This window comes from Pseudomonas sp., assembly GCF_002796985.1.
Lineage (GTDB): Bacteria > Pseudomonadota > Gammaproteobacteria > Pseudomonadales > Pseudomonadaceae > Pseudomonas.
The window spans coordinates 279603-335704 of sequence record NZ_PEKX01000009.1 but is presented as its reverse complement, the minus strand read 5'-3'; the positions used below and the strand labels follow the sequence as shown (position 1 = coordinate 335704).

The 56102-nt window shown below is 66.1% G+C and carries 51 protein-coding genes and 1 other RNA gene (2 of these 52 cut by a window edge); 28 read left to right on the top strand and 24 right to left on the bottom strand.

Going from position 1 to position 56102, the window contains the following annotated elements:
- Positions 1-105, bottom strand: partial view of a peptidoglycan-binding protein LysM gene (gene lysM, locus CTR55_RS15920; RefSeq protein WP_296287593.1) — the 5' portion only. Its footprint begins 333 nt before the window's first position; only the first 105 of its 438 coding nucleotides appear in the window; the start codon lies at positions 103-105; the stop codon falls past the left edge of the window.
- Positions 106-254: 149 nt separating this feature from the next.
- Here lysM and CTR55_RS15915 point away from each other — a divergent pair, with 149 nt between their 5' ends.
- The 5 genes from CTR55_RS15915 to CTR55_RS15895 all read left to right on the top strand — a co-directional run bounded on the left by CTR55_RS15915 (position 255) and on the right by CTR55_RS15895 (position 5924).
- A complete protein-coding gene (locus CTR55_RS15915) occupies positions 255-1154 on the top strand; it encodes a LysR family transcriptional regulator (protein WP_296287592.1) in 900 nt (299 codons plus the stop codon).
- Positions 1155-1247: 93 nt separating this feature from the next.
- On the top strand, positions 1248-2084 hold the full coding sequence (gene fdhD / locus CTR55_RS15910) for a formate dehydrogenase accessory sulfurtransferase FdhD (RefSeq protein ID WP_296287591.1): 837 nt from the start codon (positions 1248-1250) through the stop codon (positions 2082-2084).
- Positions 2085-2112: 28 nt separating this feature from the next.
- Positions 2113-4434 carry an FdhF/YdeP family oxidoreductase gene (locus tag CTR55_RS15905; RefSeq protein WP_296287589.1) on the top strand — a complete coding sequence of 774 codons (2322 nt, stop codon included), beginning with the start codon at positions 2113-2115 and terminating at the stop codon, positions 4432-4434.
- A gap of 431 nt (positions 4435-4865) precedes the next feature.
- Positions 4866-5363 (top strand): hypothetical protein, encoded by a 498-nt coding sequence (locus CTR55_RS15900; protein ID WP_296287588.1) that lies wholly within the window; start codon positions 4866-4868, stop codon positions 5361-5363.
- A gap of 120 nt (positions 5364-5483) precedes the next feature.
- Complete coding sequence (locus CTR55_RS15895) at positions 5484-5924, top strand: glycine zipper domain-containing protein (protein WP_296287586.1); 441 nt, start codon at positions 5484-5486, stop codon at positions 5922-5924.
- 59 nt (positions 5925-5983) lie between these two features.
- Here the strand turns inward: CTR55_RS15895 and CTR55_RS15890 are convergent, their stop codons facing one another.
- On the bottom strand, positions 5984-6523 hold the full coding sequence (locus tag CTR55_RS15890; protein WP_296287584.1) for a DUF2087 domain-containing protein: 540 nt from the start codon (positions 6521-6523) through the stop codon (positions 5984-5986).
- A gap of 275 nt (positions 6524-6798) precedes the next feature.
- Between CTR55_RS15890 and CTR55_RS15885 the strand changes: the two genes are divergently transcribed.
- On the top strand, positions 6799-7164 hold the full coding sequence (locus CTR55_RS15885) for a hypothetical protein (RefSeq protein ID WP_296287582.1): 366 nt from the start codon (positions 6799-6801) through the stop codon (positions 7162-7164).
- Positions 7165-7183: 19 nt separating this feature from the next.
- Here CTR55_RS15885 and CTR55_RS15880 read toward each other — a convergent pair whose 3' ends face one another.
- The 3 genes from CTR55_RS15880 to CTR55_RS15870 form a co-directional block, all read right to left on the bottom strand.
- Positions 7184-7618: a thioesterase family protein gene (locus CTR55_RS15880; protein WP_296287581.1), complete on the bottom strand. Its 435-nt coding sequence runs from the start codon at positions 7616-7618 to the stop codon at positions 7184-7186.
- A 7-nt stretch (positions 7619-7625) separates the two neighbouring features.
- Entirely contained in the window at positions 7626-8783 is a 1158-nt protein-coding gene (locus tag CTR55_RS15875; protein ID WP_296287580.1) for an iron-containing alcohol dehydrogenase, read from the bottom strand.
- Between the two features lie 343 nt (positions 8784-9126).
- Positions 9127-9921 carry a thymidylate synthase gene (locus tag CTR55_RS15870; RefSeq protein WP_296287579.1) on the bottom strand — a complete coding sequence of 265 codons (795 nt, stop codon included), beginning with the start codon at positions 9919-9921 and terminating at the stop codon, positions 9127-9129.
- Positions 9922-10160: 239 nt separating this feature from the next.
- On the opposite strand from CTR55_RS15870, the gene CTR55_RS15865 reads away from it, so the two are divergent.
- From CTR55_RS15865 to CTR55_RS15840, 6 genes are all read left to right on the top strand, one after another.
- Positions 10161-10667, top strand: a complete 507-nt coding sequence (locus CTR55_RS15865; RefSeq protein WP_296287577.1) for a sugar dehydrogenase complex small subunit — start codon at positions 10161-10163, stop codon at positions 10665-10667.
- A gap of 2 nt (positions 10668-10669) precedes the next feature.
- Entirely contained in the window at positions 10670-12259 is a 1590-nt protein-coding gene (locus tag CTR55_RS15860) for a GMC family oxidoreductase (protein WP_296287576.1), read from the top strand.
- A complete protein-coding gene (locus CTR55_RS15855) occupies positions 12256-13536 on the top strand; it encodes a cytochrome c (protein ID WP_296287575.1) in 1281 nt (426 codons plus the stop codon). Before CTR55_RS15860 ends, CTR55_RS15855 begins: the two co-directional genes overlap by 4 nt.
- Before the next feature lie 131 nt (positions 13537-13667).
- On the top strand, positions 13668-16091 hold the full coding sequence (locus tag CTR55_RS15850) for a tetratricopeptide repeat protein (RefSeq protein ID WP_296287572.1): 2424 nt from the start codon (positions 13668-13670) through the stop codon (positions 16089-16091).
- A 74-nt stretch (positions 16092-16165) separates the two neighbouring features.
- A complete protein-coding gene (locus CTR55_RS15845) occupies positions 16166-16483 on the top strand; it encodes a DUF2388 domain-containing protein (protein WP_296287571.1) in 318 nt (105 codons plus the stop codon).
- Positions 16484-16595: 112 nt separating this feature from the next.
- Positions 16596-16922 (top strand): DUF2388 domain-containing protein, encoded by a 327-nt coding sequence (locus tag CTR55_RS15840; RefSeq protein WP_296287569.1) that lies wholly within the window; start codon positions 16596-16598, stop codon positions 16920-16922.
- A gap of 230 nt (positions 16923-17152) precedes the next feature.
- Here the strand turns inward: CTR55_RS15840 and CTR55_RS15835 are convergent, their stop codons facing one another.
- The gene (locus CTR55_RS15835) at positions 17153-18130 is read right to left on the bottom strand and encodes an NADPH:quinone oxidoreductase family protein (RefSeq protein ID WP_296287567.1); all 978 of its coding nucleotides are present in this window, start codon (positions 18128-18130) and stop codon (positions 17153-17155) included.
- A gap of 198 nt (positions 18131-18328) precedes the next feature.
- Between CTR55_RS15835 and CTR55_RS15830 the strand changes: the two genes are divergently transcribed.
- The 4 genes from CTR55_RS15830 to CTR55_RS15815 all read left to right on the top strand — a co-directional run bounded on the left by CTR55_RS15830 (position 18329) and on the right by CTR55_RS15815 (position 23851).
- Complete coding sequence (locus CTR55_RS15830; protein ID WP_296287996.1) at positions 18329-18691, top strand: flagellar basal body-associated protein FliL; 363 nt, start codon at positions 18329-18331, stop codon at positions 18689-18691.
- A 228-nt stretch (positions 18692-18919) separates the two neighbouring features.
- A complete protein-coding gene (locus CTR55_RS15825) occupies positions 18920-19993 on the top strand; it encodes an HlyD family efflux transporter periplasmic adaptor subunit (protein WP_296287566.1) in 1074 nt (357 codons plus the stop codon).
- On the top strand, positions 19990-22725 hold the full coding sequence (rbbA, locus tag CTR55_RS15820) for a ribosome-associated ATPase/putative transporter RbbA (RefSeq protein ID WP_296287563.1): 2736 nt from the start codon (positions 19990-19992) through the stop codon (positions 22723-22725). The genes CTR55_RS15825 and rbbA overlap by 4 nt, the downstream gene beginning before the upstream one ends.
- Position 22726: 1 nt before the next feature.
- Positions 22727-23851 (top strand): ABC transporter permease, encoded by a 1125-nt coding sequence (locus CTR55_RS15815; protein ID WP_296287561.1) that lies wholly within the window; start codon positions 22727-22729, stop codon positions 23849-23851.
- 485 nt (positions 23852-24336) lie between these two features.
- On the opposite strand, the gene CTR55_RS15810 is transcribed toward CTR55_RS15815, so the two are convergent.
- Complete coding sequence (locus CTR55_RS15810; protein WP_296287559.1) at positions 24337-24798, bottom strand: EVE domain-containing protein; 462 nt, start codon at positions 24796-24798, stop codon at positions 24337-24339.
- A gap of 323 nt (positions 24799-25121) precedes the next feature.
- On the opposite strand from CTR55_RS15810, the gene CTR55_RS15805 reads away from it, so the two are divergent.
- Entirely contained in the window at positions 25122-25256 is a 135-nt protein-coding gene (locus CTR55_RS15805) for a hypothetical protein (protein WP_128082560.1), read from the top strand.
- A 25-nt stretch (positions 25257-25281) separates the two neighbouring features.
- On the opposite strand, the gene CTR55_RS15800 is transcribed toward CTR55_RS15805, so the two are convergent.
- From CTR55_RS15800 to CTR55_RS15785, 4 genes are all read right to left on the bottom strand, one after another.
- Positions 25282-25911, bottom strand: a complete 630-nt coding sequence (locus CTR55_RS15800) for a 5-formyltetrahydrofolate cyclo-ligase (protein WP_296287555.1) — start codon at positions 25909-25911, stop codon at positions 25282-25284.
- Positions 25912-25920: 9 nt separating this feature from the next.
- Positions 25921-26099, bottom strand: a non-coding RNA gene (gene ssrS, locus CTR55_RS15795) — 6S RNA.
- Positions 26100-26130: 31 nt separating this feature from the next.
- Positions 26131-26460, bottom strand: coding sequence for a cell division protein ZapA (locus CTR55_RS15790; RefSeq protein ID WP_296287554.1), 330 nt, complete (start codon positions 26458-26460; stop codon positions 26131-26133).
- Positions 26457-26666 (bottom strand): TIGR02449 family protein, encoded by a 210-nt coding sequence (locus CTR55_RS15785; protein WP_296287552.1) that lies wholly within the window; start codon positions 26664-26666, stop codon positions 26457-26459. Before CTR55_RS15785 ends, CTR55_RS15790 begins: the two co-directional genes overlap by 4 nt.
- Before the next feature lie 182 nt (positions 26667-26848).
- On the opposite strand from CTR55_RS15785, the gene CTR55_RS15780 reads away from it, so the two are divergent.
- The 5 genes from CTR55_RS15780 to CTR55_RS15760 all read left to right on the top strand — a co-directional run bounded on the left by CTR55_RS15780 (position 26849) and on the right by CTR55_RS15760 (position 32322).
- Entirely contained in the window at positions 26849-27403 is a 555-nt protein-coding gene (locus tag CTR55_RS15780; protein WP_192293887.1) for a UPF0149 family protein, read from the top strand.
- An 8-nt stretch (positions 27404-27411) separates the two neighbouring features.
- Complete coding sequence (gene pepP, locus CTR55_RS15775; protein ID WP_296287550.1) at positions 27412-28746, top strand: Xaa-Pro aminopeptidase; 1335 nt, start codon at positions 27412-27414, stop codon at positions 28744-28746.
- 1 nt (position 28747) lies between these two features.
- Complete coding sequence (gene ubiH / locus CTR55_RS15770) at positions 28748-29932, top strand: 2-octaprenyl-6-methoxyphenyl hydroxylase (RefSeq protein WP_296287549.1); 1185 nt, start codon at positions 28748-28750, stop codon at positions 29930-29932.
- Between the two features lie 25 nt (positions 29933-29957).
- Positions 29958-31175, top strand: coding sequence for a 2-octaprenyl-3-methyl-6-methoxy-1,4-benzoquinol hydroxylase (locus CTR55_RS15765; protein WP_296287547.1), 1218 nt, complete (start codon positions 29958-29960; stop codon positions 31173-31175).
- 145 nt (positions 31176-31320) lie between these two features.
- Positions 31321-32322, top strand: a complete 1002-nt coding sequence (locus CTR55_RS15760; RefSeq protein ID WP_296287546.1) for a Fe(3+) ABC transporter substrate-binding protein — start codon at positions 31321-31323, stop codon at positions 32320-32322.
- Positions 32323-32338: 16 nt separating this feature from the next.
- Here CTR55_RS15760 and CTR55_RS15755 read toward each other — a convergent pair whose 3' ends face one another.
- Complete coding sequence (locus tag CTR55_RS15755) at positions 32339-32677, bottom strand: hypothetical protein (protein ID WP_296287545.1); 339 nt, start codon at positions 32675-32677, stop codon at positions 32339-32341.
- 175 nt (positions 32678-32852) lie between these two features.
- Between CTR55_RS15755 and CTR55_RS15750 the strand changes: the two genes are divergently transcribed.
- The 4 genes from CTR55_RS15750 to gcvP all read left to right on the top strand — a co-directional run bounded on the left by CTR55_RS15750 (position 32853) and on the right by gcvP (position 39080).
- Entirely contained in the window at positions 32853-34472 is a 1620-nt protein-coding gene (locus tag CTR55_RS15750; protein ID WP_296287543.1) for an iron ABC transporter permease, read from the top strand.
- Between the two features lie 112 nt (positions 34473-34584).
- The gene (gene gcvT / locus CTR55_RS15745) at positions 34585-35667 is read left to right on the top strand and encodes a glycine cleavage system aminomethyltransferase GcvT (RefSeq protein ID WP_296287540.1); all 1083 of its coding nucleotides are present in this window, start codon (positions 34585-34587) and stop codon (positions 35665-35667) included.
- Positions 35668-35733: 66 nt separating this feature from the next.
- On the top strand, positions 35734-36123 hold the full coding sequence (gene gcvH, locus CTR55_RS15740; RefSeq protein WP_296287538.1) for a glycine cleavage system protein GcvH: 390 nt from the start codon (positions 35734-35736) through the stop codon (positions 36121-36123).
- 80 nt (positions 36124-36203) lie between these two features.
- On the top strand, positions 36204-39080 hold the full coding sequence (gcvP, locus tag CTR55_RS15735; RefSeq protein ID WP_296287536.1) for an aminomethyl-transferring glycine dehydrogenase: 2877 nt from the start codon (positions 36204-36206) through the stop codon (positions 39078-39080).
- Positions 39081-39207: 127 nt separating this feature from the next.
- Here gcvP and CTR55_RS15730 read toward each other — a convergent pair whose 3' ends face one another.
- From CTR55_RS15730 to CTR55_RS15700, 7 genes are all read right to left on the bottom strand, one after another.
- Complete coding sequence (locus tag CTR55_RS15730) at positions 39208-40731, bottom strand: malonyl-CoA synthase (RefSeq protein WP_296287534.1); 1524 nt, start codon at positions 40729-40731, stop codon at positions 39208-39210.
- Positions 40732-40740: 9 nt separating this feature from the next.
- Positions 40741-42075 carry a malonyl-CoA decarboxylase gene (locus CTR55_RS15725; protein WP_296287533.1) on the bottom strand — a complete coding sequence of 445 codons (1335 nt, stop codon included), beginning with the start codon at positions 42073-42075 and terminating at the stop codon, positions 40741-40743.
- 31 nt (positions 42076-42106) lie between these two features.
- The gene (locus tag CTR55_RS15720) at positions 42107-43564 is read right to left on the bottom strand and encodes an amidase (RefSeq protein ID WP_296287531.1); all 1458 of its coding nucleotides are present in this window, start codon (positions 43562-43564) and stop codon (positions 42107-42109) included.
- 202 nt (positions 43565-43766) lie between these two features.
- Positions 43767-44816 carry an extracellular solute-binding protein gene (locus CTR55_RS15715; RefSeq protein WP_296287529.1) on the bottom strand — a complete coding sequence of 350 codons (1050 nt, stop codon included), beginning with the start codon at positions 44814-44816 and terminating at the stop codon, positions 43767-43769.
- A 21-nt stretch (positions 44817-44837) separates the two neighbouring features.
- Complete coding sequence (locus CTR55_RS15710; protein WP_296287995.1) at positions 44838-45644, bottom strand: ABC transporter permease; 807 nt, start codon at positions 45642-45644, stop codon at positions 44838-44840.
- A complete protein-coding gene (locus CTR55_RS15705; protein WP_296287527.1) occupies positions 45644-46570 on the bottom strand; it encodes an ABC transporter permease in 927 nt (308 codons plus the stop codon). Before CTR55_RS15705 ends, CTR55_RS15710 begins: the two co-directional genes overlap by 1 nt.
- Before the next feature lie 12 nt (positions 46571-46582).
- Entirely contained in the window at positions 46583-47701 is a 1119-nt protein-coding gene (locus CTR55_RS15700) for an ABC transporter ATP-binding protein (protein WP_296287525.1), read from the bottom strand.
- A gap of 250 nt (positions 47702-47951) precedes the next feature.
- Here CTR55_RS15700 and CTR55_RS15695 point away from each other — a divergent pair, with 250 nt between their 5' ends.
- Positions 47952-48863: a LysR substrate-binding domain-containing protein gene (locus CTR55_RS15695; RefSeq protein WP_296287524.1), complete on the top strand. Its 912-nt coding sequence runs from the start codon at positions 47952-47954 to the stop codon at positions 48861-48863.
- A 139-nt stretch (positions 48864-49002) separates the two neighbouring features.
- Here the strand turns inward: CTR55_RS15695 and CTR55_RS15690 are convergent, their stop codons facing one another.
- The 4 genes from CTR55_RS15690 to trxA form a co-directional block, all read right to left on the bottom strand.
- Positions 49003-49971: a CDP-6-deoxy-delta-3,4-glucoseen reductase gene (locus tag CTR55_RS15690; protein ID WP_296287522.1), complete on the bottom strand. Its 969-nt coding sequence runs from the start codon at positions 49969-49971 to the stop codon at positions 49003-49005.
- 123 nt (positions 49972-50094) lie between these two features.
- Positions 50095-51561: a 4-hydroxy-3-polyprenylbenzoate decarboxylase gene (ubiD, locus tag CTR55_RS15685; RefSeq protein WP_296287520.1), complete on the bottom strand. Its 1467-nt coding sequence runs from the start codon at positions 51559-51561 to the stop codon at positions 50095-50097.
- A 221-nt stretch (positions 51562-51782) separates the two neighbouring features.
- Complete coding sequence (gene rho, locus CTR55_RS15680; protein ID WP_015475046.1) at positions 51783-53045, bottom strand: transcription termination factor Rho; 1263 nt, start codon at positions 53043-53045, stop codon at positions 51783-51785.
- 237 nt (positions 53046-53282) lie between these two features.
- A complete protein-coding gene (trxA, locus tag CTR55_RS15675) occupies positions 53283-53609 on the bottom strand; it encodes a thioredoxin TrxA (protein WP_015475045.1) in 327 nt (108 codons plus the stop codon).
- Positions 53610-53798: 189 nt separating this feature from the next.
- Between trxA and ppx the strand changes: the two genes are divergently transcribed.
- Positions 53799-55301, top strand: coding sequence for an exopolyphosphatase (gene ppx / locus CTR55_RS15670; RefSeq protein WP_296287519.1), 1503 nt, complete (start codon positions 53799-53801; stop codon positions 55299-55301).
- A 212-nt stretch (positions 55302-55513) separates the two neighbouring features.
- Here the strand turns inward: ppx and ppk1 are convergent, their stop codons facing one another.
- Positions 55514-56102 carry the 3' portion of a polyphosphate kinase 1 gene (gene ppk1 / locus CTR55_RS15665; protein ID WP_296287518.1) on the bottom strand. It continues 1616 nt past the right edge of the window, so 589 of the gene's 2205 nt are visible here — the last part of the coding sequence; its start codon lies off the right edge, out of view; the stop codon is at positions 55514-55516.

The following is a 56102-nucleotide window of genomic DNA, read 5'->3' as shown; positions in this document are numbered from 1 at the left end:
CTTGGCGATGTGGTCCTTGAGCGATTCGGCGGCCTGCGCCTCCTGGCCCACAATGCTTTCCCACAGCTTCTCGCCGGCTTCCTTCACGAACGCAAAAATACCCATGTCCAACCTCCCTACGGTTACAGTGACAGGCGGCCGGCATTGGGCAGACCGCGCGCCCCTGGAGTCTAGACGGCGACTTCCGCAGCGCCTGACGGAATACTCCTAATCCCGCGCCAACCCGACAGAACGCCCCCGGAGCCTGCCCGCCGATGGACATCAAGCAGCTGAAATTCCTCTGCGCCCTGGACGAGACACGGCATTTCGGCCAGGCGGCGGCGCGCTGCCATGTCACCCAGCCGACCCTGTCGATGCGCGTGCGCAGCCTGGAGGAAGAGCTCGGCCTGGAGCTGGTTCGCCGCGGACAACGCTTCGAGGGCTTCACCGAAGCCGGCGAGCGCGTGCTGGCCTGGGCCCGCAGCCTGCTGGCGGCCCATGACGGGCTGTACGCCGAAGCCGCCGCTTGCCGTGGCCAACTGGTCGGCACCCTGCGCCTGGGCCTGGTACCACTGGCGGGTTTCGACCCCATGCGGCTGATCGAGCTGTTCGCCCAGCGCCACCCCGAGCTGCGCTTCCAGCTGTTCGCCCTGAGCTCGGAAAACATCCTCGAAGGCCTGGGGCGCAATCAGCTGGACCTCGGCCTGTCGTATCTCGACCGCCTCGACCGCGAGCACTTCGAAGGCCTGGAGCTGGCCGCCACACGCATGGGCCTGCTGCATGACCGCCGGCACTTCCAGATCGACGCCCCGACCCTGAGCTGGGACTCCCTGGTGGAGTTGCCACTGGGCCTGCTCTCGGCCGGCATGCACTTCCGCCAATCCATCGACCACGGCTTCCGCAGCCGCGGCCTGACACCCCGGGCGCGCCTGGAGACCGACGCCGTGCACCAGCTGGTGCAAGCCGTCGAACGCGGACTGTGCTGCGCGATCATGCCGCTGGGCAGTGGCCTGGACACCCAGGGCGAGCACTTTGTCCTGACCCCGATCGACGATGCGCGCACCCTCTCGCCACTCGGTCTGATCCTGCGCCGCAGCGAGCCGCGCTCAGCGCTGGCCGAAGCCTGCTTCCGCGAAGCGGCGATTCTTCTCGGCAGCTCGGAAAACGACCGATAGACCGCGTCGATCACTACATCGACAGCAGCCATTAGACGCTGCCCCGGCATCGGCATAGGCTGGTCGTATTACTAGAACTACAGGGCTCAGCCCATGCCTTGCCTGATCACCCGCCCGGCCAGCGCCGCGGTCCGGGCTGCCGTCGTGCCTGCCGGTGGCTATACCTACGCCGAACTCACCCCGGACACCGCCACCGGTCGCGCCGCGCTGGCTGACGAAATCGCCCTGGCCATCGCCTACAACGGGCTCAGCCAGGCGGTGATGATGGTTTCGCCGAACGACCTGGAAGACTTTGTCCATGGGTTCAGCCTCGGCGCCGGCCTCATCGAATCCATCGACGACATCTATGATGTGCGCCTGAAGCCCCACGGCGATGCTATCGCCGCCGAGGTCCAGGTCAGCAGCCGCGCCTTCTGGGCGCTCAAGGACCAGCGCCGGCAACTGGCTGGTACTACCGGCTGCGGCCTCTGTGGCGTCGAGGCGCTGGACCAGGCGCTGCCAGAGCTGCCCGTACTGCCGCAAGCGCCGCTGCCACCCGCCGCGCACCTCGAACACCTGCGTGAACGGGTCACCGCCGTCCAGGACATCGGCCGCCGCAGCGGTGCCCTGCATGCCGCGCTGTTCGTCGACGCCGCTGGTGAGATTCGCCTGTGCCGCGAGGACATCGGCCGCCACAACGCCCTCGACAAACTGATTGGCGCACTCAAGCGCCAACGCCTGGAGCTGGCCGGCGGTTTCGCCGTGGTCACCAGTCGCTGCAGCCTGGAACTTATCCACAAGGCCGTGCGCGGCGGACTGTCGACCCTGGTCAGCCTCTCCGCGCCCACCGCACTGACGGTGCAGTGGGCCCGCGAGCACAACCTGAACCTGATTCACCTGCCGCACCGCAGCGCGCCCCGGGTCTACAGCCCGGCTCCGCCCACCGTCTGAACGCCTGCCTTCTGAAAAAAGAGACCTCATGAGCCTGCAGCAAGAGAATCCCCGCTACCAACCCTACAAAGGCGCGGCCGCCGGTTGGGGTGCGCTGATCAGCGTCACGCGCTTCTGGCTGGACAGCAAGCAGCCGCTGAAGAACCTCCGCGCCCTGCTCAAGACCAACCAGAACGGCGGCTTCGACTGCCCCGGTTGCGCCTGGGGCGACTCCCCCGAAGACGGTCGGGTGAAATTCTGCGAGAACGGCGCCAAGGCGGTGAACTGGGAAGCCACCAAGCGCCGCGTGGATGCCGCTTTCTTCGCTCGCCACAGCGTCAGCTCACTGCGCGAACAGAGCGACTACTGGCTCGAATACCAGGGCCGCCTGACCGAGCCGATGCGCTACGACCCGGCCACCGACCGCTACCAGCCGATCGCCTGGGACGACGCCTTCACCCTGATCGCCCGGCACCTGAATGCGCTGGAAAGCCCCCATCAGGCCGAGTTCTACACCTCCGGCCGGGCCAGCAACGAGGCCGCTTTCCTCTACCAGCTGTTCGTCCGCGCTTTCGGCACCAACAACTTCCCCGACTGCTCGAACATGTGCCACGAGGCCAGCGGCGTGGCTCTCGGCCAGAGCGTCGGTATCGGCAAGGGCACCGTCACCTTCGACGACTTCGAGCACGCCGATGCGATCTTCGTGTTCGGCCAGAACCCCGGCACCAACCACCCGCGCATGCTCGAACCGCTGCGCGAGGCGGTGAAGCGCGGCGCCCAGGTGGTCGCCTTCAACCCGCTCAAGGAACGTGGCCTGGAACGCTTCCAGCACCCTCAGCACGCGCTGGAGATGCTCACCAACGGCTCCGAACCGCTGAACACCGCGTTCTTCCGCCCCGCGCTGGGCGGCGACATGGCGGCCGTGCGCGGCATCGCCAAGTTCCTCCTGCAATGGGAGCGCGAGGCCCAGGCCAAGGGTGAGCCTGCAGTGTTCGACCACGCCTTCATCGCCGAACACACCCAGGGCGTCGAGGCCTACCTGGCGACAGTGGATGACACCCGCTGGGACCACATCGTCCAGCAGTCGGGCCTGAGCCTGGGCGAGATCGAGCAGGCGGCGATCATGTACCGCCGCGCCGAGCGCGTGATCGTCTGTTGGGCCATGGGTATCACGCAGCACCATCACTCGGTGCCGACCATCCAGGAACTGGTCAGCCTGCAACTACTGCGCGGCAACGTCGGCCGCCCCGGCGCCGGCCTGTGCCCGGTGCGCGGGCACAGCAACGTGCAGGGTGATCGCACCATGGGCATCAACGACCGCCCGCCGGCCGCTCTGCTGGATGCCCTCCAACGGCGATTCGGGTTCAAGGTGCCGCGCGAGAACGGCCACAACACCGTCGAGGCGATCAACGCCATGCTCGATGGCGCATCCAAAGTCTTCATCGGCCTAGGCGGCAACTTCGCCCAGGCGACCCCGGACAGCCCGCGCACCCACCAGGCCCTGCAAAGCTGCGCGCTGACCGTGCAGATCAGCACCAAGCTCAACCGCAGCCACCTCACCGTGGGCGGCGATGCGCTGATCCTGCCGTGCCTGGGCCGCACCGACATCGACCGCCAGGCCGAAGGCCCGCAGGCGGTGACCGTGGAAGACTCGTTCAGCATGATCCACGCGTCGTTCGGCCAGTTGGAGCCGTCGTCGAAGCTGATGCGCTCCGAACCCGCGATCATCGCCGGCATCGCCAAGGCCACCCTGGGCAACCACCCGGTAGACTGGGACGCGATGATCGCCCACTACGACCGCATCCGCGACCTGATCGCCGACACCATCCCCGGCTTCACCGACTTCAACCGGCGAGTGGCCCATCCGGGCGGCTTCCACCTGGGCAATTCAGCCGGCTCACGGCGCTGGACCACCGCCAGCGGCAAGGCCAACTTCCACCGGCACCCGCTGCCGGCGGACCTGCTCCACGCGAAGATTCGCGAGACCGGCCGGGAGCCCCACCTGATCCTGCAGACGCTGCGTTCCCACGACCAGTACAACACCACCATCTATGGCCTGGACGACCGCTACCGCGGCGTGCGCGGCCAGCGTGAAGTGGTGTTCGCCAACGAGGCCGACATCCGCCGCCTGGGCTTCGAGCCCGGCGAAAAGGTGGACCTGGTGTCGCTCTGGTCCGATGGCGTAGACCGCCGTGTCAGCGGCTTCACTCTGCTGGCCTACGACATCCCCGCCGGCCAGGCCGCGGCCTACTACCCGGAGACCAACCCGCTGGTGCCGCTGGACAGCCACGGCGTGGGCAGCCACACGCCGACCTCGAAGTTCGTTGCGATTCGCTTCGAGAAAGCACGGCCGAATCTGCGGATCGTTTGACGCACCCTCACGGCGCTCCACTCGGAGCGCCGCCTACCTCCCGTTCGCGAGCAGGCTCACTCCTACAAAGAGCAGCGGCTTTTCTGTAGGAGCGAGCTTGCTCACGAAGCTTTTTTGCGGACGCGCAATTCCACATCCTGCGAAATATCCGCTGGATTGGCATTACGTCAGAAGGGGATGAAAGGTAAACTCGGAAGGGCCAGGGCCGCTCTCGTGAAAAGCCATCATTTCAATGGCAGTTTGTGAGAAAAACACCTCACAAATGGAACCCTGGAATAACACTCAGACCGCCCAAACTCGAAAAAGTTCTGACGATAAATCAATTACTTGCAATATTTGATGAAAGTCGTGTTATTCGTCGGAACCCCCTTGTCAGAGCCTTCGCACAAACCGAGGATCGCTTCCAACATCCCCAAAGAGAGATCCTCTCTATGAAGTACTCCTCGATGCTCCTGTTGTCTCTTGCGCTGGTCGGTGGCACCGCCTTTGCGGACGGCGACACCCGTGCCGGCGTCGGTGGCGCCCTGGGCGGGGTATTGGGTTCGGTCATCGGCCAGTCGGTCGGTGGCAGCACCGGCGCCGCCATTGGTAGTGGTCTGGGCGGTGCGGCTGGCGGTGCAGTCGGCGCCCGACGCGGCAACAAGACAGAAGCCGCCATCGGCGGTGGCCTGGGCGCAGCAGGCGGCCAGGTGATCGGCAACAAGATGGGCGGCACCACTGGTGGCCTGATCGGCGCGGCCCTGGGTGGCGGCGCGGGCGGTGCGCTGGGCAACCATTACGCCGACAACAACCGCGATGACGACGATGACGACTACCGCCACGGCTACCGTCGCGCCCGCTACGACGATCGCTATGATCGCCGCTGGCACGACAATGGTCGCCACCGTGGCTGGTACAAGCACAAGCACCACCGTCGCCACTGGGATTGATCCGCGGCATAGCAACCGCGATCAGTCCACGGAAACGACGACTGACAGCCGGGCCTGATTGCCCGGCTGTTTTGTGTGCGGGACAATTCTCCCGATAATTCCTACATTCAGGTTCGCAACATGCGTAAGACTCTTTCTGTACTGGCACTGGCCCTGCTGGCCAGCCACGCCATGGCCGACGACACCAAATCCGCCATTGGCGGCGGTGTCGGTGGCGCCCTCGGTAACGTAGTCGGCGGCGCCCTGGGCGGTTCCACCGGCGCGGCCATCGGTGCTGGCGTAGGCGGTGCTGCTGGCGGCGCGATGGGCGCGAAGAACGGCAACAAGACCGAGGCGGCCATTGGTGGCGGCCTGGGTGCGGCCGGCGGCTCGGTCATCGGTAACAAGGTCGGTGGCTCCACCGGCGGCGCCATCGGCGCAGGCCTGGGCGGTGCAGCCGGCGGCGCGCTGGGCAACCACCTGGCCGATGACAACAACGACGATGACCACCACAGCAGCAACAAGAGTCATCACAAGGGCAAAGGCCACTACAAGAACAAACACAAGCATCACGACGACTGACGGATGCCCGTGTGAAAAAGCCCGCCTATCGGCGGGCTTTTTCGTTTACGGCACGGGAGTCACGCGCCAACCGGGAGAAAGGACAGCAAAGCCCCCAGCTCTGCCGGCGGGCGCCGCTCGATGCGCCGGTACTCGCTACCGTCATCGGCGCGCGCCAGCCAGCCGCCATCTATCAGCGCTCGGCGCAGCAACAGATGGTCACCCAGGCACTCCTGGCCTTGCAGGCGCTGGTTGATCTCCTTTTCACTCCAGCGCTGCCGCGCAGGCAACCGCGACCACAGCACCCAAAGGCAGGCCTCGCGGTGGCTGTGCTTCTTCGGCCAGCGCTGCAACAGGCCGGACTCATCGAAGTAGCGTCGCCACTGCTCGACGCGGCGAAAGTCCACCACCGTTTCGGGCTCGGCACCGCGCGCAAGGCGCGACGCTGCTTCGTGGCTGGCGCGCAGCGCCTGGTAGTTGCGGAAGCCGACCGCGCGGGCCAGCAGATTGAGCAGTTCGACATGGCCGGGGCGCTCGGGCGAATCGTCGAGCTGGCGCGCCAGCGATTTCGCCAGGGCGGAGATGTCGGGAGCGTGGTAGGGCAAGCGTTGCCTGGACACAGTGCAATCCTCGTTGCGTGCCAAGACCTCGCGCAGGAGGCTATCGGGGGTCGCCGTGTTCCGATGCGGCACTGGGAAAGTGTGTCGGATCGTCAAGGGTGCGGGGAACCGCGCGGCAGGTTTAGCGCTCTCCATACGGAGGCGGCGACGCCTGGGTGAACTGCCGACCGGCGGCCAGCATAGGCCGGACGCGCCACCTGGGACAAGTCCCGTGTCATCCCGCGAGGCTGGTATAGGCTTGGCGGGGAAGGATCACTGCCGACAAGGAGTTACTTGTGAAAGCGCTTGCTGCCGCCGGACTGCTACTGTCGCTTTGCGCTGCGCAGACCGCCTATGCCGGAGACTGGCAGGTCTGTCAGTTGGAAGTAGAGATCACCGGAGCGCTGAAGCCGCCCGTGCGCGGGCTGGAGGGCCGGGTGAAATCGGCCAAGCCGCGCTCGCCCGGCACCGACTGCCCCGGCATAGGCGAGCTGATCGCCTTCGAACCGGAAAGCGCCGACTGGCAGAGCATGATCCCGCGCCAGCACTGGCCGACGCCGGGGCAGCGGGTGTGGATGCGTTACCAGTACCTGGATGGCATCTGCAAGGGCGATGGCAACAGCCGACCGTGCCGTATCGAGCATTATCCGATGGGCTGGTGAGGCGCGCCGCTCCTTCAGGTCAGTTGCGTACCAGTGCTTCCATCGCCTCGCGCAACGGTGCCGGAATCGACACCGGCCGGTTGCTCGCCCGATCCACGAACACATGCACGAACTTGCCCGCCGCGCAGGCCAGTTCATCGCCCTCGCGGAAGATCGCCAGTTCGTACTGCACCGAACTGTTGCCCAGCTTGCCGACCCGCAGGCCGACCTCGATGCGCTCGGGGAAGGCCACCGGCGCGAAGTAGTCACAGCTCGAACTGACCACGAAACCCACCACGTCGCCGTCGTGGATATCCAGGCCGCCGCGCTCGATCAGGTAGGTATTCACCGCCGTGTCGAAGAAGCCGTAGTAGGTCACGTTGTTCACGTGGCCGTAGATGTCGTTGTCGTGCCAGCGGGTGGTGATCGGCTGGAAGTGCGCGTAGTCGGCGCGGCTGGGGTGCTGTTCGCTCATCGGGTTCTCAGAAGGCGGCTCGGTAGATGGCCAGCGCATCGCTCTCGCTGACTTCGCGGGGATTATTCACCAGCAGGCGCTGCTGCAACATCGCATCGGCGGCCAAACGCGGCAGGCTGTCTTCCGGCACGCCGGCATCGCGCAGGCGCGACGGCAGGCCGCTGCGCGGGCTGAGGTCGGCCAACTCGGCGATGAACTGCTCGGTACGGTCGGCATCGCTGCGCAGGCGCTCGCCCAGCAACAGCGGCGCCAGCTCGGCATAGAGCGCGCCGGCGTCGGGCGCATTGAAGCGGATCACCTCCGGCAGCACCAGCGCATTGCTCAGGCCGTGGGGGATGTGGAAGTGCCCACCCAGCGGGTAGGCCAGCGCATGCACGGCGGCCACCGGGGCGTTGGCGAAGGCCTGCCCAGCCAGGCAGGCGCCCAGCAACATGGCCTGGCGCGCCTCGCGGTTGCGGCCGTTGTGCACGGCTTCGTCGAGGTTCAGCGCCAGCAGGCGCAGGGCCTCGCGGGCCAGCAGGTCGGACAGCGGGTTCTTCTTCAGTTTGCTGGTGTACGCCTCGATGGCGTGGACCATGGCGTCGATGCCGGTGGCGGCGGTGACCGCCGGCGGCAGCCCGAGGGTGAGGTCGGCGTCGAGCACGGCCAGGTCCGGCAGCAGGTGCGGGCTGACCACGCCCATCTTGGTGGTCTCGCCGGTGGTAACGATCGCGATAGGCGTCACCTCCGAGCCGGTGCCGGCGGTGGTCGGCACCTGTAGCAACGGCAGGCGCGGGCCGCTGGCATTGCCGACGCCGAAGATGTCCTTCAGCCCCTGAGTGGCCAGCGGATGCGCCAGCAGCGCCACCAGCTTGGCGACATCCATCGAGCTGCCGCCGCCAAAACCGATCACCAGTTGCGCAGCCATCCGGCGTGCCTGATCGGTGGCTTCCAGCACCACGCTTTCCGGCGGGTCGGCCAGCACCTGGTCGAAGACTTCCACCGCCACGCCGGCCGCAGCGAAGCCCGGCAGCACGCCGTCGAGCATGTTCAGGCGGGTGATGCCGGGGTCGGTGACAATGAGCACGCGCTGGGCGCCGCGCTCGCGGCAGAGCTCACCCAGACGGGCGGCGGAACCACTTTCGCAGAGGATCTGCGCCGTGGTGGCGAAGCTGAAAGGCTGCATGACGGTCCCCGGTCTTGTCGTTGTAGTGCGGAAAATCCGTTGGCCTGCTCTGCGGCCAGCCGGGGGAGCATAGCAACGCGATGCAACGTCATGAAACCTCGTACCGCCAGGCGAAACGGTTATTCACAGGATGAATGGTTTACCCGTTCATGCGCAATGCAGATCGTTGGGGGTTCTGTAGGAGCGAGAGGGACGCCTAGTTCTTGCTCGCGAACCGCCTACTTCTGAGCTGGGCTTTGTTCGCGAGCAAGCTCGCTCCTACGAAGAGCATCCCGCCAGCTCTTGGGCACCCAGAAACGAAAAAGGCCGGCATTGCGCCAGCCTTTTCTTCATCGAGGGCAGGTCAGATAGCGACCGGCGCCTTGATGTGCGGGTGGGCTTCATAGCCAACCAGCTCGAAGTCCTCGAAGCGGAAGTCGAACAGGTCCTTCACCTCGGGGTTGATCTTCATGGTCGGCAGCGGCAGCGGCTGGCGGGTCAGCTGCAGGTCGGTCTGCTCCAGGTGGTTGGCGTACAGGTGGCAGTCGCCGCCGGTCCAGATGAATTCACCGGGCTGCAGGCCAGCCACCTGCGCGACCATCAGGGTCAGCAGCGCGTAGCTGGCGATGTTGAACGGCACGCCGAGGAAGATGTCGGCCGAGCGCTGGTACAGCTGGCAGCTGAGCTTGCCGTCGGCCACATAGAACTGGAACAGCGCGTGACACGGCGGCAGGGCCATCTCGTCGATCAGCGCGGGGTTCCACGCGGAAACGATCAGGCGGCGCGAGTCCGGGTTGTTCTTCAGCATCGTCATCAGGTTGGCGATCTGGTCGATATGGCGGCCGTCCGGCGCCGGCCAGGAGCGCCACTGATAGCCGTAGACCGGGCCGAGGTCGCCGTTCTCGTCGGCCCATTCGTCCCAGATCGAGACGCCGTTTTCCTTCAGGTAGGCGATGTTGGTCGAACCTTTGAGGAACCACAGCAGCTCATGGACGATCGATTTGAGGTGGCACTTCTTGGTGGTCACCAGCGGGAAGCCTTCAGCGAGGTCGAAACGCATCTGGTGGCCGAACACGCTGTAGGTGCCGGTGCCGGTGCGGTCGCTCTTGAAGGTGCCGTGTTCGCGCACGTGGCGCATGAGGTCAAGGTACTGTTTCATCGCTGTGTTTCACCCGAAAGCCGGTCGGTGAGGCTCTGCGGCGCGGCTCTTGGCAAGGCCGCCGGCAGAACGAATCGCCCGGCAGAATCTGAACAAGCGGCAATACTAAGGGCCTGGGCACGCTATCGCCAGTCCGACCGACGGACCGGCGGCGTGGCCGATGGAAGCACCCAGCGCCAGGATTCAAGCGGCGACAGACCGCGTTCCCCCACCGTTCGCCTGTTGCAAGAGAGGTCGTCATGTCCGAGGCACCGTTGCCCGCCTTTCCCCTTTCACGCCGCCGCCTGCTGGCGGTGGCCTGCGCCAGCGCCGCGCTCGGCGGTGTGCTGCTCAGCCCGGCCGCACGCACCTGGGCCGCGCTGACACCCCAGGCGGAGAAGGAGCTGGAAGGCTTCATGACCCTCTCCCAGCGCCTCACCGGGCGCAGCAACCTCGACCCGCGCATCGGCCAGCGCCTGTTCCAGGCCCTGGCGCAGCGCGACAGCGCGCTCAAGCAGAGCCTGGCCGAGCTGCTCGAACGTCTGGGTGATGACCCGCAAGGCTGGAACGAGCGCCAGCAGTGGCTGGCCCGGCAGATCCTCGGCGGCTGGTACCTGGGGCAGGTCGGCGATGACAGCAGCGCCACGCTGGTCACCTACGAACAGGCGCTGATGTTCCGGGTAGTCGACGACGTGCTGGTGATCCGCAGCTACTGCCCGAACAAGCCAGGCTTCTGGGCGGCGCAGCCCACCGAGCGGGGGGCATGAGCATGGCGCAGACACAACGCGCGGATTTCGTGGTGGTCGGCTCCGGCGTCGCCGGTGCGCTGGTCGCTCACCAGCTGGCCCTGGCCGGCAAGGACGTGCTGATCCTAGAGGCCGGCCCGCGCATGGGCCGCTGGGAAATCGTCGAGCGCTTCCGCAACCAGGCGGACAAGTCCGACAACCAGGCGCCCTACCCGTCCAGCCCCTACGCACCGCACCCGCAGTTCAAACCGAACAACCACTACCTGATCCAGAAAGGCGAACACCCCTACGACGTGCAGTACATCCGCGCCGTGGGCGGTACCACCTGGCACTGGGCGGCGTCCGCCTGGCGCTTCCTGCCCAACGACTTCAAGCTGCTCAGCCTCTATGGCGTGGGCCGCGACTGGCCGATCGAATACGCCGAGCTGGAGCCCTGGTACCAGCGCGCCGAGGAGGAGCTGGGCGTCTGGGGCCCCGGCGATGAGGAGCTCGATTCGCCACGCAGCCAGCCCTACCCGATGCCGCCACTGCCGCTGTCGTGGAACGAGCAGCGCATCAAGACCCTGCTCAACGCCAACGGCTACCGCGTGGTCACCGAGCCAGTGGCGCGCAACAGCCGTCCCTACGATGGCCGCCCGACCTGCTGCGGCAACAACAACTGCATGCCAATCTGCCCCATCGGCGCCATGTACAACGGCATCGTCCACGTCGAGAAAGCCGAAGCCGCCGGCGCGCGGTTGATCGACAACGCCGTGGTGTTCAAGCTGGAGAAAGGTGACGGCGGCCAGATCGTCGCGGCGCTGTACAAGGACCCGCAGGGCAACGAGGTGCGCGTCGAGGGCGACACCTTCATCCTCGCCGCCAACGGCATCGAGACGCCCAAGCTGATGCTGATGTCCGAGGTCGGCAACAGCTCGGACATGGTCGGCCGCAACCTCATGGACCACCCCGGCACCGCCGTGCAGTTCTACGCCAACGAGAAGCTCTGGCCGGGGCGCGGGCCGCAGGAGATGACCTCCATGGTGGGCTTCCGCGACGGCGCCTTCCGCAGCGAGTACGCGTCGAAGAAGATCCACCTGTCCAACCTCTCGCGCACCGACCAGGTAGCCACCGAGCTGATCCGTCACGGGCCGTTGCTACTGGGCCACGACCTGGAAGCGAAGATCCGCGACCGCGCCGCGCGTTTCGTGCGCTTCGACAGCTTCCACGAAATCCTCCCGCACCCAGAGAACCGCATCGTGCCCAGCGCTACCGAGCGCGACGCGGCGGGCATCCCCAAGCCCGAATTCACCTATGCGATGGACGACTACGTGCGCAAGAGCGCGGTGCACACCCGCGAGGTCTACACCCATGCCGCCACACTGCTGGGCGGCGAGGAGGTGACGTTCGACGACAGCTTCGCCAACAACAACCACATCACCGGCACCGTGCTGATGGGCGCGGACCCGAAGGACTCGGTGGTGGACGCGCAGTGCCGCAGCCACGACCACCCCAACCTGTTCATCGCCAGCAGCGGCGTGATGCCCACCGTCGGCTCGGTGAACTGCACCCTGACCATCGCCGCCCTGGCTCTGCGCCTGGCCGAGCACCTGAAGCGGGAGGCCAAGGCATGAAGCGCCTTATCCTGCTCGCCCTGCTGGCCGCACCGCTGGCCTCCCATGCCGCCAAGGCGCTCGACCCCGCGCCGGCGGAGCTGCTGCAACGCGGCGAATACCTGGCCCGCGCCGGCGACTGCGCGGCCTGCCACACCGCGCCGGGCGGCAAGCCCTTCGCTGGCGGCCTGCCGCTCGCCACGCCGCTGGGCGCGGTGTACTCCACCAACATCACCCCGGACCCGAAGACCGGCATCGGCAGCTACAGCTACGACGACTTCGCCCGCGCCGTGCGCGAAGGCGTGGCCAAGGGCGGCACCCGGCTCTACCCGGCGATGCCCTACACCGCCTACTCGAAGATCACCGACGAGGACATGAAAGCGCTCTATGCCTGGTTCCTCGAAGGCGGCGTACAGGCCGTGGCGCAGCCCAACCAGGATTCGGACATCACCTGGCCGCTGGACATGCGCTGGCCGCTGGCGATCTGGAACCTGCTGTTCCACGACGACGCGGTCTACCAGAACAACCCCAGGCAGAGCCCGGCCTGGAACCGCGGCGCCTACCTGGTCCAGGGCCTGGGCCACTGCGGTACCTGCCACACCCCGCGCGGCGTGGCCTTCCAGGAGAAGGCCACGGACGAGCGCAGTACCGGCTTCCTCTCCGGCGCCGCACTGGGCGGCTGGTACGCCTTCAACATCACCCCCGACACCCACAGCGGCATCGGCGGCTGGAGCGACGCGGAAATCGTCCAGTACCTCAAGACCGGCCGCGTACCGGGCAAGGCGCAGGCCGCCGGGCCCATGGCCGAGGCGGTGGAGCACAGCTTCCAGCACATGACCGACGCCGACCTGCAGGCCATCGCCAGCTACCTGCGCAGCGTGCCGGCGGTCAGCGATGGCGAGCGCAAGGCGCGCTTCGCCTGGGGCGAACCGGCGGACGACGTGGTCACCCTGCGCGGCCAGGACTTCGCCGCGCAAAAACACGACGACGGCGCGCGCCTCTACCTGGGCAACTGCGCCAGCTGCCACTCGTGGTCCGGCGAAGGGGTAAAGGATGGCTACTACCCGATGCTGCTGAAGAACAGCGCAGTCGGCGCCCTGCAGCCGGACAACCTGGTGCAGGTGGTGCTCGGCGGTGTGCACCGCAAGGCGGGCGGCGAAGACGTGTTCATGCCCGGCTTCGCCGGCACGCTCAACGACGAGCAGATCGCCACCCTGGTGAACTATCTCACCGCGCAGTTCGGCAACCCCGACGTGAAGGTCGACAGCGCGCGAGTCGCCGAGATTCGCCAGCCCTGATCTCTACCGGTGTTGATCTCTACCAGCGTAATGGCGGGCCGCCAGCTCACGAGAAAGGTGCCCGCCCGCGTTGACAGCCCCTGCCAGCTCGCGGAAGCTCCGTTACCCACGGAGTCGTCGCGGAACAACGGATGTCCATGCCTCACAAGACCAAGAAACCTCGCCCCGCACCCGCCGCCGCAAAACCCACCGGGGCTCGTCGTGCCTGGCTTGCGGCCGTCGCCGGGGTATTGCTCCTGGCCACCATCGGGGCCTGGATCTGGGTCGAGCAGGACAGCGGCATCACCCTGCCCAGCGGTCATCCACCCATCCCCGCAGCGACGCCAGCGCCATCAGTCCCGACACCCGCCACACAGTCCGCACAATTGGTAGACGAGGCCACCTGCAACGGCTGCCACCAGGCACAGACCAAGGACTGGCAGGGTTCCCACCACCAGCAGGCGATGAAGCCGGCCACCGAAGGCAACGTGCTGGGCGACTTTGCCGATGTCACCTTCAAGGGCGAAACCGAGACCACCCGCTTCTTCCGCAAGGACGGCGAATACTGGGTCAACACCCCCGGCGCCGACGGCAAGCCGGCGGACTTCAAGGTGGCCTACACCTTCGGCTTCGAACCGCTGCAGCAGTATCTCCTCGACTTTCCAGACGAGCAGGGTAGGCCGGGCGGCCGCCTGCAGGCCCTCGGCGTCGCCTGGGATAGCCGCAAGCACCAGTGGTTCCAGCTGATGCCCGGCCAGCGCATCGACTTCAAGGACGAACTGCACTGGACCCGCCCCGCGCAGAACGCCAACTTCATGTGCGTCGAGTGCCACACCACCGGCTTCAAGCGTAACTACGACGCCAAGACCGACACCTTCGCCAGCCACTGGAACAGCCTTGGCGTCGGCTGCCAGGCCTGCCACGGGCCGGCGTCGAAACACCTGGAGTGGGCGCAGAAGCCCGACCGCAATGCCGCCAAGGGCTTCGACGTGCCGCTGCAGAACGCCAGCCAGAGCACCATCGTCGAGACCTGCGCGCGCTGCCACGCCCGCCGCGCGCCACTGGGCGACGGCTACCAGAACCAGCACCGTTTCATGGACGACTACCTGCCCAGCACCCTCACCCGCGAACTCTACGAGATCGACGGCAAGATCAAGGACGAAGTCTTCGAGTGGGGCTCCTTCACCCAGAGCAAGATGTTCGCCAAGGGCGTGCAGTGCACCGATTGCCACAACCCCCACAGCGGCGAGCTGAAGGCACCCGGTAACGGCGTCTGCCTGCAATGCCACAACACCGCCGGCAAAGCGGTGCGTCCGCAGATCGACGGCAAGGGCCTGAAAGCCAAGAACTACGACTCCCCCGAGCACCATCACCATCAGCCCGGCAGCGCCGGCGCACAGTGCGCCTCCTGCCACATGCCGGGGCGCTACTACATGGTCAACGACTACCGCCACGACCACGGCTTCAGCCTGCCCAACCCCGCGCACGCGCGGCGCATTGGCGCGCCGGACGCTTGCCTGGCCTGCCACAAGGACACCCCGGCGAAAAAGATCAGCGACCAGTTCCGCCAGTGGTATTCAAGCGAATTGCCCGCCAAGGCCAACGCCTCCAGCAACCCCGCTCCGCGCTATGACGACACCCTGTGGAAAGTGCGCAACGGCAAGCCCGGCGCCTCCCGCGCGTTGCACCTGCTGCTGGCCGACCCGAGCCTGCCGGCGATCCGCCGCGCCACCCTGCTCGCCGAGCTGCCCAGCTACCCCAGCCGGCGCTCGCTGGAACTGGCGGCGCTGGCCTCGAAGGATGCCGATCCGCAGGTACGTATCGCGGCCATCAACGTGCTCCTCCCGCTCGCCAACGGCCCACAGCAGGCCATGGTGTTGCCGACCCTGCTGGCGCAACTGCTGTCCGACCCGATCCGCGCCGTCCGCATCGCCGCCGCCTGGCAGTTGATGCAGTTGCCACCGCAGGCCCGTTCCGGCCTCGACGCCGCGCTGAACAAAGGCCTGAGCGAATACGAAGAGGTACAGAACGACCTGAGCGAACGCGCCGAGGCGAACCTCAACCTCGCCATGCTCTACCAACGCACCAACCGGCCGGAAAAGGTCGAGCCTGCCCTGCGCGCAGCCATCGCACGCAACCCGGCGTTCCTGCCGGCGACGGTCACCCTGATCCAGTGGCTGGAGGCCAACGGGCGCCAGGCAGACGCCCGCCAATTGCTCGACGAAGCTCTGCGCCAGAACCCTGCGTCCGGGCTGCTGCACTACGTCGAGGGCCTCGCCCTGATCCGTCAGGGCCAGCACGCCCAGGCCCTGAAGGAACTGCGCGAAGCAGTACGCCTGGCCCCGGACGACGACCAGTTCCGCTACGTCCTGGCCATCGCCCTGCACGACGGCGGCGACCTCGACGGTGCCTCTCACGAGCTGGAAGCCCTGCTGCAGAAGCACCCGGCCAACCGCGCGGCTCGCCTGGTACTGATCGACTACCTGCGCGAATCCGGGCAGCTCCAGAAGGTGCAACAGTTCACGGCAGAGCTGGAACAGCAGAATCCGGATGACCCATCGCTCAAGCGTGAGTGATATTTCCGACAACAGGAGGGAACCACGGAATTTTCCGAGGCTCTGAAGGGCGCGCAATCACTCAAGGAACCATCATGCGTCGCCGTTCTGCTCCTGTTGTCGTAGCCCTCACCCTGCTCCCTCTCACCTGTGCCATGGCCGAAGATCGCGACTTCTGGCGCTCGGTCCTGACCTCGGGCGCGACCACCGCCTCGAGCTACCTGACCAGCCATGACGACCACAAACTGATTGGCCCGGCCCAGGACGACGCCGCCAGCTTCATCGCCACCGACGGCGCCATCCGTGGTCCGTACCTGGAAGCCACACTGCAGCAAATGCGCAGCGCCGACCCGGCCCTGGCGCAAGCCAGCGACGCCGAGCTGGCTTCGGCCATCCTCGCCGCCCAGCGTTGATCCTCGCGAGGTGCACGGGCGACCGCTCGCGCACCTCGTCCGGATAATCTGGGAACTCCCGCCAGTCGCAGCGCCTCTCACCTGTACACGGACCTTCCGAAAGGTGTACCCGATGCGTACTGTGAAACTGGCCACAGTCCTTGCCCTGCTCGCCCTACCCGTTGCCTCGGCCATGGCCGACGGCGACTTCTGGCGCGACGTCATCTCGTCCGGCGCCACCACCGCGTCGACCTACCTGACCTTCAAGCACGACAAGCTGATCGTCGCCGCCCAGGACGATGCGAGTGTCTTCGTCGCCAGCGACGGCGCCATCCGCGGCCCGTACCTGGAAGCCGCCCTCACCCGCCTGCGCAGCGACGATGCCGCCCTGCAGGAGCGCAGCGACCTGGAGCTGGCCAACGCCATCCTCGTCCGCCGCGATGACGCACCCACCCAGTGACACCCATCGACGCGGCCCGTGGCGCTCGCCGCGGGCTCGCGAGCCCGCCCAGCTTCAGCGCGCCGTGAAACCGATCGCGGACGGAGTCCGCGCCCACGTCCCTGCTGACATCGGCATCAACCTGTAAACGAGCCACGCCTGCGATCGCGTGCATGGCGTGCATCTACAGGTCCGCGCCGGAATGAAAAAACCCCGCCTGAGCGGGGCTTTTTCATGTCGCCGGGAAGCGATCAGCGCACCGTCACCACCACCTTGCCCACCGCTTTGCGCTGGCCCAGGTGATTGATCGCGTCGGCGGCTTTCTCCAGCGGGTAGGTCTGGGACACCAGCGGCTTGATCTTGCCTTCGGCGAACCAGGCGAACAGTTGCTGGAAGTTCGCCGCGTTATCCTGCGGCTGGCGCTGGGCGAAGGAGCCCCAGAACACGCCGACCAGCGAAGCACCCTTGAGCAGGGTGAGGTTCGCCGGCAGCGAAGGAATGGTGCCGCTGGCGAAGCCGACCACCAGCATGCGGCCGTTCCAGGCGATGGAGCGGAAGGCTTCCTCGAACAGGTCGCCGCCCACCGGATCGTAGATCACGTCGACGCCCTGGCCGCCGGTGATTTCCTTGAGTTTTTCCTTCAGGCTGCCTTCGCTGTAGTTGATCAGCACATCGGCGCCGGCAGCCTTGGCCACTTCCAGCTTGGCTTCGCTGCTGGCGGCGGCGATCACTTTCGCGCCCATTGCCTTGCCGATTTCAACGGCTGCCAGGCCCACGCCGCCGGAGGCGCCGAGCACCAGCAGGGTCTCGCCCGGCTGCAGGTTCGCGCGCTGCTTGAGGGCGTGCATGGAGGTGCCATAGGTCATGCCGAAGGCGGCGGCGCTGGCGAAGTCCATGCCGTCGGGGATCGGCATCACGCTGTAGCCGGGTACCGCTACTTCTTCGGCGAAGCTGCCCCAGCCGGTCAGCGCCATCACCCGATCGCCGGGCTTCACATGACTGACCTTTTCGCCCACCGCGCCGACCACGCCGGCGGCCTCGCCACCCGGCGAGAACGGGAAAGGCGGCTTGAACTGGTACTTGCCCTCGATGATCAGGGTGTCGGGGAAGTTCACCCCGGCGGCATGAACCTGCAGCAGGACTTCGTTCTTCTTCGGCTCGGGGCTGGCGATGTCTTCCAGCACCAGGGTTTCGGCGGGGCCGAAGGCTTTGCACAGCACGGCTTTCATGGGAGTACTCCACTCTGGGTATGGCGGCAGTGTAGGAGTGCCGGCCGAGGGGGCAAATCACCATGGCCTGGGCTTATGCCCCGATATAGCTTGGGCGGCGGCGCGAGTGTGGCTATCCTTTCCGGCATTGAATCCGGAGACATCGCCTTGAGAGCTTTCCTCGCCCTGTTGCTGGTCCTTTCCTTCAGCCCCTTCGTCATGGCATCCGAGTCGGAAGAGGCCAAGCCGGAAGACGCCAACAAGCCTGTGTTCGTCGACCTCACCCCGGCGCTGGTGGGCAACTACGGCAGTGGCCCGCGCCTGAAGTATTTCAAGGCCGACATAGCGCTGCAGGTGACCGGCAAGGAGGCCTCGGAGAAGGTCGAGCACCACGAGCCGCTGATCCGCAACCAGTTGGTGATGCTGTTCTCGCAACAGACCGACAACTCCCTCGGCAGCGTCGAGGGCAAGGAAAAGCTGCGCCAGGAAGCGCTCAAGCAGGTGCAGACGGTGCTCCAGCAGGAGGAGGGCCAGCCGCTGGTGGACGACCTGCTGTTCAACAACCTGATCGCCCAGCCCTGACCCCTTCTAGAGGGTGTCTGCATGAGCGCAACTCATCTGCGCACGGCAGGCGCCCTGCTGGCCAGCTGCGGCCACTTGTCGCAATGCCTGGCTGAAAACTCCGGCTCGCAAGGCGCGTAGGAAATTTCCTTCGCACGCCTGACTTGAATCAAACCGTATTCACCGTTGGTCGCCGAACATCCCCTCATGATCCGCTCGAACTCGAGCGTTTGAACAAGGGGAAATCGGATGACAGGAAACGCAAAAAGCTGGCGCACCCGCGGACTCGCGGTGCTGGGCGTGGCCGTGCTCGCCGCGCTGGCCTGGCAGACGCTCAAGCCGGCGGGCCTCCCCGAAGGCTTCGCCAGCGGCAACGGGCGCATCGAGGCCACCGAAGTCGATGTGGCCACCAAGCTGCCCGGCCGCGTGGCGGAAATCCTGGTGGACGAGGGCGACTTCGTGAAGGCCGGCGACGTGGTGGCGAAGATGGACACCCAGGTGCTCCAGGCCCAGCTCGCCCAGGCCCAGGCCGAAGTGCGCCGGGCACAGAACGCCCAGCTCACCGCCGAGTCGCTGGTGGCCCAGCGCACCAGCGAGAAATCCACCGCCGAAGCCGTGGTCGCGCAACGCCAGGCGGAACTCACCGCCGCGCAGAAACGCTTCACCCGTACCGAACAGCTGGTCAAGCGCAACGCCCTGCCGCAACAGCAACTGGATGACGACCGCGCTGTGATGCAGAGCGCCCAGGCGGCACTGGCCGCTGCGCGCTCCCAGGTAGTTTCGGCGCAGGCCGGCATCTCCGCCGCACGCTCCCAGGTGATCGAGGCGCAGTCGGCCATCGAAGCCGCTACCGCGAGCACCGCGCGCCTGCAGGCGGACATCGACGACAGCCTGCTCAAGGCCCCACGCAACGGCCGCGTCCAGTACCGTGTCTCGCAGCCGGGCGAAGTGCTGGCGGCCGGCGGCAAGCTGCTCAACATGGTCGACCTGGCCGACGTCTACATGACCTTCTTCCTGCCTTCGGGCCAGGCCGGCAAGGTCGAGTTGGGCCAGGAAGTGCACCTGGTGATCGACGCCGTGCCCGAGTACGTGATTCCGGCCAAGGTGTCCTACGTCGCCAGCGTCGCGCAGTTCACACCCAAGACCGTGGAGACCGCCAACGAGCGCGAGAAGCTGATGTTCCGCGTCAAGGCGCGCCTCGATCCGGGCCTGCTGGAGAAGTACATCACCTACGTGAAGACCGGCGTGCCGGGCATGGCCTATCTGCGCCTCGACCCGCAGGTGGAATGGCCGGCTGACCTGCAGATCAAGGTCCCGCAATGAACGCCGCCGACTGCGTGGCCCGTCTGGCTGGCGTCTCGCTGCGCTATGGCGAGACCCGCGCAGTGGACGACGTCACCCTGGAAATCCCGGCCAACCGCATGGTTGGCCTGATCGGCCCGGATGGCGTCGGCAAGTCCAGCCTGCTGGCGCTGCTGGCCGGCGCGCGGAAGATGCAGGACGGCGAGATCCAGGTGCTCGGCGGCGACATGCGCGACGTGCGCCACCGTCGCGCCGTGTGCCCGCGCATCGCCTACATGCCGCAGGGGTTGGGCAAGAACCTCTACCCGACGCTCTCGGTATTCGAGAACGTCGATTTCTTCGGCCGCCTGTTCGGCCATGACAAGGCCGAGCGCGAGCGGCGCATCGCCGACCTGCTGCACAGCACTGGCCTGGCGCCCTTCGCCGAACGCCCGGCGGGCAAGCTCTCCGGCGGCATGAAGCAGAAACTCGGGTTGTGTTGCGCGCTGATCCACGACCCCGACCTGCTGATCCTCGACGAGCCCACCACCGGCGTCGACCCGCTGTCGCGCAACCAGTTCTGGGAGCTGATCGCGCGCATCCGCGCCGGCCGCGAAGGCATGAGCGTGCTGGTGGCTACCGCCTACATGGAGGAGGCCGAGCGCTTCGACCACCTGGTGGCGATGGACGAGGGCAAGGTGCTCGCCACTGGCACGCCCGCCGAGTTGCGCACACACACCGGTACGCAGAACCTCGAAGAAGCCTTCATCGCGCTGCTGCCCGAGAGCAAGCGCGCCGGCCACCACAAGCTGGTGATTCCGCCGCGCACACTGAGCGAAGGCGCGCCGCAGATCGCCATTGAGGCCGAAGGGCTGACCTGCCGTTTCGGCGATTTCGTCGCGGTGGACCGCGTCAGCTTCCGCATCGAGCGCGGGGAAATCTTCGGCTTCCTCGGCTCCAACGGCTGCGGCAAGTCCACCACCATGAAGATGCTCACCGGCCTGCTGCCGGCCAGCGAAGGCACCTGCGCGCTGTTCGGCCAGCCGGTGAACGCCAACGACATGGCCACCCGCCGGCGGGTCGGCTACATGTCCCAGGCCTTCTCGCTGTATGCCGAGCTGACGGTGCTGCAGAACCTCGAACTGCACGCCAAGCTGTTCCACATCCCGCATGAGCAGATCGGCCCGCGCGTGGAGGAAATGCTCCAGCGCTTCGACCTCGGCAAGGTCAAGGACGAGCTGCCCGACAGCCTGCCGCTGGGCATTCGCCAGCGCCTGTCGCTGGCGGTGGCGGTGATCCACAAACCGGAAATCCTGATCCTCGACGAGCCGACCTCGGGCGTCGACCCGGTGGCCCGCGATGGCTTCTGGAAGCTGATGGTGGAGCTGTCGCGCAACGACGGCGTGACCATCTTCATCTCCACCCACTTCATGAACGAGGCCGAGCGCTGCGACCGCATCTCGCTGATGCATGCCGGCAAGGTACTCGACAGCGATACCCCGCAGGGCCTGATCGACAAGCGCGGCCTGCCGACCCTGGAAGCCACCTTCATCGCTTACCTGGAAGAGGCCGCCGGCAGCGCGCCGGTGACGGACGCCCCGCCGGCTCCAGAGCCGCCCGCCGAGGCCAGCCGCTACAAGGGCAGCGACCGCTTCAGCTGGCTGCGCCTGTTCAGCTACGCGCGCCGCGAGGCCATGGAACTGCGCCGCGACCCGATCCGCCTGACCCTGGCGCTGCTCGGCACCGCGCTGCTGATGTTCATCATCGGCTACGGCATCAACATGGACGTCGAGGACCTCACCTATGCGGTGCTCGACCGCGACCAGACCACCACCAGCCAGGCCTATGCGCTGAATATCTCCGGCTCGCGCTACTTCATCGAGAAGGCGCCGATACAGGATCCGGAAGACCTGGAGCGGCGCATGCGCAGCGGCGAGATCAGCCTGGCGGTGGAGATTCCGCCGAACTTCGGCCGCGACCTCAAGCGCGGCGCCGACCCGGTCATCGGCATCTGGATCGATGGCGCCATGCCGACCCGCGCCAACACCGTGCTCGGCTACGTGCAGGGGCTGCACGCGAGTTACCTGGCCGACCTCGCCCGGCAGAACGGCGGGGCCAGCGCCAGCGCGGCCGCCAGCACCGAAGTGCGATACCGCTACAACCCCGATGTGGAAAGCCTCAAGGCCATGGTGCCGGCGGTAATTCCGCTGCTGCTGATCATGATCCCGGCGATGCTCACCGCCCTGGGCGTGGTGCGCGAGAAGGAGCTGGGCTCGATCACCAACCTCTATGTCACCCCGGTCACGCGCCTGGAATTCCTTCTCGGCAAACAACTGCCCTATATCGGCATGGGCATGATCAACTTCGTGCTGATGCTGGCCATGGCCGTGCTGCTGTTCCAGGTGCCGCTCAAGGGCAGCCTTCCCGCCCTGCTGATCGGTGCGTTCCTCTACGTGGTGACCAGCACCGGCCTCGGTCTGCTGCTCTCGACCTTCATGAAGAGTCAGATCGCCGCGGTGTTCGGCACCGCCATCGCCACCATGATCCCGGCGATCCAGTTCTCCGGGCTGATCCACCCGGTGTCCTCGCTGGAGGGTGCGGCGGCGGTGATCGGCAAGCTCTACCCGACCTCGCACTTCCTGATCGTCAGCCGCGGCGCCTTCTCCAAGGCGCTGGGCTTCGCCGACCTGTGGGTCTATTACCTGCCGCTGCTGGCCATGGTGGTGGTGCTGACGCTGCTCAGCGTGGCCTGCCTGAAGAAGCAGGAGGTCTGAGATGAACAAGCTGGCGAACATCTTCAACCTTGGCATCAAGGAATTCCGCAGTCTGGGCCGTGACTACGCGATGCTGATCCTGATCGCCTGGGCCTTCACCCTGGGGGTCTACAGCTCGGCCACCGGCGTGCCGGAAACCCTGCACCACGCGCCCATCGCCATTGTCGACGAGGACCAGTCGCAGCTCTCCACGCGCATCGTCAACGCCTTCCAGCCGCCCTATTTCCGCGTACCGGAAATGATTGGTCACGCCGAGATGGACCGCGGCATGGACGTCGGCCTGTACACCTTCACCCTGGACATCCCGCCGGACTTCCAGCGCGATGTGCTGGCCGGGCGGCAGCCGGCGATCCAGGTCAACGTCGATGCGACACAGACCGGCCAGGCCTTCTCTGGCGCCGGCTACATCCAGAACATCGTCGGCACCGAGGTGCGTGAGTTCGTCAGCCGCTACCGCGCCGAGGCAGCGATGCCGGCGGAGCTGGCGGTGCGCATGGAATTCAACCCGAACCTGACCCAGGCCTGGTTCGGCGCGGTGATGGAGGTGATCAACCAGATCACCATGCTGTCGATCATCCTCACCGGCGCCGCGCTGATCCGCGAACGCGAGCACGGCACGGTGGAACACCTGCTGGTGATGCCGCTGACGGCCTTCGAGATCATGATGGCCAAGGTCTGGTCCATGGGTACCGTGGTGCTGGTGGCGGCGGCAATTTCGCTGCAACTGGTGGTGCGCGGCTGGCTGGACGTGCCGATCAGCGGCTCGGTGGGGCTGTTCCTGTTGGGCGCGGCACTGCACCTGTTCGCCACCACGTCCATGGGCATCTTCCTCGGCACCGTGGCGCGTTCGATGCCGCAGTTGGGCCTGCTGGTGATCCTCACCCTGATGCCGCTGCAGATCCTCTCCGGCGGCACCACGCCGCGCGAAAGCATGCCCGAGCTGGTGCAATACATCATGCTGGCGGCGCCGACCACGCACTTCGTCAGCCTGGCGCAGGCAATCCTCTATCGCGGGGCAAACCTGTCCATCGTCTGGCCGCAGCTGCTGGGCATCGTCTGCATCGGTGCAACGTTCTTCTTCGGGGCGCTCTGGCGCTTCCGCCGGACCATCGGGCAGATGGCCTAGCGCTGTTCTTCGTAGGAGCGAGCTCGCGAACCCGCTTGATACCGGCGCTGCCGGATAACTCGTTCGCGAGCAAGCTCGCCCCTGCAGAGGGCAAACGCCGCACGGATTTTCAGGAAGGCGTGCGCTCGGGCACATCCACCGGCCACACGCACGTCTGACCCCACCCCTTGTGCCTGGCCACATACAGCGCCTGGTCGGCCCGGGCGATCTGATGCTCCGACTCGGCAGCCTGCCCCGGCGGCACGATGGCCCGGCCGACGCCCACCGCCCCAGCTCCCCCACCAGACGCGCAATGCCAGCTCGGCTACCCGTTGCCAACCGGAAGTCGGTGCGCATTGAAACGCGCGTCCAGCTCCCATTCGGGACGGGGCATGCGGCCGTGGTGGGGCAGGAACAGGCAGAGCCCGCGCCAGGTCGCTAATGAGGACTGAAGACGCTGCATAGGGCGAATTCCGGGGCCTCAGCAACCCAACGGCACAGCGCCGCTATTTATGCGCCAGGCTGACGACGATCGCCCATTGCTCGGCAGTGACCGGCATCACCGAGAGGCGGCTGCCCTTCTGCACCAGGGGCATTTCCTCGAGCCCCGCCTGGGCCTTGAGGGTGCCCAGTGGCAGGACCGCGGTGAAGGCTTCGACGAAACCGACGTCGCGCGCGGTCCAGGGGTTCTTCTCCACGCTGGCCTTGGGGTCGTGATAGTGGCTCTGCGGGTCCAGCGCGGTGGGGTCGGGGTAGGCGTCGCCTTCGATCTGCGCGATGCCGGCGATGCCCGGCTCGGGACAACTGGAGTGGTAAAAGAAGAACAGGTCGCCCGGCTGCATGCTGCGCATGAAGTTGCGCGCCTGGTAGTTGCGCACGCCGTCCCAGCGCGCAGTCTTCAGGCGCCGGAGGTCGTGGATCGAGAGTTCATCGGGCTCGGATTTCATCAGCCAGTAAGCGCGTGCCATCCGCGAGGTTCTCCTTGTGCGTGGCGGTTTCGAAGGTGGGCGAATAGGCCCGTGGTGATTCAGGGTAGGCGTTTCCCCTGCGACAAGCTGCCGGCTCGCCGGAAATACGTTGTGGGAAGAATATGTAGGAATACCGGCATGAACATTGCCTGAAAGTGCCGGGAGTTTGGGGAGCGTTGGTCTCTCCGACGATCGGTTGGCGTCAGAATTGCGGGACGCCATTCATTGTTGGAGAATGCCGCCGCTTTTAGCTTGGCCTGCCGGACGGACCAAAAACCACCGCCGGCTGTCGCGGACAATTGCCTGGAAGGGGGAGGCAATAGATGAAACGCAAGCCTGATCTTTTGTGGGTGTTGGTAATACTTTTCGGACTGGGTGTCGTCACGACCGGTTACACCCAGAGCCTGTGGGAACAGCGCCAGGGCAACGCCCCGGTGCAGGTCACCCAGCAGCCCTGATTCAGAGGGACTGCCATCGCCTCGGTTATCGCAAGGAACGCGATTCCGTCGCGAGACGGCCATACCAGCCGCCGTCCGTCACGATGCCCAGCAGCGGCACATCCCAGCTCGCCAGCTCCAGCTTATCGACCTTCTGGCACTCATGCGCCAGGCCCAAAAGCGTCGGTTTCTGCCAATTTTTGCGCATTCCCAGGTAGGCCAGGGTCCGGTCGTAGAAGCCCTTGCCCATGCCCAGGCGGCCGCCTTGCGGGTCGAAACCCACCAGCGGCAGCAACAGCAGGTCCAGCGCCCAGGCAGGACGCTGGCGCCGTCGGTCGGCCAATGGTTCGGCGATGTTGAAGCGGTTGCGTACCCAGCGCTCGCCGATGCCAACCCGCTGGAAGGTCATGTGCGTGCGCGGCCAGTCCGAGAGCACCGGCAGGTAGGTGGCTTTGCCGCGCTTCTGCGCAGCCTTCATCAACGGGCGCGGGTCGATTTCGCCGTCGGCCGGCAAGTACAGGGCAATGTGCTTCGCCCGGCGAAACAGCGGATGCTGCGCGAGCTGGCGATACAGGGCCTGGGCGGCGAGGCGTTGCTGAAGAGGGCTGAGCGCGCGTCTGGCCTGGCGCAACTGGCGGCGCAGGACAGGGCGGGAGAGACCGTCGGAATGGATCATGGAAGGGTAAAGCTCCCCGGACATGCCGCTGTCGGGTTAGCCCTTGAACCCGAGAGTTCAAGGTGGTGGTTGCAGTAGGCTTTAAGGCTTTCCGTCGTGCGGACATGCACACCAGCCCAACTGGCAACCCCCGTTGTTGCAATTATCGGCTCAGGGACATCACCGACTGGCCAACACACCAGGGAGCGAGGCAATTATACCCCAAGGAAATTTCCAGGGTCAGACTTCACCCTGCTCCTTATCGGTGGTAAGGGTATCGGTGGTCAGCGCGCGATCCACGCGTTCGAGCAGTTCCCGCACGCGCTCGCGGGTTGGTCCGCTGTCGTGCTCCACGCGCTCCTGCTTGTGCAGCAGTTCATGGGTAATGTTCAGGGCAGCCATTACCGCGACACGGTCAGCACCGATCACTTTGCCGCTGGAACGGATCTCGCGCATCTTGCTGTCCAGATAGCGCGCGGCGCTCTCCAGATTGACGCGCTCGTCCGCCGGGCAGGCGATGCAGTACTCCTTGTCGAGGATTTGGACGTTCAGGGTGTTCGACTGGCTCATGAGTCCTGCTCCAGGGCTTTAAGACGCAAAATCATCGCTTCGACCTTCTGCCGAGCCAATTCGTTCTTCTCGATCAGATGGGCGCGCTCTTCCCGCCAGTTTTTTTCGTTCGCCCGCAGCAGCCGGTTCTCGGCCTTGAGCTGTTCCAGGCGCTGGAGCAGCAGGTCGAACTTGGCAATCAGCGCGTGCAGGTCGGCGTCTTCCATGGGCTCTCGCTTGGGAGTGACTTCAGTAATCGGGAACTATATAGGACTGCCGTGGGGGTGGGTCAACGCACGGCTGCCCGGCGCGTCGTCACATGGTCTTGCGGTGTGCGCCGGTGCTAGGATAACGGACCCTATTCTATGTGCGGCGCCTGATGGCGCCTAGCCGTCACCCAGGTTCGATCATGTCCACTTCCAGCTCCGCCTACACTGCCTTCGCCGCCCTGCTCGCCGAGGCCGCCCTGCCCATTTCCCCCGCCGAACTGCACGGCCACCTGCTCGGTCGCGTCTGCGCCGGGTCAGGCTTCGACCAGGGCGAATGGCTGCAGGCCGCCGGTGAACTGCTCGGCGGCGAACCGGGCGAGCGCCTGGGCGCGGCCCTGGGCGGCCTGCTGGGCATGGTCCAGCAGGACTTCAGCCAGGGCGAGATGGCCGTGGTGCTGATGCTGCCGAATGATGACGCGCCGCTGGCCGATCGCGCCGTGGCCCTGGGTCAGTGGTGCCAGGGCTTCCTCGCTGGCTTCGGCCTGGCGCTGCGCTCTCCCAGCCTGTCCGACGAAGCCGACGAAGTGCTGCAGGACATCGCCGCCATTGCCCAGGTCGGCGGCCAGTTGGAAGAATCCGAAGACGGCGAGGCCGACTACATGGAAGTGCAGGAGTACCTGCGCGTCGCCCCGCTGCTACTGTTCTCCGAATTCGGCAAGGTGCCGGCACCGGCCGAGAAACCCTCCCTGCATTGAGGTCGCGCATGATCCGTATCGCCAAGTCGGAATACGCCCGTCGTCGCAAGGCGCTGATGGCGCAGATGGAACCCAACAGCATCGCCATTCTCCCGGCGGCGCCGATGTACATCCGCAACCGCGACGTCGAGCACGTCTACCGCCAGGACAGCGACTTCCAGTACCTCACCGGCTTCCCCGAGCCGGAAGCAGTGATGGCGCTGATCCCCGGCCGCGAGCATGGCGAATATGTGCTGTTCTGCCGCGAGCGCGATCCGGAGCGTGAACTGTGGGACGGCCTGCGTGCCGGCCAGGATGGCGCGATCGGCACCTTCGGCGCCGACGACGCCTTCCCCATCGGAGATATCGACGACATCCTGCCGGGCCTGATCGAAGGCCGCGACCGCGTGTACTACGCGCTGGGCGCCAACCAGGAGTTCGACCGCCGGCTGATGGACTGGATCAACGTGATCCGCTCCAAGGCGCGCCAGGGTGCGCAGCCGCCGAACGAATTCGTCGCCCTCGACCACCTGCTGCACGACCTGCGCCTGTACAAGAGCGCGGGCGAGGTGAAGGTGATGCGCTACGCCGCCGAGGTTTCCTCCGGCGCTCACGTGCGCGCCATGCAGGCCTGCCGTCCGGGGCTTTACGAGTACCACCTGGAAGCCGAGCTGGAATACGCCTTCCGCCTGGGCGGTGCGAAGATGCCAGCCTACGGCTCCATCGTCGCCACCGGCCGCAACGCCTGCATCCTGCATTACCGGGAGAATGACGCGCAGATCAAGGACGGCGACCTGATCCTGATCGACGCTGGCTGCGAGATCGACTGCTACGCCAGCGACATCACCCGCACCTTCCCCGCCAGCGGCACCTTCAGCCCCGAGCAGAAGGCCATCTACCAGCTGGTGCTGGACGCCAACATGGCGGCCTTCGACTACATCGCTCCGGGCCGTCACTGGAACGAAGCCCACGAGGCCACCGTGCGGGTCATCACCGCCGGTCTGGTGGAGCTGGGCCTGCTCAAGGGCGACGTCGACGAGCTGATCGAGCGCGAAGCCTACAAGGCCTTCTACATGCACCGTGCCGGCCACTGGCTGGGCATGGACGTGCACGACGTCGGCGAGTACCGCGTCGGCGGCGAATGGCGCGTGCTCGAGCCGGGCATGGCGATGACCGTCGAGCCGGGCATCTACATCTCCCCGGACAACACCGACGTACCGAAGAAATGGCGCGGCATCGGCGTACGCATCGAAGACGATGTGGTAGTGACCAGGACCGGCTGCGAAGTGCTGACCAACGGTGTACCGAAAACCGTCGCCGAGATCGAAGCGCTGATGGCGCAAGCCAAGGCCCAGGCCGCCTGACATGCAACGTACGCAACTGGCCATCATCGGTGGCGGACTCGTCGGCGCGAGCCTGGCGCTGATCCTCCAGGCCGGCGCCCGCGAGCGCGGCTGGCAGATCGTGCTGGTCGAGCCATTCGCCCCCGGCGATGCCTACCAGCCCAGCTATGACGCGCGCTCCTCCGCGCTGTCCTTTGGCAGCCGGCAGATCTACGAACGCCTGGGGCTCTGGCAGCAGATCGCCCAGCGCGCCGAGCCGATCACCCAGATCCATGTCTCCGACCGTGGCCGCTTCGGCGCTGCGCGCCTGACGGCGGTGGAAGAGGGAGTGCCGGCGCTCGGCTATGTGGTGGAAAACGCCTGGCTCGGCCAGTGTCTGTGGCATGCGCTGGACCCGGAAGTGGTGAGCTGGCGCTGCCCCGCCGAAGTGCGGCGGATGGAAGCCCTGGGCGACGGCTACCGCCTGACCCTGGACGACGACTCGCAGCTGGACTGCAACCTCGCCGTGCTGGCCGATGGCGGCCGCTCCGGCCTGCGCGAACAACTGGGCATCAACGTGCGCTCCTCGTCCTACGGGCAGACCGCGCTGATCGCCAACATCAGCCCGTCCGAGGCCCATCGCGGGCAGGCCTTCGAGCGCTTCACCGAGAACGGCCCGCTGGCCCTGCTGCCGCTGCCGGAAAACCGCTGTGCGCTGGTCTGGACCCGCAACGGCCGCGACGCCGAGCGACTGCGCGAGCTGCCCGATGCGGCCTTCCTCGCCGAGTTGCAGGAGGCCTTCGGTTATCGCCTGGGCACCTTGCGCCAGGTCGGTGCGCGCCATGGCTACCCGCTGAGCCTGACCGAGGCCGACGAACAGATTCGCCCGCACCTCGTCGTGCTGGGCAACGCCGCCCACAGCCTGCACCCGATTGCCGGGCAGGGCTTCAACCTGTCGCTGCGCGATGCCAAGGCCCTGGGCGACCGGCTGTTGCAGGAAGACGCCGCGCCGGGCGATTTCGCCGTGCTGCAGCGCTACCTGGACGGCCAGCGTCTGGACCAGCAGATGACCGTCGGTTTCTCCGACCGCGTCACCCGGCTGTTCTCGACCGCACAGCCGCTGCTGGCCACCGGCCGCAATATCGGCCTGCTCGGTCTTGACCTGCTGCCGCCGGCCAAGCGCTGGTTCGCCCGCCAGGCCATGGGCCTGGGCGCCCGGCCGGTATGACAGTCCCAGTCAATAAGGAAATTCGATGCACGCGGATCTGGTAATCGTCGGCGCGGGAATGGTCGGCAGCGCGCTGGCCCTGGCACTGGAAGGCAGCGGGCTGGATATCCTGCTGCTGGACGGCTCGCCGCTGAGCGTCAAGCCGTTCGACCGCGAAGCCCCCTTCGAGCCGCGCGTCAGCGCGCTGTCCGAGGCCAGTCGACGCATCCTCCAGCGCCTGCACGCCTGGGACGGTATCGCCGCGCGCCGCGCCGAGCCCTACCGCGAGATGCGGGTGTGGGATGGCTCGGGCACCGGGCAGATCCACTTCAGCGCCGCCAGCGTGCATGCCGAGATGCTTGGCCACATCGTCGAGAACCGCGTGGTGCAGGACGCCCTGCTGGAGCGCCTGCACGACTCCGCCCTCGGCCTGCTGCCCAACGCGCGCCTGGAACAGCTACGCCATTCCGGCGACGACTGGCTGCTGAGCCTCTCCGACGGTCGTGAGATCCGCACGCCGCTGGTGGTTGCCGCCGATGGCGCCAATTCCGCGGTGCGCCGTCTGGCCGGCTGCGCCACCCGCGAGTGGGATTACCTGCACCACGCCATCGTCACCAGCGTGCGCTGCGAGAAGCCGCACCAGGCCACCGCCTGGCAGCGCTTCACCGACGACGGCCCGCTGGCCTTCCTGCCGCTGGCGAAGGAAGGCGATGCGCACTGGTGCTCGATCGTCTGGTCGACCACCCCTGAGCAGGCGGAAAAACTCATGGCGCTGGACGACGAAGGCTTCCGCAAGGCCCTGGGCCTCGCCTTCGAACATCGCCTGGGCGCCATCGAACATGCCGACCGTCGCCTGTGTATCCCGCTGCGCCAGCGCCACGCCAAGCGCTACGTGGAGCCGGGGCTGGTGCTGATTGGCGACGCCGCGCACACCATCCACCCGCTGGCCGGACAGGGCGTGAACCTGGGCTTCCTCGATGCCGCGGTGCTCGCCGAGGTGATCGAACACGCCCACGCCCGTGGCGAGAACATCGCCGAGGAACGTGTGCTGAGCCGCTACGAACGTCGGCGTATGCCGCACAACCTGGCGATGATGGCGGCGATGGAAGGCTTCCAGCGCTTGTTCCAGGCCGACCCGCTGGCGGTACGCTGGCTGCGTAATGCCGGGTTGCGGCTGGTGGACAAGCACCACGAGGCCAAGGGCGTTTTCGTGCGCCAGGCGTTGGGGCTGTCGGGGGATTTGCCGGAGCTGGCGCGGGTTTGACGGGATAGATCGAGCGGCTGGTTACCCTCTCCCCCGCGACCCCAAACCGCACCCTGCCGAAACACCCCGAAACACCTACGCACCTCAACAGCAAATGCGGTTCCTTATCATTTACGGGATATCCTCCCCGCAAAGGACACGCCCCATGCTCGTGCGCAAAGGTCTTCTCGCCACCCTCCTGCTGGCCGCCCTCGGTAGCACCGCCCAGGCCGCCGATGAAGTGGTGGTCTACTCCTCGCGCATCGACGAGTTGATCAAGCCGGTATTCGATGCCTACACCCAGAAGACCGGGGTGAAGATCAAGTTCATCACCGACAAGGAAGCGCCGCTGATGGCGCGGATCAAGGCCGAAGGCGCCAACACTCCGGCCGACCTGCTGCTCACCGTGGACGCCGGCAACCTCTGGCAGGCCGAGAAGATGGGCATCCTGCAGCCCTTCGATTCGCCGACCCTGGATGCCAACATCCCGCCGCAGTACCGCTCCGGCACCGACAGCTGGACCGGCCTGTCACTACGCGCGCGGACCATCGTCTACTCGACCCAGCGGGTGAAGCCCGAGGAACTGTCGACCTACGAGGAACTGGCCGATCCGAAATGGGAAGGTCGGCTGTGCCTGCGCACCGCGAAGAAGGTCTACAACCAGTCGTTGACCGCCACCCTGATCGAAACCCACGGCGAACAGAAGACCGAGGAAATCCTCAAGGGCTGGGTGAACAACCTGGCCACCGACGTGTTCTCCGACGACAACGCGCTGCTGCAGGCCATTGCCGCCGGTCAGTGCGACGTCGGCATCGTCAACACCTACTACTACGGCCGCATGCACAAGGACAATCCGCAACTGCCGGTGAAGCTGTTCTGGCCGAACCAGGGCGACCGTGGCGTGCACGTCAACCTGTCGGGCATCGGCCTGACCAAGCACGCGCCGCACCCGGAGGCGGCCAAGAAGCTGGTGGAGTGGATGACCGGCGCGGACGCGCAGGCGCTGTTCGCCGGCATCAACCAGGAATTCCCGGCCAACCCGAAGGTGGCGCCGTCGCAGGAAGTGGCGGCTTGGGGTGAGTTCAAGGCCGACAGCATCCCGGTGGAGATCGCCGGCAAGCGCCAGGCCGAGGCGATCAAGCTGATGGACCGCGCCGGCTGGAACTGATCAGGAGGCTGGCGCCTTAACGGGCGCCGGCGTCTTCCGAGTGGCTGACGGAAAGCGCCTTGCCGTCGCCGCCCAGCAGGCAGATGAACTCGCCGTCGGACTGCTCGCCCCGGCGCAAATGTGCAACCAGCCGCTTGTTGGCTGGTTGGCCGTCTACCGAACCGTCATAGACCTCCTCGCGAATCGAGCCAGACTCGATCCAGGTCCGCTGCCAACGCTCCTGCAACTTCGGGTCTGCTTCGACTTTTTGGATAGCGAGCGCCAGGCAGGATTCGATGGGCGTGGGTTCGTCGGCCAGGGCCAGGCTGCAAAACGAAACAAGCAGCAACCCGGAGAGGCGGCAAAGAGACGACATGGGACTTTTTCCTTGGGGACGGCGGTGGCAGAGTGGCCGGTTCGACCGCTGTACCTTGCGCTTTATCCCTGCCGCGTGAGGATCGGGCGAATTCGATTCAAATGAGGGAAATTTCCGACGGTTGCTCGGCGGCGCTTCCCACAACAACCCCTGCTGTCCTGGAAACACGCCACGCATGCGCGCCAACCGCTGGTACCCCGTCACTTTCGCCGTCGCTGCCCTGGTCCTGCTGCCCATCAGCGTCCTGCTGCTGAGCTGGGCGGAAATCGACCGCGAAATCTGGTCGCACCTGTGGGAAACCCAGATGACGCGCCTGCTGGGCAACACGCTGGTGCTGGTGGCGGGTGTCGGTGTCGGCGTGACCATACTGGGCGTCAGCCTCGCCTGGCTCACCAGCCTCTGTGAGTTCCCCGGCCGACGCTGGCTGGACTGGGCGCTGATGCTGCCCTTCGCGATACCGGCCTACGTGCTGGCGTTCGTCTTCGTCGGCCTGCTGGACTTCTCCGGACCGGTGCAGACGCTGCTGCGCGAGTGGTTCGGCAGCGGCCTGCGACTGCCACGCGTGCGCTCCAGCGGCGGCGTGATCACGGTGCTGGTGCTGGTGTTCTACCCCTACGTCTACCTGCTCGCGCGCACCGCCTTTCTCGCCCAGGGGCGTGGGCTCATGGAGGCAGCGCGGGTGCTCGGGTTGTCGCCGCTGGCCGCGTTCTGGCGTGTCGCCCTGCCCATGGCGCGGCCGGCCATCGGCGCCGGGCTGGCGCTGGCGATCATGGAGACGCTGGCGGACTTCGGCACCGTTTCGGTGTTCAACTTCGATACCTTCACCACTGCCGTCTACAAGACCTGGTACGGCTTCTACAGCCTTTCCAGCGCCACCCAGCTGGCCAGCCTGCTGCTGCTGTTCGTCATGCTGGTGCTGCTGGGCGAGCGTTACAGCCGTGGCCGCAGCGGCGCGCCCAGCGAGCGCCCGCGTGGCGCGGCGCTATACCGGCTGAATGGCTGGAAGGCTTTCGCTGCCAGCGCCTGGTGCCTGCTGGTGTTTGCCTGCGCCTTCGTCATTCCAGTGCTGCAACTGTTGGTCTGGGTCTGGCAGAAGGGCCGCTTCGATCTGGATGAGCGCTATTGGGGCCTGATCCTGCACAGCCTCTACCTGGGCGGGTTCGCGGCTGCGCTGACGGTTGCCGTGGCGCTGCTGTTGGCCTTCGCCCGGCGCCTGTCGCCGACGCCAGCGGTGCGCTCGGCGGTCGGCATTGCCAACCTCGGCTACGCGCTGCCCGGCTCGGTGCTGGCGGTGGCGATCATGCTGGCCTTCAGCTGGCTGGATAACCACGCGGTGATCCCGCTTTCCAGCACCCTGGGCGGCGCCGGCAAGCCGCTGCTGCTGGGCAGCCTCGGCGCGCTGCTGGTGGCCTATCTGATCCGCTTCATGGCGGTCGCCTACCACCCGCTGGAAGGCGCGCTGGCGCGGATTCGTCCCTCTCTCCCGGAAGCCTCTCGCAGCCTGGGCGTCGGCGGCGCCGGTCTGTTCTTCCGCGTCTACCTGCCGCTGTTGCTGCCGGGTGCGCTGAGCGCCGCGCTGCTGGTGTTCGTCGACGTGCTCAAGGAAATGCCGGCAACCTTGCTGATGCGGCCCTTCGGCTGGGACACCCTGGCGGTACGCGTCTTCGAGATGACCAGCGAAGGCGAATGGGCGCGCGCTGCGCTGCCGGCGCTGACGCTGGTGCTGGTGGGCCTGTTCCCGGTGATCGGGCTGATCCGTCGCTCCGCGCGCCAGAGCGGTTCTACGCGGCCCTGAGAATCGGCCGTCGGACAAGCTGTCCAGAGTCCGGCCATGCGACTACAATGCGCGCGTTTCGTGCGGGCCGTACTCGCGCTCCGCACCCGCCTCGCCCGGAAGGAGAACACCCATGGGACAGCGCACGCCGCTCTATGATTTGCACGTCGCCCTCGGCGCCAAGATCGTCGATTTCGGCGGTTGGGACATGCCGTTGCACTACGGTTCGCAAGTCGAAGAGCACCACCAGGTACGTCGCGATTGCGGCGTGTTCGACGTTTCCCACATGACCGTGGTCGACGTCACCGGTCCGCAGGCCAAGGAATACCTGCAGCGACTCCTGGCCAACGACGTCGAACGACTTCAGGTTCCGGGCAAGGCGCTGTACAGCGGCATGCTCAACGAACGCGGCGGGGTGGTCGACGACCTGATCGTCTACCTTGGCGTGTACGGCTACCGCGTGGTGGTCAACGCCTCCACCCGCGACAAGGACATGGCCTGGATGCAGGCCCACACCGAAGGCTTCGACGTCACCCTGAGCGAACGCGCGGACCTCGCGATGCTCGCCGTGCAGGGCCCGAACGCCCGCGAGAAGACCGCCGAACTGGTCACCCCCTCGCGCGCCGCGCTGATCCGCGAGCTCAAGCCCTTCCAGGGCAAGGCCGACGGTGACTGGTTCATCGCCCGCACCGGTTACACCGGCGAAGACGGCCTGGAAATCATGCTGCCGGCCGTCGAGGCGCAAGGCTTCCTCAACGACCTGGTCGGCGCCGGCATCGCCCCGGCGGGCCTGGGCGCGCGCGACACCCTGCGCCTGGAAGCCGGGATGAACCTCTACGGCCAGGATATGGACGAAGACGTCACTCCGCTGGCCGCCAACATGGGCTGGACCATCGCCTGGGAACCCGCAGGCCGCGACTTCATTGGCCGCCAGGCCCTGGAAGCGCAGAAAGCCGCTGGCGATGCGCCCAAGCTGGTCGGCCTGGTGCTGGAAGAGCGCGGCGTACTGCGCGCTCATCAGGTGGTTCGCGTCGCCGGCGTCGGCGAAGGCGAAATCACCAGCGGCAGCTTCTCCCCCACACTCGGCAAATCCATCGCCCTGGCCCGCGTGCCGGCGGCCACCGGCGACCGCGCCGAGGTGGAAATCCGTGGCAAGTGGTACCCGGTTCGCGTCGTTCAGCCGAATTTCGTGCGTCATGGCAAAGCCCTGATCTAAATTGCATGATCTAACTTAGAAGAGGGCGGCATCGCCGCCCGTCGCCCAGTCCCCGAGGAAAACAAGATGAGCAATATTCCCGCCGACCTGCGTTACGCCGCCAGCCACGAGTGGGCGCGCCTGGAAGCCGACGGTACTGTGACCGTGGGCATCTCCGACCATGCCCAGGAAGCCCTGGGCGACGTGGTCTTCGTCGAACTGCCGGAAGTGGGCAAGACCCTCGCCGCCGGCCAGGAAGCCGGTGTGGTCGAGTCGGTGAAGGCCGCCTCGGACATCTACGCCCCGGTGGGCGGCGAAGTCATCGCCGTCAACGAGGTGCTGGCCGACACCCCCGAAGAAGTGAACAACGACCCGTACGGCTCCTGGTTCTTCAAGCTCAAGCCGAGCAACCCGGCAGAGCTGGACAAGCTGCTCGACGCCGCCGGCTACCGCGCTGCCAGCGACACCGACGCGTAAGACACTGCTGTATGCACAGGCCTCGATTCGTCGGGGCCTGTTCTTTTCGGGTACGACCATTCGATTTCGAGACCGTGGCCATGTCGAACACCCCTTCGCTTTCCCAGCTGCACCAGCCTGATGCCTTCCTCGCCCGCCACCTGGGCCCCGACGATGCCGAGCAGCAAGCCATGCTCGACACACTGGGCATCGCCAACCGCGATGACCTGATCGTGCAGACGGTGCCGCCGGCCATCCGCCTGAACCGGCCGCTGGACCTGCCGGCCGCCCTCGACGAGCAGGGAGCGCTGGCCAAGCTGAAGGGTTACGCGCAGCGGAACGAGCTGTGGACCAGCCTGATCGGCACCGGCTACTACGGCACCCTGACCCCGACTGTCATCCTGCGCAACGTGCTGGAGAATCCGGGCTGGTACACCGCCTACACTCCGTACCAGCCGGAAATCGCCCAGGGCCGTCTCGAATCGCTGCTGAACTTCCAGCAGATGACCATCGACCTCACCGGCCTCGATCTGGCCAGCGCCTCGCTGCTGGACGAAGCCACCGCCGCCGCCGAAGCCATGGCGCTGGCCAAGCGCGTGGCCAAGGCCAAGAGCAACCTGTTCTTCGTCGATGCCCATTGCCACCCGCAGACCATCTCCGTGGTGCAGACCCGCGCCGAAGCCTTCGGCTTCGACGTGGTGGTCGACGAGGTCGACAACCTCGGCCAGCACGCCGTGTTCGGCGCGCTGCTGCAGTACCCGGACACCCGTGGCGAAATCCGTGACCTGCGCGCGGTGATCGACGCACTGCATGCCCAGCAGGCCATCGCCTGCGTGGCCAGCGACCTGCTCGCGCTGCTGCTGCTCACCCCGCCGGGCGAGCTGGGCGCCGACGTAGTCCTGGGCAGTGCCCAGCGCTTCGGCGTGCCCATGGGCTACGGTGGCCCACACGCGGCCTTCTTCGCCTGCCGCGACGACTACAAGCGCGCCATGCCGGGCCGCATCATCGGCGTGTCCAAGGACGCCCGTGGCAACACCGCGCTGCGCATGGCGCTGCAGACCCGCGAGCAGCACATCCGCCGCGAGAAGGCCAACTCCAACGTCTGCACCTCGCAGGTACTGCTGGCCAACATCGCCAGCCTGTACGCCGTGTACCACGGCCCGCAGGGCCTCAAGCGCATTGCCCAGCGCGTGCACCGCCTGACTTCGGTGCTGGCCGCCGGCCTCGCCGCCAAGGGCCTGAAACCGGTCAACCAGCACTTCTTCGACACCCTGACGCTGGACGTCGGCGCCCAGCAGCAGGCCATCGTCGAGCGCGCCCGCGCCGCCCGCGTGAACCTGCGCATCGTAGGTGTTGACCGCCTGGGCGTGAGCCTGGACGAAACCACCAGCGCCGATACCCTCGCCAGCCTGTTCGATATCCTGTTGGGTGCCGGCCACGGTCTGGACGTCGCTCAGCTCGACGCCGGCAACATCGCCGACGGCATCCCCGCCGCCCTGCAGCGCAGCAGCGACTACCTGGGCCACCCGGTGTTCAACCGTCACCACAGCGAAACCGAGATGCTGCGCTACCTGCGCCAGCTCGAGGGCAAGGACCTGGCGCTGAACCAGGCGATGATCCCGCTGGGCTCCTGCACCATGAAGCTCAACGCCACCAGCGAGATGATCCCGATCACCTGGCCGGAATTCGCCATCCTGCACCCCTTCGTGCCGCGCGAGCAGGCCGAGGGCTACCGCCTGATGATCGAGGAGCTGGAAAGCTGGCTCTGCGCGATCACTGGCTTCGACGCCATCTGCATGCAGCCCAACTCCGGTGCCCAGGGCGAGTACGCCGGCCTGCTGGCGATCCGCAAGTACCATGAGAGCCGTGGCGATGCGCACCGCAACATCTGCCTGATCCCGTCCTCGGCCCACGGCACCAACCCGGCCTCGGCGATCATGGCGAGCATGCGCGTGGTCATCGTCGAGTGCGACAAGGGCGGCAACGTCGACCTGGAGGACCTCAAGCGCAAGGCGGCCGAAGCCGGCGAGCAGCTGTCCTGCCTGATGATCACTTACCCGTCGACCCACGGCGTGTACGAGGAAGGCATCCGCGAGATCTGCGAGGTCATCCACAGCCACGGCGGCCAGGTCTACATGGACGGCGCCAACCTCAACGCCCAGGTCGGCCTCGCGCGCCCGGCGGACATCGGCGCCGATGTTTCGCACATGAACCTGCACAAGACCTTCTGCATCCCCCACGGCGGTGGCGGCCCGGGCATGGGCCCGATCGGCGTGAAGAAGCACCTCGCGCCCTTCGTCGCCAACCACCCGGTGATCCGCATCGAAGGCCCGAACCCGCTGAACGGCGCGGTGAGCGCCGCGCCCTGGGGCAGCGCCAGCATCCTGCCGATCAGCTGGATGTACATCGCCATGATGGGCCCGCAACTGGCCGACGCCACGGAAGTGGCGATCCTCAATGCCAACTACCTGGCCCAGCAGCTCGATGGCGCTTTCCCGGTGCTCTACCGTGGCCGCAACGAGCGCGTCGCCCACGAATGCATCCTCGACCTGCGCCCGCTCAAGGCGCAGACCGGGATCAGCGAGGAAGACGTGGCCAAGCGCCTGATGGACTACGGCTTCCACGCCCCGACCATGTCCTTCCCGGTGCCCGGCACGCTGATGGTGGAGCCCACCGAGAGCGAATCCAAGCACGAGCTGGACCGCTTCATCGAGGCGATGCTGTCGATTCGCGCGGAGATCGCCAAGGTCGAGACCGGTGAATGGCCGGCCGAGGACAACCCGCTCAAGCGCGCGCCGCACACCCTGGCGGACGTCACCGGGCTATGGGATCGCCCTTATCAGATCGCCGAAGCGGTGACCCCGACCGAGCACACCCGCGCCTTCAAGTACTGGCCGGCGGTGAACCGCGTGGACAACGTCTACGGCGACCGCAACCTGTTCTGCGCCTGCGTGCCGGTGGACGACTACCGCGAGTGAGCGCTGCGCTGAAGTGAAAAAGCCGCCCTCGGGCGGCTTTTTGTTTCTCGTATAGGACGTTGGGCTTTTCGTAGGACCGAGCGGGACGCCTGGTCCTTGCTCGCGAACCGCCGCCCCACTGCGAACCTCAGGAATACAGCGCCTTGAACTGCTCGCGCAGCACGTTCTTCTGCACCTTGCCCATCACGTTACGCGGCAGCGCATCGACCACCATCACCCGCTTGGGCTGCTTGAAGCGCGCCAGCTTGCCGTCCAGTGCGGCGAGTACCTGCGCCTCGCTCGGCACCTCCCCCTTGCCGGCCACCAGCACTGCGGTCACGCCCTCGCCGAAGTCCGGGTGCGGCACGCCGATCACCGCCGATTCGACTACGCCCGGCAGGGTGTCGAGGATCTCTTCCAGCTCCTTGGGGTACACGTTGAAGCCGCCGCTGATGATCATGTCCTTGTTGCGGCCGACGATCTGCACGTAGCCACGCTCATCGACGAAACCGATGTCGCCGGTCATGAAGTAACCGTCCGCGCGCAGTTCCTCGGCGGTCTTCTCCGGCATCCGCCAGTAGCCCTGGAACACGTTCGCCCCGCGCACTTCGATCATTCCCGGCTCGCCCTGGGGCAGCATGGTCGGCGCGGTCTGGCCCGGATCGGTGATGCGCAGCTCGACGCCCGGCAGCGGGAAGCCGACGGTACCGGCAATGCGTTCGCCATCCAGCGGGTTGGAGGTGTTCATGCCGGTCTCGGTCATGCCATAGCGTTCGAGAATCGCCATGCCGGTGCGCTCGGAAAACGCCTTGTGGGTCTCGGCGGTGAGCGGCGCAGAACCAGAGATGAACAGGCGCATGTGCGCCACCGCCTCGCGGGTCAGGCCGGGCTGGTCGAGCAGGCGCGTGTAGAAGGTTGGCACGCCCATCAGCAGGTTCACCTGGGGCAGCAGGCGGAGCATCTGGGCGGCGTCGAACTTGTTCAGGAAAAGCATCGAGCCGCCGGCCATCAGCAGGCTGTTACAGGCCACAAACAGGCCGTGGATATGGAAGATCGGCAACGCGTGGAGCAGCCAGTCCTCGCGGGTGATGTTCCAGCTGTCCACCAGCGCGCGGGCGTTGGAGACCAGGTTGCCGTGGCTGATCATCGCGCCCTTGGAGCGCCCGGTGGTGCCGGAGGTATAGAGGATCGCGGCGAGGTCGGAGGCGGCGCGCTCCACGTCGGCGAAGCGCCCCGGCTTGCCCTGCACCCGGTCCATCAGCGAACCGTCGCCGGCATCGCCCAGGGTCGCCACGTGCGCCACGCCGCTGACTTTCGCCAGCTCGCGGGCCTGGGTCTCGAAGGCCGGCGCGCAGACGAACAGCGAGGGCTCGGCGTCGTCGAGGAAGTAGCGCAGCTCATCGCCGGTGTAGCCACTGTTGAGCGGCAGGTAGACCGCTCCGACACGCAGCACGGCGAGGTAGAGCATCACCGTCTCGGGGCTCTTGTCGACCTGCACGGCGACGCGGTCGCCCGGCTGCACGCCGAGTTCTACCAGCGCGTGGGCGAACTGCGAGGTGCTGCGCAGCATGTCGGCGTAGCTGTAGCCGCCGCCGTCCGGGGTGCGGATGAAGGGCTTGGTAAGGTCGCTGGGCAGGTGTTTGCCGACTTCGGCGAAAAGGCTCTGGTTCATGCGGAGGTCCTAGCGTTTTGTTTTCGCCGACAGACTGGCCAGCTTGCGCACCTCGGGTGAGGCGGTGACCGAGCCCTGGTTGGCGTAGGCTTCGTGGTTCTTTTCGATCTGGCGCAGTTCGTAACGGTAATTGACCATCAGCCCGGCGGCCTGGCGCAGGCTGCCGGTGGAGAGGTCGCCGCGCCAGTTCAGGCGTTCCAGGCGGGCGCCGTTGCCCAGGTGGAAGCGCGCCACCGGGTCCAGCGGCAGGCCGGCGCCATTCTTCGCATGCAGGAAGTACTCGGCGGCCAGCGCCAGCATCGGCTGCTCCGTGCGGGGCGGTGGCGCGGTGTCAGGCTTGAGTGCCTTGAGCAGGTCGGCGGCGGCGGCGCCCAGTTGCGGGTCGTCGCCCAGGCTGTCGAGCCAGCGGCGGAAGCCGGGCACCGGCGACAGGGTGACGAACTGGCGCAGGCCGGGAATCTCCCGCGCCAGCTCCTCCACCACCTGCTTGATCAGGAAGTTGCCGAAGGAGATGCCGCGCAGACCGTCCTGGCAGTTGCTGATGGAATAGAACACGGCGGTGTCGGGCTCTTCCGCGGGCTGCGGCTCCGGCTTTGCTTCCAGGCCTGTGACTTCCAAAATCTGCGCGATAGCGCCGGGCATGGAGCGGGTCAGCGCCACCTCGACGAAGATCAGCGGCTCGTCGGCCAGGGCCGGGTGGAAGAAGGCAAAGCAGCGGCGGTCGGCCGGCTGCAGGCGGCTGCGCAGGTCGTCCCAGTCCTTGATGGCGTGGACGGCCTCGTACTGGATGATCTTTTCCAGAATCGACGCCGGCGTCGACCAGTCGATGCGCCGCAGCACCAGGAAGCCGCGGTTGAACCAGGACGCCAGCAGGTGCTGCAGGTCGTGGTCCACCGCCGCCAGTTCCGGGCGGGCTTTCAGCTCCTGCAGCAGCAGGCGGCGCATGGCGATCAGCTCCGCCGTGCCGCCGGGCGCCTGGTTGAGGCGGCGGAACAGTTCCTGGCGCGGCGGCTCACTGGCCTGGAACAGCGCCGTGGTGTTGGCCGACGACGGCTCATCGAGGTAGCGCTGGCAGGCTTGCGCCAGCGCCTCGAAGGGCGGGGCGAAGTCCTTCAGCAGGATGTCGAAGAAAGCTTTCTGCTGCTCCTCGGGGCAATCGCGATAGGCACACAGAACCTGCTGCGCCAGGGCCACGCCCGAGGCCTCGCCGTGGCTGGAGATCAGCCTGTGGCAAGCCTGCGCCAGCGCCTGGGCATTGCCCGGCGCCGGCTCGCGCGATTCCAGCAATTGCCGGCCGCGCTCGGTGATGCTTTGCAGCAGTTCCTGGAAGAAACTGATGTTCATGCGTCCCCCTCAGCTTGTGGGTATTTCTCGTTCAATCCCCCGCCAGCATGGGCGGCGGGCAGCGCTGGTACCAGCGCGAAGCCTGCTCGTAGGCGTGGGCCAGTTGCAGCACGGCCATGTCGGCCTGGTGCCTGCCGATGATCTGCAGGCCCATGGGCAGGCCCTGCTCATTGAAGCCCACCGGCACGTTGGCCGCCGGGCAACCGGACAGGGTGGCCGGGATCACCACCTCCATCCAGCGGTGGTAGGTGTCCATGCTCTTGCCGGCGATCTCCTTCGGCCAGTCCCAGCGCTTGTCGAACGGGAACACCTGGGCGCTGGGCAACAGCAGGTAATCGTAGCGCTCGAACAGCTGGCTGATGGCGCGGTACCAGTCGCTGCGCGCGACAGAAGCGCGGAAGACATCCATGGCCGAGAGCTTCAGGCCGTTCTCCACCTCCCAGATGGCCTCGGGCTTGAGCAGCTCGCGCTTGACCGGGTCCGCGTAGGCCGGGCCCAGGGAACCGGCGACCATCCAGTGGCGCAGGGTACGCCAGGTGTCCCAGAGGCGCTCGGCAGAGAAGCCCATAGCGGTGTCTTCGACGTGGCAGCCGATGGCTTCGAAGTCGGCGAAGGACTGGCGGCACAGATCCAGCACACCTTTTTCCATGGGCAAATGGCCACCCAGATCGCCCAACCACCCCAGGCGCGCGCCCTTGAAGTCGCGTTCCAGCGAGCCGGCGAACTGCTCGCCACTCTCAGCGATGGACAGTGGCGCGCGGGCATCGCCGCCGGCCTGCACCGACAGCAGCAACGCCACGTCGCGCACGCTGCGACCCATCGGACCTTCGTAGCCGAGCTGATCGATGAACAGGTCGGCGCTGTCGTCGAAGGGCACGCGCCCCTGGGACGGGCGCAAGCCAATGATGTTGTTGAAGGCCGCCGGGTTGCGCAGCGAGCCCATCATGTCGCTGCCGTCGGCCACCGGGACCATCTGCAGCGCCAGGGCCGCCGCCGCGCCACCGCTGCTGCCGCCGGCGGTGCGCTCGGGCGCGTAGGCGCAACCGGTGGCACCGAAGATCGGGTTGTAGCTGTGCGAGCCGAGGCCGAATTCGGGAGTGTTGGTCTTGCCGATGATGATCGCGCCGGCCGCCTTGATGCGCTCGACCATGATGCCATCGCGCTCGGGCAGGTAGTCGCGGAACAGCGGCGAACCGAGGGTGGTACGGATGCCTTTGGTCAGCGACAGGTCCTTCACCGCGTGGGGCAGGCCATGCATCCAGCCACGGTACTCGCCACGGGCCAGTTCGGCGTCGCGCTGGCCGGCTTCGGCCAGCAGGATTTCCTCCGGCTGCTGGCTGACGATGGCGTTGACCGCCGGGTTGTAGCGCTCGATCTGGTCGAGGTACGCCTGCATCACTTCACGGCAGGAAACATCACGCAGGCGAATGCGCTGGGCCAGTTCGTGGGCCTGGAGCTGGACGAGTTCGTTGTGTTTATTCTGGCTCATGGAACGAGGCCTTTTTTCATCAGGGCTTTCCCTCTATGCACAGCATGGGCGGGAAGCTTCGGTCAGGTTCAGCGGCCCCCCTTCTCGGTACTGGAGCGCGCGGGGCTTTCATCGATCAGTGCGTTCGCCGGGCCGCACGCTGCCAACACGCCCACGAAGGTGGACGCGAGCAGCGTCGGTCAGTGGCTTTCCCGCTCGGGGATCAACGCATCAGGTTGGTCCAGATACGGTCGGCCAGGCGGATCGCGCCTTCGCCGCAGGTCTTGCTGAACACCACCTTGGTGCCCTCGGGGATGTGCAGCTCCGGCGCATCCTTCAGGCTGGCGTCGAGGAAGGGTTCAACACCCTTGATCGGGCTCTGGTGCTTGAGGAAGTTCTGGGTCATCGCCGAGTTCTCCGGCTGACTGAGGAAGGCGATGAACTTCTTCGCGTTCTCCGGGTGCTTGGCACCGGCCGGGATCACCAGGTTGTCCACCCAGGCCATCACGCCCTCTTTCGGGTAGAGGTACTTCAGGCTGGATTTCATCTCACGCGCGCGCATCGACGAGCCGCCCCAGAACATCGACATGTCGACTTCGCCCGAGGCCAGGTTCTCGCGGATCGAGCCGGCCTTGGAGCTGTAGGTTTTCACGAACGGCTTCTGGGTCTTCAGCAGGGTCAGCACCTGTTGCATCTGCTTGGGGTCCTCGCTGCACAGCGGGATGCCCAGGTAGAGGCTGGCGGTGTCGATCACTTCGCTCGCCGAGTCGAACATGTTGATCTTGCCCTGCAGCTCTGCCGGCGGGGTGAACAGCACCGAGTAGCTGTCGGCCGGGCCGCTGTACTTGGCGCTGTCCAGCACCACGCTGGTGGTGCCCCAGATGAAGGGCACGGCGTAGGCGCCTTCCGGGTCCCAGGTGGGCTTCTTCAGGTTGTCTTCGACGTTGGCGTAGTACGGCTGGCTGGCCGGGTCGAAGCGCTCCAGCAGCTTCTCCTGGATCAGGATCGGCACGAACTGGTGCGAAGGAATCGCCACGTCGTAGCCAGTGCCGCCCTGCTTGAGCTTGGCCAGCAGGGTTTCGTTCGAGTCGTAGGAATCCACGGTCACCTTGATGCCGGTTTCCTTCTCGAACTTCGCCAGGATCTGCGGCGTGAAATAGCCACTCCAGCTCACCACGTTCAGTTGTTCGGCGGCGTGCGCGCCATTCATGTAAACAGCAGCGGCCACGCCCAGCGTCAGCGAGGCCCGAACAGCAGCGATCAGTTTGCTCATCTTCTACTCCGGTAGGTGGGCTCAGGCCTTCTTCTTGCCGAGCAGGTAGGACAGGGTTACGAACAGCACGGAAACGCCGAGGATCAGGGTCGACACCGCGTTCACATCGGGCGTCACGCCCATGCGCAGCAGGCCGAAGATGAAGATCGGCAAGGTGGTGGTGCCGGCCTGGGAGACCATCATCGAAATCACGAAGTTATCCAGCGAGACGATGAAGGCCAGCATCAGCCCGGAGACAATCCCCGGCATCAGCAGCGGCAAGGTCACCTTGCGGAAGGTCCGCCAGGGGCCGGCGTAGAGGTCGGCGGCGGCCTGCTCCAGGGACAGGTCCATGTCGTTCAGGCGGGCACGGATCGGCAGGTAGGCAAACGGGATGCAGAACACCGTGTGGGCGATGATCAGGTTGCCGTAGCCCAGCGACAGGCCGAGGGTGGAGAACAGCGCCAGGGTGGCGACGCCGACGACGATCTCGGGCAGCACCAGCGGCAGCATGATCGCCCCCATGGACAGGCGCAGGCCCTTGAACTTGGCACCGCGCGAGGTGCCCAGCGCGGCCAGGGTGGCAATCGCGGTGGCGATCACGCTGGCGCACACGGCGATCAGCAGGCTGTTGCCGGCGGCCTGGCGCAGCGCCTGGTTGGCAAACGCGGCGCGGTACCAGTCGAGGCTGAAGCCGGTCCACACGGTGGCGGACTGGTTGGCGTTGAACGAGAGCACCACCAGCACCACGATGGGCGCGTAGAGGTACAGGTAGAACAGCAAGCTCAGGGCGCCGAAGCCACGGAAGTCCTGAACACCCAAGCGACGTTTGCTCAGCAGCGACAGCATCATTCACCTCCCCGGGCGATACGCAGGCGTTCGGCGCGCATCGCGTAGAACATCAGCACCAGCATCACGGCTCCCATCAGCACCAGCGACAGCGCCGCGCCGAAGGGCCAGTTCCGCGAGTCGCTGAACTGCCGGAAGATCAGGTTGCCGAGCATCATCTTGGTGCCGCCGCCGAGCAGCTCAGGGGCGATCATCGCGCCCAGGCAGGGCACGAAGGTGAGGATGGCGCCGGCCAGGATGCCCGGACGAGCGATCGGCAGGACCACCTTGCGCAGGGTACGAATGCGCCCGGCATAGAGGTCCTGGGCGGCTTCGAGCAGGCGCATGTCCATCTTCTCGAGGGTCGCGTAGATCGGCAGCACGACGAAGGGCGCGTAGGTGTAGACCAGGCCCAGCAGCACGGCGCCGTCGGTGTACAGCAGGTTCAGCGGCTGGTGGATGATGCCGAGGCTCATCAGCGTGCCGTTGACCACGCCGGTGCCGCGCAGCAGCAGGATCCAGGCGTAGGTGCGGATCAGCAGGTTGGCCCAGAACGGCACGGTGATCAGGAAGATCAGCAGGCCGCGGCGGTGCGCCGGCTGCATCGCCAGCCACACCGCCACCGGGAAGCCCACCAGCAGGGTGATGACGGTGGTTGCCGCGGCGATGCCGATGGAGCGCAAGGCAATCATCATGTAGGAGTCGGCGAAGGCCAGGCTGTCGTCGAGCTGGCGCTCGAACAGCAGCGAGACGTAGGCGTCGACGCTGAAGTGCGGATTCACCCCGCCATAGGGGTTGGCCTGCATCAGCGAATAGCCGACCACGATGAAGATCGGCACGATCAGGAACAACCCGATGGAGAGCAGCGCGGGCGATACGCCGAGGAAGCTGCGCAGCGCCTGGCGCCGCTCCAGCGAATTGCCGGCGGTTGTGGATAACCGGTTCATGCTCACCTCTGCTCAGTCCACCAGGACGCTGGCGCTGCCTTTTTCGAACAGCAGCCCGGCGCGTTGCCCGGCTGCCAGACGCCCACGCCGGCCGGCGCTGTTGGGCGCGCGGACAGTCAGGCGGGTGCCGTCGGCGAGGCTGACCTGGTACTGCAGGTCGGTGCCCAGGTAGATCTGCTGGACGACGGTGCAGGGCGTGGCGTTCGGCGTGTCATCGGCCACCAGTTGCAGGCGCTCGGGGCGGATCGACAGGGTGACTTCGGCGCCGGCTTTCAGGCCTTCGCGGGGTTCTGCCTCGATCAGGCGATCCCCAGCAATACGGTATTGCGCGCGGTCGCCAACGAAGTTCTCCACTCGCGCCGGGAGGAAGTTGGTCTCGCCGATGAAGTCGGCAACGAAGCGGTTGCGCGGGCGTTCGTAGATATCGTCTGGCCGCCCGACCTGCTGCACTTCGCCCTCGGAAAGCACGGCGATGCGGTCGGACATGGTCAGCGCTTCTTCCTGGTCATGGGTGACGAAGATGAAGGTGATGCCGGTCTTGGACTGGATCGCCTTGAGCTCTTCGCGCATGGCCTGGCGCAGCTTGAGGTCGAGCGCCGACAGCGGCTCGTCGAGCAGCAGCACCTTGGGGTGCGGCGCCAGCGCGCGGGCCAGGGCGACGCGTTGTTGCTGGCCGCCAGACAGCTGGGTCGGCTTGCGCTGGGCGAAGCGTTCCATCTGCACCAGGGCAAGCATTTCGCGAACACGCTCGGCGACCTGCGCCTTGCTCATGCGCTGGCCCATCGGGTGGGACTCCAGGCCGAAGGCCAAGTTCTCGGCGATGGTCATGTGCGGGAACAGCGCGTAGTGCTGGAACACAGTGTTCACCGGGCGCTCGAAGGGCGGCCGGTCGGCGATGTTCTCGCCGTACAGCTGGATGTCCCCGGCGGTGGGGAATTCGAAGCCGGCGATCATCCGCAGCAGGGTGGTCTTGCCGCAGCCCGAGGGGCCGAGCAGGGTGAAGAATTCGTTGTCGCGGATGTCCAGGTCGACGCATTTCAGCGCGACGGGACCGCTGGCGGGGTCGCCGTAGACCTTGCGCACGGAGCGGATGGAAACCGCCGCCGTCTGCAGGCTGTGCAGGGCACTCATGTGAAACCTCCGTACCTTCCCTTCCGCCACCAGAAGGCGGTCGGGGGATCTTGTAGTTGTTCTGGCAGGACTAGAGACGCTGGGTGGCAGTGCTGGCCTTGGGTCTGGCCCAAGTTGTGGTGTTGTTGGAGCGGATAGTCGAAGAAAGGTGGTTGAGCGGAAAGCTCAATTTTCTTACAGTCGATATTAAAAAAATTAACAGCTAAAAATCTAACAGCTCGGTACACGAGCGCACACTACGAGGCATCCCATGTCGATCCAGCGCCTTCCGCCGCTCAATGCCGTCCGCGCCTTCGAGGCCGCCGCCCGGCTGGGCAGCTATGTCGCCGCCTCGAAAGACCTGCATGTGACGCAGCCGGCCATCGGCCGTCACGTGAAGCTGCTGGAAGACTGGCTGGGCGTGCAGCTGTTCGAGCGCACTCCGCGCGGTGTGAGCCTGACGCCGGCCGGGCAGCGCTATTACGCGAAGATATCCACCGCCCTGCAGCAGATCGCCGATGCCGGCCACGAACTGGCCCCCGGCGGCACCGCGCGCTGGCTGAAGATCATGGCGGTGCCGGCCTTTGCCAAGCGCTGGCTGATGCCGCGCCTGGAAACCCTGCGCCAGCAACGCCCCGGCCTGAAGGTGGCGGTGGAGCCCAACCCGACTTTCACCGAAGTGGACGGTAAAAGCGCCGATCTGGGGATTGTTTACGGGCTGCCCGGCGTCTACCCGCAGTGCCACAGCACCCTGGTGCGGCCCGCCGTTTTCCCGGTGTGCTCACCCGCCTACCTCGAACAACACGGCCCGCTGAACAACGTGCAGGAGCTGGCGCAGCACAAGTTGATCCACGTCGACGACGGCGAATGGTGGAACCTCTGGCTGTCCACCATCGGCCTCGACCTGCGGGTGAACTCCGACGTGCTCTACATCAGCAACGACCACGCGCTGGCCATGGCCGAAGCCGGCCACGGTATCGCCCTGGCCAACCTGGTGCTGGTGAAGCACCAGCTGGCTGCCGGCACGCTGGTGCGACCGCTGGCCGAGGAAGTGCCGCTGGAGAGCTACCAGCTGCTGCTGCCCACCGGCGCGGTGAGCGCCGACGTGGCCTGGTTCGAGGACTGGATTCGGGCGGAGTTGCAGGAGGAGTTTTCTCCCCTCGTATCGCCGGTAACCGAATAGGCAGACGAAGCGCCGCTGGCGGGCCGACCCTGTAGGAGCGAGCTTGCTCGCGAACCCGGCCCCGGACCAGGGTTTGTTCGCGAGCAAGAACTAGGCGTCCCCCTCGGTCCTACGAAAAGCATTCTTCATTCGGCTTGACTCAGCCGCGCGGGGCGTAAGCGAACACATCCGCGCGCATCTGATGCGGGTCCATGCCCGCCGCCACCAGCGCATCCAGGGTGCCGTAGACCATCGCCGGCGAGCCGCTGGCGTAGACGCGCAGGCCGGACAGCTCGGCGAAGTCCTCGCACACCGCCTCATGCAGCAGGCCGCAGCGCCCCTGCCAGCCACACAGGTCGCTGACGATCTTGTGCAGGTGCAGGTTGGGCACGCTTTCCCACTGCTCCCAGTGCGGCAGCTCGTAGAAGTCTTCCGGGCGACGAACGCCCCAGTACAGGTGCACGGGGTGGGCGAAACCGGTGGCGCGGCAGAATTCGATCAGGCTGTGCATTTGCGCCATGCCGGTGCCGGCGGCGATCAGTACCAGCGGGCCGTCCGGCAGATCAGCCAGGTGCGCGTCGCCGAAAGGCATCTGCACGCGGGCGAAACGGTCGCGCTGCAGCTGCGTCAGCAGGTCGATGGCGCTGTTCTCGCGGGCCAGGATGTGCAGTTCCAGGTCTCGACCTCCCTGCGGCGCAGAGGCTAGCGAGAAGGCCGCCGGGTCGCTGCCCTCACGCTCGATCAGCAGGTACTGCCCGGCGTGATAGCGCGGCGGCTTGCCGGCCGGCGCACGCAGGCGCACGCGCCAGACATCGCCGCCCACTGGCTCGCACAGCGTCAGCTGGCAAGACAGCTTGCGCACCGGCAGCTCGCCGGGGGCCAGCACGCCGTCCCAATGCAGCACGCAGTCTTCCAGTGGCTCGGCCAGGCAGGTGAAGAGTTCACCCTGGTCGCGCACCTCGCCGTTCTGGCGCACGCGGCCTTCCACCAGCAGCGCCGCGCAGATATGGCAATTGCCGTTGCGGCAGCTCTGCGGGCACTCATAGCCCAGACGCCGCGCACCGTCGAGGATACGTTCGCCGGGCCGCAGCTCGAGCTGGGCGCCGGAGGGTTGCAAGGTCACTTTCAAGCGCTGTTCTCGTTCTTTGTTATTCGTAGGACCGAGGGGGACACCTGGTCCTTGCTCGCGAACAGGGCCCCGCAGCGGGGTTTGGTTCGCGAGCAAGCTCGCTCCTACAGGTCACGCTGGACATCAGTCGATGCCCAGGCTCGCCCAGATTTCGTCGACACGGCGGGTGATGGCCGGGTCCTTCTCGATCACCCGACCCCACTCGCGGCTGGTCTCGCCCGGCCACTTGTGGGTGGCGTCCAGGCCCATCTTCGAGCCCAGGCCGGAGATCGGCGAGGCGAAGTCCAGGTAGTCGATCGGGGTGTTGTCGATCATCACCGTGTCGCGCTTGGGGTCCATGCGCGTGGTGATGGCCCAGATCACGTCGTTCCAGTCGCGGGCGTTGATGTCGTCGTCGGTGACGATAACGAACTTGGTGTACATGAACTGTCGCAGGAACGACCAGACACCCAGCATCACGCGCTTGGCGTGGCCGGGGTACTGCTTCTTCATGGTCACCACCGCCATGCGGTAGGAGCAGCCTTCGGGCGGCAGGTAGAAGTCGGTGATCTCGGGGAACTGCTTCTGCAGGATCGGCACGAAGACTTCGTTCAGCGCCACGCCGAGGATCGCCGGCTCATCCGGCGGGCGGCCGGTGTAGGTGCTGTGGTAGATCGGTTTCTGCCGGCGGGTGATGCGCTCGACGGTGAACACCGGGAAGCGGTCCACCTCGTTGTAGTAACCGGTGTGGTCGCCGTAGGGGCCTTCATCGGCCAGCTCGCCGGGGTGGATCACCCCTTCGAGGACGATCTCGGCGCTGGCCGGCACCTGCAGGTCGTTGCCGATGCACTTGACCAGCTCGGTCTTGTGCCCGCGCAGCAGGCCGGCGAAGGCGTATTCGGAGAGGCTGTCCGGCACCGGGGTCACGGCGCCGAGGATGGTCGCCGGGTCCGCACCGAGGGCCACGGCCACTGGATAAGGCTGGCCGGGGTGCTTCTGGCACCACTCGCGGAAGTCCAGCGCGCCGCCACGGTGGCTGAGCCAGCGCATGATGACCTTGTTGCGGCCGATCACCTGCTGGCGGTAGATGCCCAGGTTCTGCCGTTCCTTGTTCGGCCCGCGGGTGACAGTCAGGCCCCAGGTAATCAGCGGCGCGACGTCGCCGGGCCAGCAGGTCTGCACCGGCAGCTTCGACAGGTCGACGTCGTCGCCCTCCTCGATCACTTCCTGGCACGGCGCGTCCCGCAGGACCTTGGGCGCCATGTTGATGACCTTCTTGAAGATCGGCAGCTTCGACCAGGCGTCCTTCAACCCCTTGGGCGGCTCGGGCTCCTTGAGGAAGGCCAGCAGCTTGCCGATCTCGCGCAGCTCGGAGACGTCCTCGGCGCCCATGCCCAAGGCCACGCGCTCGGGCGTGCCGAACAGGTTACCGAGTACGGGAATGTCATAGCCGGTGGGCTTTTCGAACAGCAGGGCCGGGCCCTTGGCGCGCAGGGTGCGGTCGCACACCTCGGTCATTTCCAGCACCGGGGATACCGGCGCCTGGATGCGCTTGAGCTGTCCGCGCTGCTCCAGGGCAGCGATGAACTCGCGCAGGTCGCGATACTGCATGAGGGTCTCGATGGCGGCAGGATGATGCGACAGTCTACCGCCTATCAGCGCCTTGCAGAAACACGAAGGCCGGGTTTCCCCGGCCTTGTGGCATTGCATAAGCGTGCAGAGTCGCTGACAAATCTGAGCGAAGCGGTTCTGGCTAGACGCCTGGCCTCAGACAGTACTTTGTGTACGGCAGAGGCCAGGCAACAACGCCAGAACAGATTTGCCGGCGACTCTTACTTGCTGCGCTTCATCGAATCGAAGAACTCGTCGTTCGTCTTGGTCTGGCGCAGCTTGTCGAGGAGGAATTCCACGGCGGCGATCTCGTCCATCGGGTGGAGGATCTTGCGCAGGATCCACATGCGCTGCAGCTCTTCCTCACCGGTGAGCAGCTCTTCGCGACGGGTGCCGGAGCGGTTGATGTTGATCGCCGGGAACACGCGTTTTTCCGAGATGCGACGGTCGAGGATGAGTTCCGAGTTACCGGTACCCTTGAATTCCTCGTAGATCACTTCGTCCATCTTCGAGCCGGTTTCGATCAGCGCGGTAGCGAGGATGGTCAGCGAACCGCCTTCCTCGATGTTGCGCGCGGCACCGAAGAAGCGCTTGGGCTTTTCCAGGGCGTGGGCGTCGACACCACCGGTGAGCACCTTGCCGGAGCTGGGGATCACGGTGTTGTAGGCACGCGCCAGACGGGTGATGGAGTCCAGCAGGATGATCACGTCCTTCTTGTGCTCGACCAGGCGCTTGGCCTTCTCGATCACCATCTCGGCGACCTGCACGTGACGGGTCGGCGGCTCGTCGAAGGTGGAGGCGACCACTTCGCCGCGCACGGTGCGCTGCATCTCGGTTACTTCTTCCGGGCGCTCGTCGATCAGCAGGACGATCAGGTGGCACTCGGGGTTGTTGCGGGTGATGTTCGACGCGATGTTCTGCAGCATGATGGTCTTGCCCGCTTTCGGCGGGGCGACGATCAGGCCGCGCTGGCCCTTGCCGATCGGCGAGCAGAGGTCGATGACACGGCCGGTCAGGTCCTCGGTGGAGCCGTTGCCGGCTTCCATGGTCAGGCGCTTGGTCGGGAACAGCGGCGTCAGGTTCTCGAAGAGAATCTTGTTCTTCGCGTTCTCGGGGCGATCGAAGTTGATCGAGTCGACTTTCAGCAGGGCGAAATAACGCTCGCCTTCCTTCGGCGGACGAATCTTGCCGATGATGGTGTCGCCCGTGCGCAGGTTGAAGCGCCGGATCTGGCTGGGCGAGACGTAGATGTCGTCCGGGCCGGCCAGGTACGAGGAATCGGCGGAGCGCAGGAAGCCGAAGCCATCCTGGAGAATCTCCAGCACGCCGTCACCGGAGATTTCCTCGCCGCTTTTCGCGTGCTTCTTCAGCAGCGCGAAGATGATGTCCTGCTTGCGCGAACGGGCCATGTTTTCCAGGCCCATGGCATCGGACATTTCCAGCAATTCGGCAATCGGCTTTTGCTTGAGTTCGGTCAGATTCATAGAAGGGACGTAAATACGCTGAAAGGGGGAAAGGGAACAAGCGTGATGCTTGAAGAGCCGCGCCGTAGATGACGGACAGGATCGCTTGGAATTCGAATAGGAAGTGCGTCGGCGACGGCTTGCAGGGGACAACGCAATAAACGTTGTGCGCCCGAATTTAACACCCGAGTTTCGGAGCGTCTAGGGGCAATAACGAAAAACCCCGCGCATTGGCGGGGCTTTTCAGGACTTCTCGACTTAGATGTTGCTGTCGAGGAAGGCCGCCAGCTGCGACTTGGACAGTGCGCCGACCTTGGTAGCCTCGACGTTACCGCCCTTGAACAGCATCAGGGTCGGAATGCCACGCACGCCATACTTGGGCGGAGTGTCCTGGTTCTCGTCGATGTTCAGCTTGCAGACTTTCAGCTTGCCCTGATAGTCCTTGGCGATCTCGTCGAGTACCGGGGCGATCATCTTGCACGGGCCGCACCATTCGGCCCAGTAGTCGACCAGCACGGGACCGTCGGACTTCAGTACGTCCTGCTCGAAGCTGGCATCGGTAACATTGACGATATGTTCGCTCATGTATTCTCTCCGTCAATCGGATGCGAAAAAGTGTCCGCCATCATATCCCGCCTCGGCCCACACCGAAAGGCACAGCCGATTGAGTGTATCTATCGCTGCCGAGGTGACTTCTGATCGGTGACAACCCCTTCATTGGCACTACCTGCCTAAAATGGCAGGATGTCTCCCGTATTTTCCCGGACCCCTCCTATGCCCCATACCCCTGCCAAGACCTTTCCGATGATCGCGGCCATTGACCTTGGCTCGAACAGTTTCCACATGGTTTTGGCGAAGGCCGATCACGGCGAGATCCGCATCCTCGAGCGATTGGGCGAGAAGGTCCAGCTGGCGGCGGGCATCGGCGAGGACCGCATGCTCACCCAGGAGGCGATGCAGCGCGGTTACGACTGCCTGAAGCAGTTCGCCCAGTTCATCAACGGCATGCCGCCGGGTTCGGTGCGCGTGGTCGGCACCAACGCCCTGCGCGAGGCGCGCAACCGCGCCGAATTCATCCGCGAAGCCGACCGCATCCTCGGCCACCCGGTGGAAGTCATCTCCGGTCGTGAAGAAGCGCGCCTGATCTACCTGGGCGTCTCCCACACCCTGCCGGACAACCCTGGCAAGCGCCTGGTGGTCGACATCGGCGGCGGCAGCACCGAGTTCATCATCGGCCAGCAGTTCGAATCGCAACTGCGCGAAAGCCTGCAGATGGGCTGCGTCAGCTTCACCCAGCGCTACTTCAAGGACGGCAAGATCACCCCCGCGCGCTACGCCCAGGCCTATACCTCCGCGCGCCTGGAGCTGATGAGCATCGAGAACAGCCTACGCCGCCTGGGCTGGGACGAGGCTGTCGGCGCCTCCGGCACCATCCGTGCGATCTGCCTGGCAATCCAGTCCGGCGGCCACGGCAACGGCGAGATCAACCCCGATGGCCTGGCCTGGCTCAAACGCAAGATGTTCAAGCTGGGCGAGGTCGAGAAGCTCGACATCGACGGCATCAAGCCTGACCGCCGACCCATCTTCCCGGCCGGCATGGCAATCCTCGAGGCATTGTTCGACGCCCTCGAGCTGACCCGCATGACCCACTCCGAAGGCGCCCTGCGAGAAGGCGTGCTCTACGACCTGCTCGGCCGCCACCACCACGAAGACGTCCGTGAACGCACCATCGGTGCGCTGATGGAGCGCTACCACGTCGACCCGGAGCAGGCCGCACGCGTCGAGGCCAAGGCGCTGGAGTCGCTGGAGCAAGTCGCCAAGGCCTGGGAGCTGACCGACGAAGGCCACCGCGAACTGCTGATGTGGGCCGCCCGCGTCCACGAGCTGGGGCTGGACATCGCTCACTACCACTACCACAAGCACGGCGCCTACCTGCTGGAGCATTCCGACCTGGCCGGCTTCTCCCGCGTCGACCAGCTGACCCTGGCGCTGCTGGTGCGTGGGCACCGCCGCAATATCCCGGTGGACAAGTTCAACGAGCTGGGCGACGAGGGCGACAAGCTGATCCGCCTGTGCATCGTGTTGCGCTTCGCCATCCTCTTCCACCACATCCGGGGCACCCAGGAAATGCCGGCCGTGGCCCTGAAGGCGTCGGGCAAGTCGCTGGACGTGCGCTTCCCGGACGGCTGGCTGGCCGCCAACCCGCTGACCCAGGCAGACTTCGAGCAGGAAGCCGAGTGGCTCAAGCGCGTAGGGTATTCGCTCAGCGTGAGCTGATCATCCCCGCAAGAGACCAAGGCCCCGACGCGCAATCGCCGGGGCCTTTTCATATCGAGCGCCAGGGCCCGGCATGACCTGTAGGAGCGAGCTTGCTCGCGAACAGGCCCCGCGACGGGCCAAGGGTTCGCGAGCAAGCTCGCTCCTACGAAAAGTATTCGCGCCCATGAAAAAGCCCTACCGAGGCAGGGCTTTCAAAGGCACCAGACAAATCAGCGCGAGCTGATCACCGGCGTACACAGCCGCTCCAGCAGGATCGCCTGGGAGTTGCGGGAGTTCTGGTTACCACTCGGGCTCAAGCGCACGTAGCTGCCGTCGGCCTGCAGCACCCAGGCCTGGGTGTTGTCGGTGAGGTAGGACTCCAGTTCCTTCTTCACTCGCAGCACCAGCTTCTTGCCCTCTACGGGGAAGCAGGTCTCCACCCGCATATCCAGGTTGCGCTCCATCCAGTCTGCGCTGGAGAGGTAGAGCTTCTCGTCGCCGCCATTGAGGAAGTAGTAGATCCGGCTGTGCTCGAGGAATCGGCCGATGATCGAGCGTACGTGGATGTTGTGCGACACGCCCGGCACGCCTGGACGCAGGCAGCACATGCCGCGCACCACCAGGTCGATCTTCACGCCGGCCTGGCTGGCCTTGTACAGCGCGCGGATGACCTTCGGATCGGTCAGCGAGTTGACCTTGGCCATGATCTGCGCCGGCTTGCCCTCGGCAGCCTGGGCCGCTTCGCGGTTGATCATCTCCAGCAGGTTCTTCTTCAGGGTGAAGGGCGCGTGCAGGAGCTTCTTCATGCGCAGCGTCTTA

Bases quoted from the DNA above. Each gene is read 5' to 3' on its own strand.
- CTR55_RS15915 (WP_296287592.1), top strand. From the start codon at position 255: ATGGACATCAAGCAGCTGAAATTCCTCTGCGCCCTGGACGAGACACGG.
- fdhD (WP_296287591.1), top strand. From the start codon at position 1,248: ATGCCTTGCCTGATCACCCGCCCGGCCAGCGCCGCGGTCCGGGCTGCC.
- CTR55_RS15905 (WP_296287589.1), top strand. From the start codon at position 2,113: ATGAGCCTGCAGCAAGAGAATCCCCGCTACCAACCCTACAAAGGCGCG.
- CTR55_RS15900 (WP_296287588.1), top strand. From the start codon at position 4,866: ATGAAGTACTCCTCGATGCTCCTGTTGTCTCTTGCGCTGGTCGGTGGC.
- CTR55_RS15895 (WP_296287586.1), top strand. From the start codon at position 5,484: ATGCGTAAGACTCTTTCTGTACTGGCACTGGCCCTGCTGGCCAGCCAC.
- CTR55_RS15880 (WP_296287581.1), bottom strand. From the start codon at position 7,618: ATGAGCGAACAGCACCCCAGCCGCGCCGACTACGCGCACTTCCAGCCG.
- CTR55_RS15875 (WP_296287580.1), bottom strand. From the start codon at position 8,783: ATGCAGCCTTTCAGCTTCGCCACCACGGCGCAGATCCTCTGCGAAAGT.
- CTR55_RS15870 (WP_296287579.1), bottom strand. From the start codon at position 9,921: ATGAAACAGTACCTTGACCTCATGCGCCACGTGCGCGAACACGGCACC.
- CTR55_RS15865 (WP_296287577.1), top strand. From the start codon at position 10,161: ATGTCCGAGGCACCGTTGCCCGCCTTTCCCCTTTCACGCCGCCGCCTG.
- CTR55_RS15860 (WP_296287576.1), top strand. From the start codon at position 10,670: ATGGCGCAGACACAACGCGCGGATTTCGTGGTGGTCGGCTCCGGCGTC.
- CTR55_RS15855 (WP_296287575.1), top strand. From the start codon at position 12,256: ATGAAGCGCCTTATCCTGCTCGCCCTGCTGGCCGCACCGCTGGCCTCC.
- CTR55_RS15850 (WP_296287572.1), top strand. From the start codon at position 13,668: ATGTCCATGCCTCACAAGACCAAGAAACCTCGCCCCGCACCCGCCGCC.
- CTR55_RS15845 (WP_296287571.1), top strand. From the start codon at position 16,166: ATGCGTCGCCGTTCTGCTCCTGTTGTCGTAGCCCTCACCCTGCTCCCT.
- CTR55_RS15840 (WP_296287569.1), top strand. From the start codon at position 16,596: ATGCGTACTGTGAAACTGGCCACAGTCCTTGCCCTGCTCGCCCTACCC.
- CTR55_RS15835 (WP_296287567.1), bottom strand. From the start codon at position 18,130: ATGAAAGCCGTGCTGTGCAAAGCCTTCGGCCCCGCCGAAACCCTGGTG.
- CTR55_RS15830 (WP_296287996.1), top strand. From the start codon at position 18,329: ATGGCATCCGAGTCGGAAGAGGCCAAGCCGGAAGACGCCAACAAGCCT.
- CTR55_RS15825 (WP_296287566.1), top strand. From the start codon at position 18,920: ATGACAGGAAACGCAAAAAGCTGGCGCACCCGCGGACTCGCGGTGCTG.
- rbbA (WP_296287563.1), top strand. From the start codon at position 19,990: ATGAACGCCGCCGACTGCGTGGCCCGTCTGGCTGGCGTCTCGCTGCGC.
- CTR55_RS15815 (WP_296287561.1), top strand. From the start codon at position 22,727: ATGAACAAGCTGGCGAACATCTTCAACCTTGGCATCAAGGAATTCCGC.
- CTR55_RS15810 (WP_296287559.1), bottom strand. From the start codon at position 24,798: ATGGCACGCGCTTACTGGCTGATGAAATCCGAGCCCGATGAACTCTCG.
- CTR55_RS15805 (WP_128082560.1), top strand. From the start codon at position 25,122: ATGAAACGCAAGCCTGATCTTTTGTGGGTGTTGGTAATACTTTTCGGA.
- CTR55_RS15800 (WP_296287555.1), bottom strand. From the start codon at position 25,911: ATGATCCATTCCGACGGTCTCTCCCGCCCTGTCCTGCGCCGCCAGTTG.
- CTR55_RS15790 (WP_296287554.1), bottom strand. From the start codon at position 26,460: ATGAGCCAGTCGAACACCCTGAACGTCCAAATCCTCGACAAGGAGTAC.
- CTR55_RS15785 (WP_296287552.1), bottom strand. From the start codon at position 26,666: ATGGAAGACGCCGACCTGCACGCGCTGATTGCCAAGTTCGACCTGCTG.
- CTR55_RS15780 (WP_192293887.1), top strand. From the start codon at position 26,849: ATGTCCACTTCCAGCTCCGCCTACACTGCCTTCGCCGCCCTGCTCGCC.
- pepP (WP_296287550.1), top strand. From the start codon at position 27,412: ATGATCCGTATCGCCAAGTCGGAATACGCCCGTCGTCGCAAGGCGCTG.
- ubiH (WP_296287549.1), top strand. From the start codon at position 28,748: ATGCAACGTACGCAACTGGCCATCATCGGTGGCGGACTCGTCGGCGCG.
- CTR55_RS15765 (WP_296287547.1), top strand. From the start codon at position 29,958: ATGCACGCGGATCTGGTAATCGTCGGCGCGGGAATGGTCGGCAGCGCG.
- CTR55_RS15760 (WP_296287546.1), top strand. From the start codon at position 31,321: ATGCTCGTGCGCAAAGGTCTTCTCGCCACCCTCCTGCTGGCCGCCCTC.
- CTR55_RS15755 (WP_296287545.1), bottom strand. From the start codon at position 32,677: ATGTCGTCTCTTTGCCGCCTCTCCGGGTTGCTGCTTGTTTCGTTTTGC.
- CTR55_RS15750 (WP_296287543.1), top strand. From the start codon at position 32,853: ATGCGCGCCAACCGCTGGTACCCCGTCACTTTCGCCGTCGCTGCCCTG.
- gcvT (WP_296287540.1), top strand. From the start codon at position 34,585: ATGGGACAGCGCACGCCGCTCTATGATTTGCACGTCGCCCTCGGCGCC.
- gcvH (WP_296287538.1), top strand. From the start codon at position 35,734: ATGAGCAATATTCCCGCCGACCTGCGTTACGCCGCCAGCCACGAGTGG.
- gcvP (WP_296287536.1), top strand. From the start codon at position 36,204: ATGTCGAACACCCCTTCGCTTTCCCAGCTGCACCAGCCTGATGCCTTC.
- CTR55_RS15730 (WP_296287534.1), bottom strand. From the start codon at position 40,731: ATGAACCAGAGCCTTTTCGCCGAAGTCGGCAAACACCTGCCCAGCGAC.
- CTR55_RS15725 (WP_296287533.1), bottom strand. From the start codon at position 42,075: ATGAACATCAGTTTCTTCCAGGAACTGCTGCAAAGCATCACCGAGCGC.
- CTR55_RS15720 (WP_296287531.1), bottom strand. From the start codon at position 43,564: ATGAGCCAGAATAAACACAACGAACTCGTCCAGCTCCAGGCCCACGAA.
- CTR55_RS15715 (WP_296287529.1), bottom strand. From the start codon at position 44,816: ATGAGCAAACTGATCGCTGCTGTTCGGGCCTCGCTGACGCTGGGCGTG.
- CTR55_RS15710 (WP_296287995.1), bottom strand. From the start codon at position 45,644: ATGCTGTCGCTGCTGAGCAAACGTCGCTTGGGTGTTCAGGACTTCCGT.
- CTR55_RS15705 (WP_296287527.1), bottom strand. From the start codon at position 46,570: ATGAACCGGTTATCCACAACCGCCGGCAATTCGCTGGAGCGGCGCCAG.
- CTR55_RS15700 (WP_296287525.1), bottom strand. From the start codon at position 47,701: ATGAGTGCCCTGCACAGCCTGCAGACGGCGGCGGTTTCCATCCGCTCC.
- CTR55_RS15695 (WP_296287524.1), top strand. From the start codon at position 47,952: ATGTCGATCCAGCGCCTTCCGCCGCTCAATGCCGTCCGCGCCTTCGAG.
- ubiD (WP_296287520.1), bottom strand. From the start codon at position 51,561: ATGCAGTATCGCGACCTGCGCGAGTTCATCGCTGCCCTGGAGCAGCGC.
- rho (WP_015475046.1), bottom strand. From the start codon at position 53,045: ATGAATCTGACCGAACTCAAGCAAAAGCCGATTGCCGAATTGCTGGAA.
- trxA (WP_015475045.1), bottom strand. From the start codon at position 53,609: ATGAGCGAACATATCGTCAATGTTACCGATGCCAGCTTCGAGCAGGAC.
- ppx (WP_296287519.1), top strand. From the start codon at position 53,799: ATGCCCCATACCCCTGCCAAGACCTTTCCGATGATCGCGGCCATTGAC.